The sequence below is a fragment of the Algoriphagus aquimarinus genome, assembly GCF_900112005.1.
Taxonomy (GTDB): Bacteria; Bacteroidota; Bacteroidia; order Cytophagales; family Cyclobacteriaceae; genus Algoriphagus; species Algoriphagus aquimarinus.
Map to the genome: position 1 here is coordinate 346029 of NZ_FOKK01000001.1, position 57671 is coordinate 403699.

Annotated in this window: 55 protein-coding genes (2 of these 55 cut by a window edge); 29 read left to right on the forward strand and 26 right to left on the reverse strand. The window is 40.9% G+C overall.

All coding sequences use genetic code 11. The features are described 5' to 3' along the window. Window positions 1-380: the 5' portion of a DUF1569 domain-containing protein gene (locus BM291_RS01585; RefSeq protein ID WP_092894419.1), read on the reverse strand. Its footprint begins 73 nt before the window's first position; 380 of the gene's 453 nt are visible here — the first part of the coding sequence; its start codon is at window positions 378-380; its stop codon lies beyond the left edge, outside the window. 270 nt (window positions 381-650) lie between these two features. After that, complete coding sequence (locus tag BM291_RS01590) at window positions 651-1253, reverse strand: TetR family transcriptional regulator (RefSeq protein WP_092894420.1); 603 nt, start codon at window positions 1251-1253, stop codon at window positions 651-653. Between the two features lie 206 nt (window positions 1254-1459). Between BM291_RS01590 and BM291_RS01595 the strand changes: the two genes are divergently transcribed. From BM291_RS01595 to BM291_RS01610, 4 genes are all read left to right on the forward strand, one after another. After that, the gene (locus BM291_RS01595) at window positions 1460-2356 is read left to right on the forward strand and encodes a metallophosphoesterase family protein (protein WP_092894421.1); all 897 of its coding nucleotides are present in this window, start codon (window positions 1460-1462) and stop codon (window positions 2354-2356) included. A 418-nt stretch (window positions 2357-2774) separates the two neighbouring features. Continuing rightward, complete coding sequence (locus BM291_RS01600) at window positions 2775-6008, forward strand: SusC/RagA family TonB-linked outer membrane protein (protein ID WP_092894422.1); 3234 nt, start codon at window positions 2775-2777, stop codon at window positions 6006-6008. A 19-nt stretch (window positions 6009-6027) separates the two neighbouring features. After that, complete coding sequence (locus tag BM291_RS01605; protein WP_092894423.1) at window positions 6028-7821, forward strand: RagB/SusD family nutrient uptake outer membrane protein; 1794 nt, start codon at window positions 6028-6030, stop codon at window positions 7819-7821. 90 nt (window positions 7822-7911) lie between these two features. After that, a complete protein-coding gene (locus BM291_RS01610; RefSeq protein ID WP_092894424.1) occupies window positions 7912-9135 on the forward strand; it encodes an alkaline phosphatase family protein in 1224 nt (407 codons plus the stop codon). Window positions 9136-9223: 88 nt separating this feature from the next. Here the strand turns inward: BM291_RS01610 and BM291_RS01615 are convergent, their stop codons facing one another. After that, a complete protein-coding gene (locus BM291_RS01615; protein WP_092894425.1) occupies window positions 9224-11107 on the reverse strand; it encodes a DUF4139 domain-containing protein in 1884 nt (627 codons plus the stop codon). 178 nt (window positions 11108-11285) lie between these two features. Here BM291_RS01615 and BM291_RS01620 point away from each other — a divergent pair, with 178 nt between their 5' ends. Next, window positions 11286-12068, forward strand: coding sequence for an undecaprenyl-diphosphate phosphatase (locus tag BM291_RS01620; protein ID WP_092894426.1), 783 nt, complete (start codon window positions 11286-11288; stop codon window positions 12066-12068). An 83-nt stretch (window positions 12069-12151) separates the two neighbouring features. Here the strand turns inward: BM291_RS01620 and BM291_RS01625 are convergent, their stop codons facing one another. The 4 genes from BM291_RS01625 to mfd all read right to left on the reverse strand — a co-directional run bounded on the left by BM291_RS01625 (window position 12152) and on the right by mfd (window position 19001). Next, window positions 12152-12712 (reverse strand): type 1 glutamine amidotransferase domain-containing protein, encoded by a 561-nt coding sequence (locus BM291_RS01625; protein WP_092894427.1) that lies wholly within the window; start codon window positions 12710-12712, stop codon window positions 12152-12154. Window positions 12713-12922: 210 nt separating this feature from the next. Then, complete coding sequence (locus tag BM291_RS01630; RefSeq protein ID WP_092894428.1) at window positions 12923-13912, reverse strand: N-acetylmuramoyl-L-alanine amidase; 990 nt, start codon at window positions 13910-13912, stop codon at window positions 12923-12925. 330 nt (window positions 13913-14242) lie between these two features. Continuing rightward, window positions 14243-15469: a gliding motility lipoprotein GldJ gene (gldJ, locus tag BM291_RS01635; protein ID WP_092894429.1), complete on the reverse strand. Its 1227-nt coding sequence runs from the start codon at window positions 15467-15469 to the stop codon at window positions 14243-14245. A gap of 178 nt (window positions 15470-15647) precedes the next feature. Continuing rightward, a complete protein-coding gene (gene mfd / locus BM291_RS01640; RefSeq protein ID WP_092894430.1) occupies window positions 15648-19001 on the reverse strand; it encodes a transcription-repair coupling factor in 3354 nt (1117 codons plus the stop codon). 135 nt (window positions 19002-19136) lie between these two features. Between mfd and BM291_RS01645 the strand changes: the two genes are divergently transcribed. Further along, entirely contained in the window at window positions 19137-19571 is a 435-nt protein-coding gene (locus BM291_RS01645; RefSeq protein ID WP_092894568.1) for an SRPBCC family protein, read from the forward strand. Here BM291_RS01645 and BM291_RS01650 read toward each other — a convergent pair. Beyond that, window positions 19568-20038, reverse strand: coding sequence for a Fur family transcriptional regulator (locus BM291_RS01650; RefSeq protein ID WP_092894431.1), 471 nt, complete (start codon window positions 20036-20038; stop codon window positions 19568-19570). The genes BM291_RS01645 and BM291_RS01650 overlap by 4 nt on opposite strands. Window positions 20039-20250: 212 nt before the next feature. Between BM291_RS01650 and BM291_RS01655 the strand changes: the two genes are divergently transcribed. From BM291_RS01655 to moaA, 13 genes are all read left to right on the forward strand, one after another. Then, the gene (locus BM291_RS01655) at window positions 20251-21504 is read left to right on the forward strand and encodes an aspartyl protease family protein (protein WP_092894432.1); all 1254 of its coding nucleotides are present in this window, start codon (window positions 20251-20253) and stop codon (window positions 21502-21504) included. A gap of 118 nt (window positions 21505-21622) precedes the next feature. Then, window positions 21623-22213 carry a LemA family protein gene (locus BM291_RS01660; protein WP_092894433.1) on the forward strand — a complete coding sequence of 197 codons (591 nt, stop codon included), beginning with the start codon at window positions 21623-21625 and terminating at the stop codon, window positions 22211-22213. Between the two features lie 12 nt (window positions 22214-22225). After that, complete coding sequence (locus tag BM291_RS01665) at window positions 22226-22663, forward strand: TPM domain-containing protein (RefSeq protein WP_092894434.1); 438 nt, start codon at window positions 22226-22228, stop codon at window positions 22661-22663. Then, window positions 22641-23453, forward strand: coding sequence for a TPM domain-containing protein (locus BM291_RS01670; protein WP_092894435.1), 813 nt, complete (start codon window positions 22641-22643; stop codon window positions 23451-23453). Before BM291_RS01665 ends, BM291_RS01670 begins: the two co-directional genes overlap by 23 nt. A gap of 428 nt (window positions 23454-23881) precedes the next feature. Beyond that, window positions 23882-25057 carry a molybdopterin molybdotransferase MoeA gene (locus BM291_RS01675; protein WP_092894436.1) on the forward strand — a complete coding sequence of 392 codons (1176 nt, stop codon included), beginning with the start codon at window positions 23882-23884 and terminating at the stop codon, window positions 25055-25057. Between the two features lies 1 nt (window position 25058). Continuing rightward, complete coding sequence (locus tag BM291_RS01680) at window positions 25059-25811, forward strand: sulfite exporter TauE/SafE family protein (protein ID WP_092894437.1); 753 nt, start codon at window positions 25059-25061, stop codon at window positions 25809-25811. A 3-nt stretch (window positions 25812-25814) separates the two neighbouring features. Then, window positions 25815-26399, forward strand: coding sequence for a molybdenum cofactor guanylyltransferase (mobA, locus tag BM291_RS01685; protein WP_092894438.1), 585 nt, complete (start codon window positions 25815-25817; stop codon window positions 26397-26399). After that, window positions 26396-27208: a uroporphyrinogen-III C-methyltransferase gene (gene cobA, locus BM291_RS01690; RefSeq protein ID WP_092894439.1), complete on the forward strand. Its 813-nt coding sequence runs from the start codon at window positions 26396-26398 to the stop codon at window positions 27206-27208. Before mobA ends, cobA begins: the two co-directional genes overlap by 4 nt. A gap of 28 nt (window positions 27209-27236) precedes the next feature. After that, window positions 27237-27473: a MoaD/ThiS family protein gene (locus BM291_RS01695; protein WP_092894440.1), complete on the forward strand. Its 237-nt coding sequence runs from the start codon at window positions 27237-27239 to the stop codon at window positions 27471-27473. Window positions 27474-27475: 2 nt separating this feature from the next. After that, window positions 27476-28522: a HesA/MoeB/ThiF family protein gene (locus BM291_RS01700; RefSeq protein WP_092894441.1), complete on the forward strand. Its 1047-nt coding sequence runs from the start codon at window positions 27476-27478 to the stop codon at window positions 28520-28522. Window positions 28523-28690: 168 nt separating this feature from the next. Continuing rightward, window positions 28691-29119 carry a molybdenum cofactor biosynthesis protein MoaE gene (locus BM291_RS01705; protein WP_092894442.1) on the forward strand — a complete coding sequence of 143 codons (429 nt, stop codon included), beginning with the start codon at window positions 28691-28693 and terminating at the stop codon, window positions 29117-29119. 152 nt (window positions 29120-29271) lie between these two features. Next, on the forward strand, window positions 29272-30189 hold the full coding sequence (moaCB, locus tag BM291_RS01710) for a bifunctional molybdenum cofactor biosynthesis protein MoaC/MoaB (protein ID WP_092894443.1): 918 nt from the start codon (window positions 29272-29274) through the stop codon (window positions 30187-30189). Continuing rightward, window positions 30173-31186 carry a GTP 3',8-cyclase MoaA gene (gene moaA / locus BM291_RS01715; RefSeq protein WP_092894444.1) on the forward strand — a complete coding sequence of 338 codons (1014 nt, stop codon included), beginning with the start codon at window positions 30173-30175 and terminating at the stop codon, window positions 31184-31186. The genes moaCB and moaA overlap by 17 nt, the downstream gene beginning before the upstream one ends. A 285-nt stretch (window positions 31187-31471) precedes the next feature. On the opposite strand, the gene BM291_RS01725 is transcribed toward moaA, so the two are convergent. From BM291_RS01725 to BM291_RS01755, 6 genes are all read right to left on the reverse strand, one after another. Next, window positions 31472-31807: a hypothetical protein gene (locus tag BM291_RS01725; RefSeq protein WP_092894446.1), complete on the reverse strand. Its 336-nt coding sequence runs from the start codon at window positions 31805-31807 to the stop codon at window positions 31472-31474. Between the two features lie 104 nt (window positions 31808-31911). Next, on the reverse strand, window positions 31912-32505 hold the full coding sequence (locus BM291_RS01730; protein WP_092894447.1) for a hypothetical protein: 594 nt from the start codon (window positions 32503-32505) through the stop codon (window positions 31912-31914). Window positions 32506-32845: 340 nt separating this feature from the next. Beyond that, complete coding sequence (locus BM291_RS01740) at window positions 32846-34369, reverse strand: P-loop NTPase family protein (protein WP_092894448.1); 1524 nt, start codon at window positions 34367-34369, stop codon at window positions 32846-32848. Window positions 34370-34374: 5 nt separating this feature from the next. Next, window positions 34375-35475 carry a vWA domain-containing protein gene (locus BM291_RS01745; protein WP_092894449.1) on the reverse strand — a complete coding sequence of 367 codons (1101 nt, stop codon included), beginning with the start codon at window positions 35473-35475 and terminating at the stop codon, window positions 34375-34377. A 296-nt stretch (window positions 35476-35771) separates the two neighbouring features. Continuing rightward, window positions 35772-36344, reverse strand: coding sequence for a hypothetical protein (locus BM291_RS01750; RefSeq protein WP_092894450.1), 573 nt, complete (start codon window positions 36342-36344; stop codon window positions 35772-35774). Further along, entirely contained in the window at window positions 36337-36594 is a 258-nt protein-coding gene (locus BM291_RS01755; RefSeq protein WP_092894451.1) for a DUF6364 family protein, read from the reverse strand. The genes BM291_RS01750 and BM291_RS01755 overlap by 8 nt, the downstream gene beginning before the upstream one ends. 204 nt (window positions 36595-36798) lie before the next feature. Between BM291_RS01755 and queG the strand changes: the two genes are divergently transcribed. After that, the gene (queG, locus tag BM291_RS01760) at window positions 36799-37734 is read left to right on the forward strand and encodes a tRNA epoxyqueuosine(34) reductase QueG (protein WP_092894452.1); all 936 of its coding nucleotides are present in this window, start codon (window positions 36799-36801) and stop codon (window positions 37732-37734) included. A gap of 17 nt (window positions 37735-37751) precedes the next feature. Continuing rightward, the gene (corA, locus tag BM291_RS01765; RefSeq protein ID WP_092894453.1) at window positions 37752-38864 is read left to right on the forward strand and encodes a magnesium/cobalt transporter CorA; all 1113 of its coding nucleotides are present in this window, start codon (window positions 37752-37754) and stop codon (window positions 38862-38864) included. Window positions 38865-38866: 2 nt separating this feature from the next. On the opposite strand, the gene BM291_RS01770 is transcribed toward corA, so the two are convergent. The 3 genes from BM291_RS01770 to BM291_RS01785 all read right to left on the reverse strand — a co-directional run bounded on the left by BM291_RS01770 (window position 38867) and on the right by BM291_RS01785 (window position 40883). After that, the gene (locus BM291_RS01770) at window positions 38867-39280 is read right to left on the reverse strand and encodes an META domain-containing protein (protein WP_092894454.1); all 414 of its coding nucleotides are present in this window, start codon (window positions 39278-39280) and stop codon (window positions 38867-38869) included. Between the two features lie 62 nt (window positions 39281-39342). Beyond that, window positions 39343-40200: a carboxylating nicotinate-nucleotide diphosphorylase gene (gene nadC / locus BM291_RS01775; protein ID WP_092894455.1), complete on the reverse strand. Its 858-nt coding sequence runs from the start codon at window positions 40198-40200 to the stop codon at window positions 39343-39345. 341 nt (window positions 40201-40541) lie between these two features. Beyond that, window positions 40542-40883, reverse strand: coding sequence for a DUF4783 domain-containing protein (locus BM291_RS01785; protein WP_092894569.1), 342 nt, complete (start codon window positions 40881-40883; stop codon window positions 40542-40544). Between the two features lie 194 nt (window positions 40884-41077). Here BM291_RS01785 and gpmI point away from each other — a divergent pair, with 194 nt between their 5' ends. Together gpmI and BM291_RS01795 are read left to right on the forward strand one after the other, a co-directional pair. Then, entirely contained in the window at window positions 41078-42601 is a 1524-nt protein-coding gene (gene gpmI, locus BM291_RS01790) for a 2,3-bisphosphoglycerate-independent phosphoglycerate mutase (protein WP_092894457.1), read from the forward strand. Further along, a complete protein-coding gene (locus BM291_RS01795) occupies window positions 42601-43170 on the forward strand; it encodes a hypothetical protein (protein ID WP_092894458.1) in 570 nt (189 codons plus the stop codon). The genes gpmI and BM291_RS01795 overlap by 1 nt, the downstream gene beginning before the upstream one ends. A gap of 106 nt (window positions 43171-43276) precedes the next feature. On the opposite strand, the gene BM291_RS01800 is transcribed toward BM291_RS01795, so the two are convergent. Beyond that, window positions 43277-44956 carry an amidase gene (locus BM291_RS01800; protein ID WP_092894459.1) on the reverse strand — a complete coding sequence of 560 codons (1680 nt, stop codon included), beginning with the start codon at window positions 44954-44956 and terminating at the stop codon, window positions 43277-43279. 69 nt (window positions 44957-45025) lie between these two features. Here BM291_RS01800 and BM291_RS01805 point away from each other — a divergent pair, with 69 nt between their 5' ends. Next, window positions 45026-45469: a hypothetical protein gene (locus BM291_RS01805; protein WP_092894460.1), complete on the forward strand. Its 444-nt coding sequence runs from the start codon at window positions 45026-45028 to the stop codon at window positions 45467-45469. Between the two features lie 94 nt (window positions 45470-45563). Here the strand turns inward: BM291_RS01805 and BM291_RS01810 are convergent, their stop codons facing one another. Continuing rightward, window positions 45564-45878 carry a hypothetical protein gene (locus tag BM291_RS01810; protein ID WP_092894570.1) on the reverse strand — a complete coding sequence of 105 codons (315 nt, stop codon included), beginning with the start codon at window positions 45876-45878 and terminating at the stop codon, window positions 45564-45566. Window positions 45879-46038: 160 nt separating this feature from the next. Between BM291_RS01810 and polA the strand changes: the two genes are divergently transcribed. From polA to BM291_RS01825, 3 genes are all read left to right on the forward strand, one after another. Next, window positions 46039-48867 (forward strand): DNA polymerase I, encoded by a 2829-nt coding sequence (gene polA / locus BM291_RS01815; protein ID WP_092894461.1) that lies wholly within the window; start codon window positions 46039-46041, stop codon window positions 48865-48867. A 210-nt stretch (window positions 48868-49077) separates the two neighbouring features. Continuing rightward, window positions 49078-50451: a DNA repair protein RadA gene (gene radA, locus BM291_RS01820; protein WP_092894462.1), complete on the forward strand. Its 1374-nt coding sequence runs from the start codon at window positions 49078-49080 to the stop codon at window positions 50449-50451. Between the two features lie 216 nt (window positions 50452-50667). Further along, entirely contained in the window at window positions 50668-50859 is a 192-nt protein-coding gene (locus BM291_RS01825) for a hypothetical protein (protein ID WP_092894463.1), read from the forward strand. 84 nt (window positions 50860-50943) lie between these two features. Here BM291_RS01825 and BM291_RS01830 read toward each other — a convergent pair whose 3' ends face one another. Genes BM291_RS01830 through BM291_RS01860 form a run of 7 tightly spaced genes read right to left on the reverse strand, consistent with a single transcriptional unit; the run spans window position 50944 to window position 56616 of the window. Continuing rightward, a complete protein-coding gene (locus BM291_RS01830; RefSeq protein ID WP_092894464.1) occupies window positions 50944-52326 on the reverse strand; it encodes a hypothetical protein in 1383 nt (460 codons plus the stop codon). 23 nt (window positions 52327-52349) lie between these two features. After that, window positions 52350-53282, reverse strand: a complete 933-nt coding sequence (locus BM291_RS01835; RefSeq protein WP_092894465.1) for a polysaccharide deacetylase family protein — start codon at window positions 53280-53282, stop codon at window positions 52350-52352. 42 nt (window positions 53283-53324) lie between these two features. Continuing rightward, window positions 53325-53591: a hypothetical protein gene (locus tag BM291_RS01840; RefSeq protein WP_092894466.1), complete on the reverse strand. Its 267-nt coding sequence runs from the start codon at window positions 53589-53591 to the stop codon at window positions 53325-53327. 32 nt (window positions 53592-53623) lie between these two features. Then, window positions 53624-53860 carry a hypothetical protein gene (locus BM291_RS01845; RefSeq protein WP_092894467.1) on the reverse strand — a complete coding sequence of 79 codons (237 nt, stop codon included), beginning with the start codon at window positions 53858-53860 and terminating at the stop codon, window positions 53624-53626. 33 nt (window positions 53861-53893) lie between these two features. After that, window positions 53894-55126: a serine hydrolase gene (locus BM291_RS01850; protein WP_092894468.1), complete on the reverse strand. Its 1233-nt coding sequence runs from the start codon at window positions 55124-55126 to the stop codon at window positions 53894-53896. Next, window positions 55123-56184, reverse strand: a complete 1062-nt coding sequence (locus BM291_RS01855; protein WP_092894469.1) for an aminotransferase class I/II-fold pyridoxal phosphate-dependent enzyme — start codon at window positions 56182-56184, stop codon at window positions 55123-55125. Before BM291_RS01855 ends, BM291_RS01850 begins: the two co-directional genes overlap by 4 nt. A 9-nt stretch (window positions 56185-56193) precedes the next feature. Beyond that, window positions 56194-56616, reverse strand: coding sequence for a VOC family protein (locus BM291_RS01860; protein WP_092894470.1), 423 nt, complete (start codon window positions 56614-56616; stop codon window positions 56194-56196). Between the two features lie 60 nt (window positions 56617-56676). On the opposite strand from BM291_RS01860, the gene BM291_RS01865 reads away from it, so the two are divergent. Further along, window positions 56677-57579, forward strand: a complete 903-nt coding sequence (locus BM291_RS01865; RefSeq protein ID WP_092894471.1) for a patatin-like phospholipase family protein — start codon at window positions 56677-56679, stop codon at window positions 57577-57579. Then, a protein-coding gene (locus BM291_RS01870) for a class I SAM-dependent methyltransferase (protein ID WP_092894472.1) crosses the window boundary here: on the forward strand, window positions 57566-57671 show its 5' portion. Its footprint extends 515 nt past the window's final position; 106 of the gene's 621 nt are visible here — the first part of the coding sequence; its start codon is at window positions 57566-57568; its stop codon lies beyond the right edge, outside the window. Before BM291_RS01865 ends, BM291_RS01870 begins: the two co-directional genes overlap by 14 nt.

Sequence of the window (57671 nt, forward strand, 5' to 3'; positions counted from 1 at the left end):
GTCCCGAAGGAAAGAGATTCTTTTCCATCGAAATAGGAAGCACCATATTCTTGGGTTTTCTTAAGATAGGCAATGAGTCGCTTTTGCTCTTGCTCAAAATCCCTATGATCTGTGATGATAAATGCTGGTGCAGTTCTTGAATTTTTAGGATAGGGCTTCTCGTTAACTACTCCATTTTTCACAAAAGTCTTAAGAAGAAACCGCATTACACCGTTAGGCTTTGCGTGTTTGTCTGTGTAGGCCATTTCGTAGGCAACAGCACAATGTGCAAGCATCTGATCTACTGACATTTTTCCCCAATTGGGAGTAGTTGCTGGTGTGAGTGAATTAACTCGATCGATCAATTCTTGGGTGACATTTGCGTCAAAAATATTTTTCATTGTTAGCAAGTTTTAAGGCAGACTAAAGTAAACAATCTCCTTTGAATCGCCTGAAAATTAAGAGGAAATTGATACACGGAGTATTCTGCAGAATTGAAAAATTATCTACGTTGGAAAGGCGGGATCAGAAAACCTAAATCAACCAATCAAGATATTGACTGAATTTATTCTACTCACAAGTATCCTTCACAGGCCTATAAGAATCCATATTCTGTAGTTATCAGAATTCTAATTAGTTATAGGCCAGTTTCTAACGCCTGTCTACCAGATTTACAAATGCTGTACTTCGTATTTTCTGAGCAAATCATAAACCTGATTTTTGAAAATTGTCACCTTCTGCTCATATACTTCAGGATCATCAAACATGGATAAGTAATAATACGCGCCTTCGACTACAACGAAAATCTGCTCTGATAAGAGTTCCGTATCCTTACCGGTCAGATTTTCGTCACGATCAAGAATGTCCTTTAGATATTCTCTTAATTTCTCATGAAGGACCCGATATTCGTCTTTGATTCGTTTATTTCTGAAGATCAAACTATAGCAGCTATAGAATACTCCATCATCCAAAAGTAAATTCCAATCTCTAGAAAAAAGTCTATCGACAAAAGTGTGTGGATCGGCATAATTTTGAGTTTCCAGTTCCTTAAGCATGGGCTGATAGATCAACAACATCTGTTGAAGTATGTAGGAAATCAGATTTGAGATTAGAATCTCACGAGTCGGGAAGTAATGCATCACTAGACTTGGAGGCATCCCAAGGTGCTTTCCAATTTTAGCTATAGAGGTGTTTTCCAGGCCATTCACTTTGGACAACTGATAAAATCCCAGTATAATTTCCTTCTTTCTGCCCTCTGAAATCTTGATACCCATATTAAAATAGTGTTAAAAGAAAGTTAAGTAGGTTGATATAGTTGTAAAATTCGTTGGAAAGCAGAAATGCAATATATAATATTGAATGGGTGTTCAATTTATGATTTTAAAATCAATTGCAAAAATAATTTTTGAAATGTGATTCGCCGAGCAAGAAACTCCTTAGAATCAAATTTCTTTTGGCTATTCCTAAACCAACCAATTATATGAAAAGAAGAAAATTTTTAGCCAGTGGAGCGACCTTAGCTGTGGGAGCTGCTGCGCCTATATTGACTGTGAAAGCTGCAGAAACGGGAAATTCCAATAAGGCAGTCCTTACTCTGGCTCATATTACCGACGTACATATTCGGCCTGAAGATAATATTCCGGAACGGGCTATTGAATGGCTCAAACTAGTGAAAAAGCACAAACCTGATTTTTACCTAAATGGTGGAGATAGTATCCATGATGCTTCATATGATAAAGTAACGCGAGAGCGGACCTTGGAACAGTGGGAGGCATGGGATCAATTCAGAGCTGAGATCCAGGAGGCGAAAGTCTATAGTTGCATCGGAAATCATGATCCTTGGTGGGATGTCCCATCTAAGGAAGATGAAATGTATGGTAAACCTTACGTGGTGAAGCGACTTGGAATGCCTTCACCTTATTATAGTTTTGATGAGAAGGGCTGGCACTTTATCATTCTTGATGGCAATCATGAAGGCATTAGTCTAGGAGAAGAACAGATGAAGTGGCTGGAAAATGACCTAGGCAGTTTACCTTCCAATACTCCAACACTCATTATGTCGCATTTTCCGATTACATCTATTACTGATGCACTCGTTGGTGGACAACACAGCGATCATAAGGAATTGAAAACTCTTTTCTACAAGCACAAAGACAAAGTGCGTGTGTGCCTTAGTGGACATCAACATCTATTGGACCGAACCTGGTACAATGACGTTCATTATTTCTGCAATGGTGCTTTGAGTGGTTTTTGGTGGGGAGATGGGGATGAGCAGTCTGCTGGCAAGCAATATTATTTGGAGACTCCTCCAGGCTTTGCAATCCTTAAACTCTACGCCGATGGAACTGTGGAGAACGAGTATTTTCCGATGGTTTAACTAAGACTTCAATACTATTCCTTTGAAAAGCTACCTGATCAGGTGGCTTTTTTGCTTAACACTGGCTATTCTTCTTTAAACGGAGGGTATGCTCCAAATATGCTCAAGAACTCTCTCGGTAGTCATGCCATTTACATGGTATCGATGGTAGATATTGTTTAATTATAAGAAGAAAATGTATGCACAGAAAGACGGTAAAAACACTAAATGGATATAGTGTTATTCAAGCTTTGTGTAAATGTGACTTTTTTAGTTTCAGTGTTAAACAATTATTATAATACCGTTATTAAAAATATAATTGCTTTGATTCATAGAAATCAATATTTAATATTGAATGAATGTTCAATAAAATTTTGTACTTTCAATTGATTTTGAGAGTAAATTATTTTAGAATAAACCTTATTCAATTCAATATTTTATGGAAGAAATTTTACTAAAGTCAACATTTTGGAACAGTCAAAGCAAAGGAGTCGGGCTTCTAATACTGATGGTCTTTGCTATCTGTTTTAAGTCATTTGCCCAAGGGGAAGTGACTGGAAAAGTGACCGATAGGTCTGGTCTAGGCATGCCTGGAGTTTCTGTTTTGATCAAGGGAACACAAAAAGGAACAATTACTGATCTCGATGGATCATATGCCATCGTTACTTCATCTCAGGATGCGGTGTTGGTTTTCTCATTTATAGGATATCTATCTGTAGAAAATCCTGTGGCAGGAATGTCTGTCATAGACGTGGAGATGAAAGAATCTGATACCCTCCTTGAGCAAGTCGTTGTTGTCGGATACGGTACACAGAGGAAGGTGAACGTAACAGGCGCGGTGGATCAATTGTCTGGTGAAGATATCGCCAAACGTCCTATTGCAAATGTGGTTCAAGGTCTTCAAGGAATGAGTCCAGGTCTGAACATCACCTATCAAGGTGGTAAACCAGGTACGGTGCCTACAATCAATATTCGAGGGTTTACTTCTATTAACGGTGGTGGCCCATTGATCGTGATCGATGGTATTCCGGGTAATGAAAGTGATCTATTGAGGTTGAGTCCATCGGACATTGAGTCTTACTCCGTATTAAGAGATGCAGCCTCAGCAGCCATCTATGGTGCTAGAGCTGCTTTTGGAGTAATCTTGATTACTACCAAGAATGGTACAGAAGGAAACCAAAAGATTTCTTACAACAGCTATTTTGCATGGGGTAAGCCTTCAGTACTTCCAACGCCTGTGACTGATCCATACATCTACTCTAGAGTGTTGGAGACGTCTACCAACAATACGCCTTGGGATTATGTGAATTATTCGGATGCGCATTACCAATGGGCTAAGGAGCGTTCTGAAGATCCATCAGTGGAAGACACTAGGTTGGATCCTACCAATCCTAATCTTTATGCATACATGGGTAACAATAACTGGAACGATTACTTTTTCAATGCTTCCAGTTTCTCTACCAACCAAAGTCTTTCCATAAGCGGAAAAAGCAGCGGCAAAATGCCGATAGGCTATTATGTCTCTGGTGATTACACCAAAGAAAATGGTCTGAACAAACTGGCGCCGGATTATTGGAACCGCTACTCCATGAGAGCAAAGGTAAATATGAAGCCTTTGCCATGGTTGACAGTGGATAACAACCTGAATATCTACCAGACACAAAGAGCAGATCCTTCTACTGATATTACTGATATCTACTACCTACAACCAACGGATGTCGCAACAAACCCTGATGGAACTTGGGCAAATACAGCGACAGGTAGATTGGCTGCTCAGTTAGTAGACGGCGGTAGAAATCAAGAAGACATGTTCGGTTTTCAGGATATCATCCAAGCTACAGCTGCATTTTTGGACGGTGACCTGACATTCACTGGCCGTGGTAGCTTCAAAAGAGAGCAGTGGAAGTATCATTGGGATCAAAGAAAATACAACATTGGATTTGGCCCTGAAGATATCAGGACTGAAGGTGGCGCAGGTTCTGTAACAGAAAGAAATGGCACGTTGACCAACACAATTTTCGACGTTTTCGGCAAGTATTCTAAAACATTGGGTGATCATAAATTTGATCTACTAGCTGGTTTCAACCAGGAGAATTACGAGTATTCTACTATTCAAGCTGAAAGAAGAGTGTTGATTTCTTCGTCATTACCCTATCTCGGGTTGACTACTGGAGATGCATTTGTCACTCCGACATACAGCACATATGCCTTGCGTAGTGGCTTCGGAAGAATCAATTACTCATTCAAGAATCGTTACATCCTAGAAGTTAATGGTCGTTATGACGGTTCTTCGAGGTTCCCGGGTGACAACCGTTGGGGATTTTTCCCATCTGTTTCTGGATCTTGGTTGGTTATGGATGAGGAATTCTTCTCAGGCTTGACCAGTGTAGTATCTACTTTTAAGATAAGAGCATCCTACGGTAGCCTTGGAAATCAAAACGTATCCAACTTTGGGTATATTCAGTCTTTACCTACAGGTCTTTCTAGCTATTTGATTAATGGAAGTAGACAGACAGTAATCACGTCTTCACCTTCATTGGCAGTAGATCCTACCAATTATACTTGGGAGAAAGTAATCACAAACAACGTAGGGTTGGATTTTGGGATGCTGGGAGATCGTGTGACTGGTACCTTTGATTATTTCATAAGAGACACTAAGGGGATGCTTACTGATCCTGTGGAGCTACCTGGTGTGCTTGGTACAAGCCCTCCTAAACAAAATGCAGCGGATCTTAGAACTAAAGGGTTTGAACTTTCTTTGGGATACAGAGACCAGTTTGGTAGTGCTTCCAATCCAGTGAAGTTTGGTATTAAGGCGATTCTTTCGGATTCAAGGTCTCATATCACAAGCTTCCAAAATGAAAACCAACTTTTCTCCAATTACCGTGTAGGTCAAGAGATCGGAGAAATCTGGGGATTGGTAAATGATGGGATCATGGAAAATGAAGATGATATAGCTGGTCTAGATCAATCGGCTATTGTTCCGTGGGGAGCCATTTCTGTAGTACCAGGCTGGCCAAAATATAAGGATCTGAATGGAGATGGCAAGATCGAAGAAGGTCAAACTGCTGATGATCCAAAAGACCTTTCTATCATAGGAAACACTAGTGCTAGGTATCGTTATGGTTTTAATATAGACATGAGTCACCGTGGTTTTGACCTTTCCGTATTCCTTCAAGGTGTGGGTAAGAGAGACTACTACCCAAGACATTATTTGTATTGGGGACCTTACCAGCAGCCATATGCAAACATCTATCCTTGGAACTTAGATTTCTACAGAGGACAAGCAGATAGTGACGCATTGATGGCACAGCATTCTCAGTCCTACATAGATGCAGGATTGGCAGAGCAAAATTTGGATGCAGAATACCCAACGCTTCAGGCTTGGCTAGCTGATAACAACTACGGTGCTGGTCTGGATATCTCGCAAACAAGATACCTTCAAAATGCAGCGTATCTAAGAGTAAAGAACATCACGTTGGGTTATACCTTCCCTGCGCCAGTCTTGGAAAAACTGAAAGTTACTAGAATCAGACTTTACGTCTCCGGTGAGAATATTTTCGAATTTTCTCCAATCAAGAACTTTGTAGATCCTGAAGCAATCAATGATGGCTACGGATGGGCTTACCCATTCCAGAGGAAATTCTCTTTCGGCGTTAATATCGATTTGTAATTAAGAAATGAATAAGATAATGAAAAAATATATCGTCTTACTAGGTGCAGTGTTGGCTTTATCCTCCTGCAACGATGATTTTCTAGATAGGTATCCGCAGACATCTGTGGCGCCTGAAGAGTTTTTCAAATCTGAAGAAGATCTTGAACTCTATGTAAATGGTCTGCTTACTATGGCTGGACCAGGTAGCTACCAAGCTGATCAAAGCAGTGATAATATGGCGACAACTGGAGCTATTGAAATCAAAAATGTAATGACTGGCTCTCCAAGTTCGCAGACACTTACTGGTGGTTGGGACTGGGGAACGTTGAGAAATATCAATTACTTCCTGGACAACTATGAGAAAGCTGTGGCTTCAGATGAAGCTATTGCCCATTATGTAGGCTTGGCGAGGTATTACAGAGCCATGTTCTATTTCGGGATGGTGAAGAGATATTCTGATGTGCCTTGGTATGAAAAAACCCTTGATCCAAGTGATCAAGAGCAATTGTACAAAGCTCGAGATTCCAGAGAAATGGTCATGACCAAGGTGATGGAAGACTTGGAATTTGCTGTAAGCAATGTAAGAGAATCCGTGCCTTCAGGAACGCCTAGTCTGTCGGCTGTCAAAGCCTTCTATTCTCGCTTGGCTCTATATGAAGGAACTTATAGAAAATACCATTCTGAATTAGGCCTTGAGGGCTCTGCAACTGAGTACTTGCAAAAGGCAAGAGACATGGCAGGAGATATTATGAGCTCTGGTATGTTTTCTATTTATTCTACAGGCAACCCAGCAAGAGATTATTCTAAGCTTTTCACAAGCCAGGATTTAATGGGGAACTCTGAAGTGATTTTGGTCAATCCATATGATGCTAATAAGGACAGAAGTGGTGATATCAATTACACTGTTTTTGGAGATTATGAACAGTCACCTTCTAGAGATTTGGTGATGACTTATTTGATGAAAGATGGATCAAGCTTTACTAGTATCGATGAGTACCAAAAGCTAGGTTTTGTTGAAGAGTTTCAGGATCGAGATCCGAGATTGATGCAGACCATAGCATATCCAGGATGGGTAAGACAACCCAATGCAACTGCTTATATTCAATCGTTGAATAAGAACTTTACTGGATATCACCAATTGAAAGGTTACCAAAATACGATTGATAATATTGAGAGTGCAAGTGCTGACTTTCCAGTTTATCGTTATGCGGAAGTTCTATTGAACTATGCCGAGGCAAAAGTTGAATTGAATGAGCTAACGCAGGGAGACCTTGACATGACTGTGAATGTGCTTAGAGGAAGAGCAGGGATGCCAGGATTGAGTATGGCAGATGCTAATATGTCTCCAGATCCATTTCTAGTAGCGAAATATCCTAACCTAAGCGGTTCAAATCTAGGCGTTCTTCTGGAAATTAGAAGAGAGAGAAGAGTTGAGCTTGCAGTAGAAGGCTACCGATACGATGATCTGATGAGATGGGAAGCTGGTAAATTGTTCGAAAGTATTCCTCAGGGAATGTACTTTGCAGGACTTGGCAAATATGACTTGACTGGTGATGGCATTGCGGACGTGATCCTGATCAGTAAAGATTCCAGTATACCTGTGGGAGATGGAAAGGAGAAAAACAGCCTTGGCGTATCTTTGGTGTACTACAAAGCAGGAACTATCGATGAGAATGTCGATGTATTCTTGGAGAATGGAGAAAACGGTGGAATGATGGTAACGGATACAAAAGCGAGAACTTTTGAATCTCCAAAATATTACTACCGCCCAATTCCAATTCAGCAGGTAACGTTGAATCCTAATTTGGAGCAGATTTTCGGCTGGAATTAATATAGAATTTTGAACTAGTAAAGTGGCTTGGCTCTAAAGGTCAGGCCACTTTCTTATACAATAAACTACAGATTACTAATTAGAATAAGTATGAAAAGAATACTAATGGCCGCTGCCATGGCCTTGCTTGTGTCTCATGGATACGCTCAGGAAAATGCGAAAAAGGTATTATTTGTAATACTGGATGGAATTCCAGCAGATGTCCTTGATTCAGTCGCCACTCCTAATATTGATAAGATCAGCGCTATTGGAGGATATACGGATGCAAGCATGGGTGGAGAAATCGGCGGATATTCTGAGACGCCGACTATCTCAGCAGTTGGCTATAATTCTCTATTGACGGGTGTATGGGCAAACAAGCATAACGTCTGGGGCAACAGCATTAAGAATCCGAATTACAACTACTGGACGGTTTTCAGAATGTTGAAAGAAGCTGATCCAACTAAGAAAACGGCGATTTTTTCTACCTGGTTAGACAACAGAACCAAGTTGGTAGGGGCAAATTTACCTGCCACAGGAGATTTTACTTTTGACTACTATTTCGATGGGATGGAATTGGACACATTAAATTTCCCTCACGAAAAGGATAGAAAGTATATCTATCAGATCGATGAAGCGGTATCAAAGGAAGCTGCTAGATACATTCAAAAGGATGGTCCAGATATGTCATGGATGTATTTGGAATTTTCTGATGACATGGGACATGGCTTCGGAAATAGCCCGCAAATGATCGACGGCGTAGAAAAAGCAGATGTACAAATCGGACGTGTTTGGGAGGCTATTCAATACAGAGAAAAAACCTTCGGAGAAGATTGGTTGATCGTGATCACTACAGATCACGGAAGAACTGACGATGGCTTTGGCCATGGAGGGCATAGCCCAAGAGAGCGCGCTACATGGATAGTTACGAATTCTAAGTATACCAATTCGCATTTTGAGGGAACACCGCAAATGGTGGATATTTTGCCTTCTATAGCCAATCATATGAATCTTTCTATTCCTAAGAAGATTGCTATGGAGCTAGACGGTACTCCTTTCATCGGTTCGGTGGAGGCTACTGCACTGAAAGCTGAACTGAAGAAGGGAGAAATCTCGATGAACTGGGAATCACTTTCCAAAGGTGAAAAAGGAAGAGTTTGGGTATCGACGACCAATGAGTTCAAAACTGGCGGTTTGGACAACTACTGGCTAGTAGGCGAAGTTAATTTAGATGATAAGCAGAAGAAATTCTCGCTCAATGGGACTCAATCAGAGATTTTCAAAGTAGTACTTGAAACTCCATCTGGCTATCTTAATTACTGGATAGTTAAGTAGTTTGTTTAGAAATTAGTGCCTACTGAAAAGGGGTTAAACGAGCGTTTTATGCTGGTTTAACCCCTTTTTCAGTTAGCTAGACTAAGTTCTAATCCAAAATCACTTTTTCTTTTTTAGGATATTTCACTTCATACTGCAGAGGAATCACTTGCTGCTGTCCTGCAGGAATGGTGAGTAGCCAGGTGATTTTTCCTGTTTGGGGATCAAGTTTTCCTCCGGATAATTGCACCGTTTCTACTGAGATATCAGAATTCACCGATACCGGAATTTGATCCTCTACACTGATCGTGATAGGCTGGGATTTATTGTTTCTCACGGTGATTTCATAGCCACGAGTCTCTGTGATATTATTACCGATACTTCGCTTCTTCGAATACTCCTCGTTTTTCTCACGCTGAATCACAATACTTCTGTCTCTTCCCATGGATATGTTCAGCGTGTCCTGAAGCGCAGCAGCGTCCAAGATGGATTTGCCCACAAAACCATCTTCGAAGTACAAATTGCTTTCTCCTTGCAATAAGCTGTACTGACTCCAATCCGTGACCTGAGCTATTAGGAATGCATCATTGTCGAGTTTAGGAACAGCTGAATACTGGTATAGCGCTGGGATGTCGTAGGCCTTCAGATCTACAAGTGTTTTTTCACCATTTGACTTAATGGAATACGGCTCTGCAACTTCGATTTCTACCGTGGTTTGGTTTTCTATCACTGAGGTGGCAATACCGCTAGCTACTTCTACGCTCATCTGTGGAGAATTCAATCTTCGCTCTTTGTTCGATATATCCATTCCTGCAACTTTTCCTTGTAAAGAATTTCCTACGGAAACCACTTCATTTAACTCCATTATATCCACATTCATTCGCACATTCAGCACTGGAGAGTTGATATAGACTTCCCTTGGGGTGTAGCCGATGAAGGAAACGAGGAGCGAAGAGGCATTTGCTGGGAGTGTCAAGGAATAATTGCCATCAAAATCTGATGCCGTTCCAATGGTGGTACCCTTAACCAAAATGCTAGCTCCAGGAATAGCTTCGCCCGTTTCAGCATCTATTATTTTTCCAGACACAGCAGTGAAGTTTTGAGCTTTAGGGGTGTATGATGTCAATCGCGCATAGTTCAGCTCCCACTTGTCTAATTCTGGGATTTGACCACTTTGATTTGGATCGCCGTTGGAGAATCGAAGCTTCACATTTTTCCAATCCACACCGGTATTTTGAAAGACTTCCGCTTTGTAATTCAAGGAAAGTGGGGAACTCACATTTTTCACTCGCACATCATATTTGGGGTACCAGCCGGCATTTGCCACCAAGTAATTCAGCTCGAAGCTGGCCGATCCAGCACTTGCTGTTTTCACTCGGATTCGGATTTCAGAAGTGGATTTATTTCCGGATTCTCGCATCGCATTGATCTGATTTCTAAGCTTAGCGATCTCCAGCATCTCTTTCTGCATATTTTCCGTAATCTCCAATTCCTCATTCTTGATCTTCATCAGTTCGGAATCGTAAAATTCTATCGCCTGTTTCAATTCTGCGACTGTAGGTCCAGCTTGAGCACCCCCCAGTTTTTTATTGGCATTGAGTAGTTCGTTTTTCTCCTTCAGCACTTCCATTCGCCGGTTCTCTCTATTCTGATTACTTTGAATAGTCTTGATTTGATCTTCCAGATTTTTTACTTTTTCGCTCACTTCCACTTCCGTGAGGTAATCCATCCGTCTGTTTACAGCCTGAATCGTAAAATTCCCCAAGCCTTTCACCTGGATGCTTTTCTCATCTAGGTAGGGAGAAAGGCCCTTGATCAACACGAGGGACTCTCCTGCTGCAAGTTGGCCTTTAGCCGTTTCGAATACTTGAGCCCCCGAGAGGAAAACAGTTACTTCTTTAATCTCGGATTTGAAGGGGGTTTCCTTTATCTCTTGGGAAAAAGCTGTAAAGGCGAACAGAGAAAGTATCAGACTAAAAGAGAATTTTTTCATAGTTGAGGAGTTAAACTATTAATGACGTGATATTTCTACGCTTTATGAAATCCTGTGTTCATAAATCATCTGTTAAGATTTCAAAAGAGCGTCGATTCATAAATTATTTTCCTCCTAGTATAACTGGGTTTATTAACTTTGCGCACTTAAAATATCTTTTGACTTTCCGCTTTTCTGCATGACGATTACTCAAACCATAATCATTGCCATCATCGAGGGCTTGACCGAATTTTTGCCTGTTTCATCTACAGGACACATGATTTTGGCCTCTGCCGCGATGAATATTCACGAAGAGGAATTCGTCAAAACCTTTGAAATTTTCATTCAATTGGGCGCAATTCTGGCTATTGCACTGATGTATATCAAGCGATTTTTTCAGGGAATAAATATTTATCTAAAATTGCTGGCGGCATTTATTCCTACAGCGATTATAGGTTTGCTGGCCTATGATTATATCAAAGCGTATTTATTCAACCCGATTGTGGTTTCAGTTTCGCTGATCATTGGAGGTATCATCTTGATATTTATTGACAAAAAAGTAGTGAATCAAGAGACGACTGTCGATGAAGTAGAGGACATGACTTACAAGAATGCTTTCTTCATCGGTTTGTTCCAATGCCTTTCTATGGTGCCAGGTACTTCTCGCGCAGCTGCCACTATTATTGGAGGCGTTTTTAATGGCTTGAATAAAAAGCAGGCAACAGAGTTTTCTTTCCTTTTGGCAGTTCCTACAATGATGGCTGCTTCTGGATATGATCTGCTGAAGACAGATTTGGTCTTTACAAACGATCAACTTTTAATGTTAGCCATAGGAACAGTTGTAGCATTTATCACAGCTTGGTTCGCAGTAAAAGTGTTCCTGAAGTTTGTTTCAAAAAATGGCTTTACCGCTTTTGGATACTATAGAATTGCTTTGGGAATTTTGTTCTTGATCTTTATGTGGGGAACCGATTTGGGGTAATTTATAGAAACCCTCAGATCAATATCATTCTTTAAAGAAGCGTAAAAAGCCCGATTAGAATAATCTAATCGGGCTTTTTGTGTTTATGTAGTTTGTTTGGCATGTTTGCCTTCCCTGAATTCTTCCACCATTTTCTTGTTAAACGCCGGAAGATCTTTTGGGCTTCTAGAGGTAACGAGTCCGTTATCTACAACGACTTCTTCGTCCACCCAGTGCGCGCCTGAATTTTCAAGATCTTTTCTTATTGATTCAAATGAAGTTAAGGTACGGCCATTAGTCACCCCTGCTTGAATCAACATCTGAGGACCATGGCATATAGCAGCTACTGGCTTATGATCATCGAAAAAGCTTTTTACAAAATCTACCGAAGTCATATCCCGTCTTAATAAATCGGGATTGATCACTCCGCCAGGGATCATAAGTGAATCAAAATCTTTGGAGCTTACCTGATCAACTCGTGCATCTACTTTGATCTCATCACTCCAGTTGCCATTCTTCCAGCCTTTGATATGATCATTCTCTGGTGAAATAATAAATACTTCTGCACCTTCATGTTCAAGGGCACGTTTTGGTTCTACTAGTTCCGATTCTTCAAATCCATTTGTAGCAAGAATTGCTACTCTTACATCTTTTAATAAACTCATGGTAATCGTGGTTAAGTTGGTAATTAACTTTCTCGTAGAGAAAGTAGCTTCGGTTTAGAAGCAGTAATAGAATCACCAACACTATTCCAAAAAGTGAATCCTGCCTTATTGGATGTTAGGCAGGATTCAACTTGTTCAGGCATAGTATTAATTCCACAATCTGAGAACTCTAGTCACATAAGTGGGAGCTTATTGAAGTTCACTTGTGCATTATTTAAAGTCTAAGAAGTTTTTGCTAAGCCATTTTTCCTCCAAACTTATTTTGCACCAATCTCCTTTTATTGTTGATATAAAAATCTCTTCCGATTTCATGAGGTTGTCTACTATCGCATACTCAGTACCTGGACCACTCCTCACCCGAAGTACATTTGCATTAATGGTGGCTCGCTGTACATCTGTTGTGTATTTTCCATATACCCAGTGAGATTGGCTATTTGATATTTTCAGCCATCCATTTGATTCCTCATATATTCTTAGAATTGCTCCCAATTGTGCGGCTTCCCTATCAGAGGCCTTGGATGCAGAGCCACGGGGCTGAGTTCGGATATTAAGAGAGTCAGCTGTGACGGCGACATATTTATCTATGCCAGGAGGCTGATGAGGAATTGGGGTGCTTTGAAGAGCTTGTTCCACCAGAGGTAGGAAATTGGTCATGCAATCTTCGACTTTATTTCCGCCAAAGAAATTAGTCCCTGGACAGGATTTATTTCCGCCAGTACCATTGTTACGTTTCCCAGTGCTCAGCTCAAACCAGTGATGATAAATAATGCTGAAGGTATTCACTGGAAGTCTAAATTTATCACAAAGGGCGGCTGTCATTTGGATAATAGCGAGTCGATGCTCATTCGACATGGTATCTCCATCTTTATCAAAATTGCCCATGTGTTCAATGCAAATAGAATCTCGATTAGCACCGAAAATGCATGCTGGAGTTGATTCCAATGATCTACCGGTCAGTATCGTTCCGTCTGGAAAACTGGTAAAATGCTGCCCAATATCACTCCAGCCGTTATTACGGACGTGATGATTTTTCATGGCTAATTGCCTTTGGAAGTGATTATTTCCATTGAAATGTGTGTAACTCGGGCTCCAGGTATGATGCTGTTGAACAGTGAGAATTGTACGTGCAATTCGCTGAGATTGAATCCAAGGAATGAATTCAGCTATGCTCATTTTCAAAAAACCATTTTTACTTTCCATGCTCATTTCATATTAAAAGTGAAAAATTCTGATTATCAATTTAATGAGATTTGATTAATCATTGAAAATGAACAGATTATAATTTGATCCCAAAGTAAATTTCTTACTTCGATAGTGTTGATAAACTGCTGTTACTTTTTGGTATTTTTCCAGAACTAATTAATCCTTGAACCATGACCATAGATTTGATCAAAAATTATTTCAGGCTAATCAAGACGTAGGACAAGATTGTGTTCTCTGCAAAATCATCTACGGCCTTTGCGGAAAAAGCTATCAAAAAAAAGCCCCATCAAAATCAATTGATGGGGCTTTAAATACATTAAGTATCTCTTAATTTCCTTTTTCTCCGATAGAGATCATTGCACATCTGAAACCAATGTGATTGGTAGCAGAATCCTGATGCATAAATCTTCTGGTACCTGGAGCTAACCAATACGTTACATCTCTCCAAGATCCGCCTTTATAAACTCTAAGTTCATCTGTAAGCATAGAGGTCTGATAAGTATCTTGCTCATCGTTGACACCAGTATTTCTCACAGGGTTAAGATCATCAAAGTCTTGGTAAGATAATGGACGGTAAATATCCTGAACCCATTCGTTCATGTTTCCAGCCATATGATACAATCCGAAATCATTTGGAGCCATATCATATACGTTAGTAGGGATGATATCTCCGTCATTTCTTTGTCCACCTGAAATTCCGCCGTAATCACCTCTACCTCTTTTGAAGTTGGCAAGGAAGTCACCTTGCTTACCTTTTCTCTTTACATTGTACGGGTTACGAACACCTCTTCCATCCCAAGGATAGATTCGGCCATATTCCTGATTTTCGTCTAGGTATTGAGTACCGATCATTGCCTTAGCAGCATATTCCCATTCTGCTTCTGTTGGTAGTCTATAGTCAGCTAGTGCAACTCCTCTTTCAATAAGTTGAGTTTTGGTAAATGTGGAGTCAATACCTCTTTCTTTACGGATAATTTCCTGAACGAATTCAGTTCTCCATTTAGAATAAGCATTTGCTTGAGTCCATGAAACACCAGCTACAGGGTAAAAGTTGAAACCTGGAAATCTGAAATAGTATGACTGATACATGTCATTGAAACTCATTTCACCACCTGCCCATACATTATCTTTAGGCTCAAGTTTAAGAAGTGAATCAGCACTTACTTTTTTGCCCATATTGAACAAGTACTCTCGGTAGTCATTATTAGTGACTTCAGTTTCATCCAGATAGAAATTTGAAAGTGTTACAGTTCTTTCCTGATTATCACGGAAAGCCATTACATCTTCCTCTTGCGAACCTAGAACGGCTCTACCGCCCTGGATAAATTTCAAGTTTGGTCCTGGAATTTGCTCGGCATTCTTGGCTACAAAAAATTGAGTAGAATCGTTTTCATCAAAACTGAATTCTGCTCCAGTGGTCGCACTTTTTTTGCCAGGCTTGTTAGCAGTTCTTCTGCCATAGCCAGGAGTTTTGTTACAAGAGGTCAAAATAGAGCTTCCGACTATCGCCAAAGCTGCTACCCACATTCCCCAAGATTTGTTACTCAGACGCATATATGTAATTGTTTAAGGTCTTTTTCAGTGTGCTAATATAATTGCAATGTAATGCACTTGCAATGATTTGGGATGAAGTCCTCGTATTCCATTTGCCAAAAAACAGCTAGAATCCCAGAATATCAACAAAATCGATAGGCAAATCTGCAATTTTTATGCCATTAAAATTATTTCAAAATCATGCATCATTCATCTCCTTAAGCTTAATCTGGGCCTTAGAAATGGTAGAAACATTTGATAATGTAAGAATTAAACGATTTTTGTACTCCTTTATTTTGCAAAGTTTACTATTCATCTGTGCAAATCGCATAACTTTTTGGAAAATATCTGAGGAATAGTAATCGTCTCGGGTAGATGGTAGTAGATGACACTTCATGAGATTGCCTTTCAATACAAGTTTCTCAACCCCAAGCTTTTCTGCCTTCCAACGCAAGCGTACAGTTTCCATCAGATCCACTACAGATTCAGGCAGTGGGCCGAATCTATCCAACAGCATGGTAGAAAATTTTGCCAATTCCTCTTCATTTTTAATCGCATCAAGCTTGGAATAAAGGCCTAGTCTCTCACTGATATTTCCCACATACTCTTCTGGAATCAATAGCTCCAAATCTGTTTCTATAGTACAATCCTGAACCAGCACTTTGACTTGCTCAGCCAATTCTGTTTCAAATAAAGCTGCAAACTCATTTTCCTTCAATTCCTGGACAGCCTCATCGAGGATTTTGTGATACATTTCAAAGCCTAGATCGGTAATGAATCCACTTTGCTCAGCTCCCAGTAAATTTCCAGCGCCTCGAATGTCCAGATCTTTCATCGCTACCTTGAATCCATCTCCTAAGTCTGAGAACTCTTCGAGTGTTTGCATGCGCTTTCTAGCTTCTGCCGTCAAACCTGACATCGGTTGAGTAAGCAGATAGCAGAACGCCTTCTTGTTACTCCGACCCACTCTTCCACGCATCTGGTGCAAATCACTCATACCAAACATATGAGCGCGGTTGATGATTATTGTATTGGCATTTGGGATGTCTAGCCCAGATTCAATTATGTTGGTAGAAACGAGTACATCGTATTCGTGATGGATAAAATCTACCATGACCTTTTCCAGCTTTTTCCCATCCATCTGACCATGAGCACCTGCTACACGCGCATCAGGCACGAGTTTCATGATCAAGTTGGCAATAGAGTCAATCTCTCCTACACGGTTGTGCACGAAGAAAACCTGACCTCCTCGTCTCAATTCGTAAGAAATAGCATCCCGGAGTACTTCTTCTTGGAATGTCTGAACCTCGGTTGTAACCGGCTGGCGGTTTGGCGGAGGAGTAGCAATTACTGATAAATCTCTTGCTCCCATTAGGGAAAAGTGTAAGGTCCTTGGAATAGGCGTAGCGGTTAAAGTCAACACATCTACGTTTAAACGCAGATTTTTCAATTGATCTTTGACTTTCACACCAAATTTCTGTTCCTCATCAATTACCAAAAGCCCCAAATCTCTGAAGACAATATCTTTATTGACAATCCTATGCGTACCTATTAGGATATCGATCTCTCCGGTTTTCACCTGAGCGATGATTTCTTTGATCTCTTTAGCAGTTCGAAAGCGATTGATGTATTCGATTTTTACAGGAAAATTTTCCAATCGCTCACTGAAAGTCTGGTAATGCTGCATAGCCAGAATTGTCGTAGGCACCAAAATGGCAACTTGCTTACGATCATTTACTGCTTTGAACGCTGCACGGATCGCAACTTCAGTTTTCCCAAATCCCACATCACCACAAACCAGTCTATCCATTGGATAGGACTTTTCCATATCAGTTTTGACGTCCTGAGTAGCGATAGCTTGATCTGGCGTGTCTTCATAGATGAAAGAAGATTCCAGCTCGATCTGAAGTACAGAATCTGGATGGAAAGCAAAACCTGCAGCAGATCTTCGCTTCGCATAAAGCGCAATCAAGTCCTTGGCTATGTCCTTAACTTGTTTTTTAGCTCTGGATTTTTTGTTTTCCCAGTCTGGTGAGCCAAGCTTGGACATGGATGGTGCAGTGCCTTCCTGTCCAGAGAATTTCGAGATTTTATGTAAAGAGTGAATATTTACATAGAGCAAATCATCATCTCGAAAGACTAATCGTACAGCTTCCTGCATTTTGCCTGCTACGTCCACTTTCTCCAAACCCGCAAAACGCCCAACTCCATAATCCACATGGACGATGTAATCGCCTGGATGAAGAGCTTTCAGTTCCTTAATAGTAAGGGCTTTTGATTTACTGGCTTTGTCGCGGGTTTTATAGCGATGGAATCGCTCAAAAAGCTGGTGGTCTGTAAAGCAGGCGATTTTGGACTGTCTATCTTCAAAACCTTCGCGCAAGCCGAGAAGCATACTTTGTACTTGCAACGTAGGATCTAATTCCTTGAAAATCCCTAGCAGTCTATCGATTTGCTTAGCATTTTCGGCAGTTAGTATATTGACAAATCCTTTCTTTTCATTCTCAGAAAGTTGCGCAACCAATAAGTCAAAGTTCTTATTGAATGATGCCTGGGGCTGCGATTCCCATGTGAACGGCTTGGCATTTTTCAAATAAAACTGCTTGCCAAATTCCACCCTTGAAAAGTTAGCAGATGTCGCCGCAAAGTCAGATCCTTTATCAAATAAGTCCCCAGGTCCGAGGACAACTTTTGTATTGTTTGTTTTGTGGACGATTTGATCAAAAGCCAAGGAAGCTTTGTGAAAGCACTCGTCCATTACATCCAAGGTCAGCTGATAATCTTTGATCCACACGATCGTCTGCTCAGGCAAAAAGCCCAGAAATGACTGCCTGACCTCTTGAAGAAGTTTGGTTTGAACATTCGGGATCAGCGCTATTTGCTCTACACTTGCAATGGAAAGCTGCGTCTCAGGATCAAAAGTCCTGATGCTTTCTATCTCTTTCCCAAAAAGCTCTAGTCTATAAGGGCTCTCGTTTGAAAATGAAAACACATCCAAAATCCCTCCACGAATCGCGAATTGCCCTGGTTCATAGACAAATTCAGTTCGTTCAAAATCGTAGCTAGCTAGGATTTCAGTGACGAACTCCATGTCTACTTGCTCTCCAACTTTGGCCGAAAAGGTATTTTCCTGAAGCGAACGCTTGTTGATTACCCGCTCATAGATAGCTTCTGGATAGGTGATGATAATTCGTGATTTGCCTTTCTCTTCAAGTACGAGATTGAGAATCTCCGAACGCATCAGCACATTTGCATTGTCGATCTCCTCATATTGATACGCCCTCTTGAAACTCGAAGGGAAGATCATGTGTTCTTCACTATCCAGCAAATTCTGAAGATCAGAATTGAGGTAAGCAGCCTCCTCTTTGTCCTGTGCAACGATAAGGTGGATTCCACCTTTGCTCGCATAAAGAGCCGCAAATAGCACCATATCCAAACTGCCTGATAATCCCCTTATCTGGTACGTAAGCTTATCGCCACTTGAAATCTCATGCGCGATAGTTTGAAAAATGGGGTCTGATTGATAGATTGAAAGAAAGTCCTGACGATCCAATAGTTTGTGATTTTAATGCTAGGTTGGTGGGTCAAAGTTACTGCTTTATGAATTCTTACGATTGATTCCCAGCTCCTTTTCCCAGCTAATAAACATTTGAAGTAGATAAGAGTTCACAATAAATAAATGACTCCTATGCGATTAGAACTCTCTTGTCAGGTAAATCAAGACTTTTTGAAAGTCAAAGCAGGCTTCAATGAATCTCTTTTTGCTAAACTAAGCCCTCCATTTCCTCCCGTCAACCTAGTAAGGTATGATGGATCAGAAACGGGAGATATGGTGTCGATGGAGCTGAATTTCTTTTTTTTCAAGCAGAAATGGACGAGTACAATCACTGATAATCACACCAATTCTAAAGAATACTATTTCGTAGATGAAGGGGTAGAATTGCCTTTTTTCCTAAAAAGCTGGAAACATAAGCACAGGATCATCAAAGAGGGATCTAGCACAATTATTAGAGATGAAATAGAATTTAAAGCACCTTTTGGGCTTTTGTCTTTGCTGCTTTATCCTGCTCTTTACATTCAGTTTGCCTATAGAAAACCTATTTACAAAAAGGTGTTTGCTTAAATTTCTACTAAGTTTTCACAGTTTGGGATCTCGCAATCCCCGTACAGCACCAGTGAATGGCTTTTGATAGTTGATCTGAAAGATTTACCAATTTCGTCCTTGATTTCGTTGATTTTTGGATCAGAAAATTCCCTGATTTTACGACATTGATTACACACATGATGATCATGATGCTTGTAGGTCAGCGCTTGTTCATAGAGCGCTACTTTGTCTTTGAATTGGTGTTTGACGGCTAATCCACTTTCTACGAGAAGGTCAAGTGTGTTGTAAATGGTCGCTCGGCTAATGGTATAACCCTTATTTCTCATACTTAGAAATAGACCTTCTACGTCCATATGCTCATCTTCTGGAAGCGAGTAAAGTTCGTCGATTACTGAAAATCTTTCAGGAGTTTTCCTGCTTCCTTGTTTGGTAAGAAAGTTTTCAAAGATTTTTTTAGCCTTTTCTATTAGGGCCTTGTCTGCCATAGGGTCAAAATAATTTGAAATAAAGATGAGTCATTATCCATTTTTTGGCAAACCTGAGGCCATAATCGCAGTAATTTGGTTTCAATCTAATTAAAACTAACTCGCTTGATTCTGCTAATGCTCGGAGTGAAATCATTAGATTTTAAAGGTCATTTCATCTAAAACCCAAAAAACCGAGTAACTTATTTGTGACATCAGGGTTTCATTATTATATGAATAAACGCTTACCACTTTTCCTCTTCCTTCTACTGGCTACGCAGATTCTCTGTATAGGTCAAGTGCCTGGGTTTTTTATGAAAGAGGATAAGCGTAAGGTTGTTATTCCATTTTATGCTTCAAATAGTCTGATCATTATTCCCGTTTCAATCAACGGAAATACGCCTCTAAATTTCTTAGTTGATACTGGGGTTCGTTCTAATATTTTATTCAGTAAAATACTTGGTGACGCTCTGGAACTAGAGTACACTAGGCGATTGAAACTTGTGGGAGCAGATGGGAATGATGACCTGATGGCATCGGTTTCTCCCATTAATCACTTTGATGTTGGTCCAGTAGAGGGGATATTCCAAAGTATACTTGTCCTAGAGGATGAGTTTATAGAGTTGGAGTCTGTTATTGGGATTCCTATTTATGGGATTTTAGGTTCTGAGTTTTTCAAATTCAATCCTGTCAAAATCAACTATGACAAAGGGGAAATATCCTTTTTCAGAACTAGTGCAATGAAATGGAGGCCTCTTTTTTATAGAAAACTAGCTATGAGTATTGATGATAACAAACCTTATATCAATGCTGAAGTGAGGCAAAAGGACGGTTCATTTATTTACCCTAAGTTACTAATCGACACTGGCGCAAATCATGGTTTATTGCTTAATCGAGAAACTACAGATGAAATTACCATGCCTCCACTATTTATAGCATCAGCTTTGGGCCAGAGTTTAGGAGGCGTTTTATATGGATTTATTGGTCGAGTGGATTATATGAAATTGGCCAATTTCAAATTGGATGAAGTGCTCACTTCTTATCCTGATGAAACGCCTTTTAGCTATGTGATTCAAAACTCGGGGCGTTATGGGAGCTTGGGCGCAGAGGTATTGGGCAGGACAAGACTTATTTTTGATTACCCTAGAAATCGCCTTTTGGTGCGAAAAGCTGAGAATTTTTATACGCCTTTCGAATACGATATGAGCGGAATGTCATTGAAAAAGATCCCAAATGATGATAATCGGATATACGTTTCAGAAATTAGACCAGGATCTCCTGCCCAGCGTGTAGGAATTATGACTTTCGATGAAATATTAACCATAAACAAAGTACCAACCTTCATTTGGGAGCTAGGAGAAATCAATAAGTTGTTAAGATCGGAACCAGGAAAGGAGATTACTTTAGAGGTTCGTCGGTATGAAGGAGATGATCTTACCAAATGGGAAGATCACAAATTCACCTTTACCCTGAGGAAGCAGATTTAGCCGGCTTTTAGATTGAATTAAGATAAAAACGGTAATTTTGAGTGAAGGAAGGGGGAATAATCCAACCTCTTTTTCTTAAATACGTGAGTAATCAAGTTGTAAAAATCAATTATAAAACATGAAAAAATTCCTTATTCCTATTCTGATTTTGTTGGTCGTGGGCATTTTTGTCTATACTAAAGCCGTAGGGACGTATAATACTTTTGTCCAAACAGAAGAAGTGATCAATGGCCAGTGGGCTGAAGTGGAGACACAGTATCAAAGAAGATCTGATCTTATTCCTAATTTGGTAAGTACAGTGAAAGGTTATGCAGAGTTTGAGCAAGAGACTTTGACTGGTGTGATCGAAGCAAGAGCAAAAGCTACTTCAGTAAATGTAGATGCATCGAATCTTACTCCTGAAAAATTGGCTGAATTCCAAGGTGCACAAGATCAGCTTGGCGGTGCTTTAAGTAGGTTGTTGGTAAGCGTAGAGCGTTATCCTGAGCTTAAAGCGAATCAAAATTTCCTAGAGTTACAAGCTCAACTTGAAGGCACAGAAAATAGAATCGCTGTAGCTAGACGTAACTTCAATCAGTCTGTTCAGGATTACAATTCAAATCTTAGAACATTCCCGAACAACATCTTTGCGGGCTGGTACGGATTTGAGCAGAAAGGCTATTTTGAGGCCACTGCAGGATCCGAAAATGCACCTACAGTTCAGTTTTAATACCAATTAATCATGTCTGAGAAATTATTCTCAACGGCAGACCGGGAAGCTATCGTTAATGCGATCCGGTCTGCTGAAGTTTCCACCTCTGGAGAAATCCAAGTTCATATAGAAAGTCGTTGCAAAGTCGAGGTACTTGATCGTGCTGTGAAGGTATTTGACACCCTTAAAATGCATCAGACAAAAGATCGCAATGGGGTTTTATTCTACCTTGCCGTAGTTGATAAGCGCTTTGCAATTTTAGGCGATAAAGGCATCAACGAAGTAGTTCCAGAAGATTTCTGGGAAAAAATAAAAGAACACATGGCTGGCTTATTTAAGCAGGGTCAATTTACACAAGGTCTGATCGACGGTATTCACATGGCCGGCGAGCAACTTGGAACGCATTTCCCTTATCAGGGTGATTCAGACATAAACGAGCTTCCTGATGAGATTTCTTTTGGGTCCTAAGACCCACCCTCTTTTATTACTATTATTTCTTTTCTCTCTTGGCCTTCAGGCCCAGGACTTTCCTCCTGCGCCCAATCCACCAAGATTAGTGAATGATTTCACCAACACCCTTTCAGCGGCTGAAGCGGGACAATTGGAAAGTAAATTGGTTGCTTACAATGACAGTACATCCACGCAGATTGCGATTGTGATGATGCGCTCTGTAGGTCAATATGACATTTCTGATTATGCTTTTCGCCTTGGCCAAGCATGGGGGATCGGTGGTGGAGAAAATGACAATGGAATCTTGATTCTTGCCGCAATGGACGATCGTAAGGTTTTCATTGCAACTGGTTATGGAATGGAGGGAGCTGTTCCTGATGCATTGGCAAAACGTATCGTGGAAGGTTTGATTCTGCCCAATTTCCGTAAAGAAGCATATTATGAAGGTCTTAATGAGGCTACTGATATGATTTTCAAGTTAGCATCTGGCGAATACACAGCTGAGGATATAGAGTCGCAAGGCAATAGTGGCGGAGCCATTTTCATGATCCTTTTCTTCATTTTCATCTTTGTGATTCTACCTCTATTGAGAAATAGAAATGATAATAATAACCACATGGGTGGCAGAGGTGGAGGAGTAGGCATCTGGAGTACTATCCTGCTGGCAAATATGCTAGGCGGCGGTCGTGGATATTCTGGCGGCGGCGGCTTCGGTGGCGGCGGAGGATTTGGCGGCGGCGGCGGCGGCGGCTTCGGAGGTTTCGGAGGCGGTGGCTTCGGCGGTGGTGGAGCTGGCGGCGGCTGGTAAATGGGTTGGAATTAAGACAGTAGACAGGTGTCCGAAGAACGAAGTAGCCTAAATTCTAGCTTTAGACAAATTCTATTTTAGTTTGTCGTTTTTAATATAATGAAGCATTTATTGTATATAAGTATAGAGCACCTTCTTTTTGAAGGTGCTTTTTTTGTGTCAAAGTGGATAGCGTTTAATTATCCTGCTACTCCAGAAGCAGGATCTTTCCAAAAGCATTTTTGCACGTCAGTCTAAAAGAATTACACAATCAAAATAGAATTTTGGCCTTCCTTTCTAAGCCTTATTCACAAATCTTTTTTTTGCAGTAAAATAATCGGAGCTTATCCTTCAATTGGGTAATAATAGTTTATATCCTAAATAAATACGTAGAAAAATACGTATTTATACGTAATTTTCTTTAAGTTTAGCCAAGATTTTAAGCCAAAATGATTTCAGTTTCCGAAGCCTTAGATTTAATTAAAACTCACACAGGACAGCTGCCTACTGTAAAGATGCAGTTAAGGGACTCCTTTGGTTGTTTTGTGGCAGAAGAGATAGTGGCGCCCATCAGCCTACCGTTTTTTCGACAATCAGCCATGGATGGTTATGCTTTTCGATTTGGAGAAATCAGTGAACTAGAAATCATAGGAGAATGCAAGGCCGGAGATGCACTGGATTTTGAGCTTCAAGCAAATCAGGCAGTGAGAATCTTTACAGGTGCTCGTGTGCCCGATCTAGCAGACACAGTCGTCATGCAGGAACATGTAGAGGCGAATGGTAAGAATATATCCATACTTCAACTACCCGATAAATCTGCCAATGTGCGGGAAGTCGGCGAACAAATAAAGGCTGGTGATCAAGTGTTGCCAGCTGGGACAAAAATAAATGAATCAATAATTGGTTTTTTGGCCAGTTTTGGGATCACGGAGGTTTTAGTCTTTAACAAACCCAAAATTACGTTGATCGTAACCGGAAATGAACTTCAGGAGGCTGGAAGTCCCCTGCAGCCCGGATGCATATATGAAAGTAATGCGATCATGCTGGAATCTGCCCTGAAGTCACGAGGCTTTGCTTCAGTGCGGATTTTAAAGGTTGAAGATGATCTGGAAGCAACAAAAAAAATCATTGCTGAAGGACTTGAGGATGATATGCTGCTGATCTCTGGTGGTATTTCTGTTGGCGATTATGACTTCGTCAATGCCGCTTTGCAAGCAAATGGAGTTCAAGAGATTTTCTACAAAGTGAATCAAAAACCGGGGAAGCCACTTTGGTTTGGCAAAAAGGAGAAGACACTTGTCTTTGCCTTGCCTGGAAATCCAGCTTCTTCATTGACCTGTTTTCTGATCTATGCCTTCTCAGCATTGAAAATTATGTCAGGCAATCCTGATATAGACTTAAATTTCCAGACTGGAGTTCTGAAACATCGCACATATAATAAGTTTGGGAAGACTCTTTTCATACTTGGAACTGAGAAAAATGGGGAGCTGGAAATCTATCCTAAGCAAGCTTCTAGTATGTTGATTTCTTATGCTTTGGGAAATGCCTTGGTGATGATTCCTGAGCAAAAGGAAGAACTTGAAGCAGGTGAATCAGTGCAGTTCTTGCCCATAAATAGAAATTAGGATGATCGATTTTCACGACCCTGTTTTCATACTTATTTTCTCTGCTATTCTTGCAGTGGTTGCATTTATGTATGCAAGTGTGGGCCATGGAGGTGCAAGTGGCTATCTCGCGATGATGGCTTTGGCCGGAGTTCCTCTGATGGTGATGAAGCCAACAGCTCTATTACTAAATATTTTCGTGGCGGGAATCTCCTTTGTGTTTTTTCGTCAAGCCAAGCATTTTCGCTGGAAACTTTTTTATCCATTTGCCATCACGTCGATTCCGGCGGCTTTTGCCGGCGGCATGATCACCATCAACGCCACATTGTATAAGCAGATTCTAGGAGTATTTCTGCTGATTGCGATTTTAAGAATTTTGGGTGTTTTTGGGAAAACTAACTCAGATCAAAATGAACCTGTCAAAACTTATCTCGCATTACTGATTGGTTTGGCAATAGGTTTCTTCTCAGGAATGATCGGCATAGGTGGAGGCATTATCTTGAGTCCAGTGATCCTTTTGCTGCGCTGGGGAAATATGAAAGAGGCTGCTGCGGTTTCGGCCTTATTCATCTGGGTCAATTCTGTTTCCGGAGCTTTGGGATTTGTACTCGGTGGGGGAGAAATTCCCATGGAAGCCAGTTTCCTCATTCCTGCGGCTGTACTTGGTGGAACTTTTGGGGCGATTTACGGAGCTAAAAAGTTCTCTAATGTGACCTTGAAATACATTCTTTCCATTGTGCTTTTTATAGCTTTTATAAAATTAATGACTGTTTAGACTATGGAGAAATCTCAGGAAATAACGGCTTATGTGCTCTGTGGAGGGAAAAGCGTTCGCATGCAAGCGGAAAAAGGCTTGGTTCTCTACAGAGGCAAACCCTTTATCCGTTGGATTATTGAGGCGATTATGCCGATTACTTCCAATATTATTTTGGTGACCAGCAATGGAGATTATAGTTTGGTTGGCCTGCCGATGATCGAGGACTCTTATGAAGACAAAGGGCCTGTGGGCGGAATTTATACCGCATTGAAGCATAGCAAAACAGTGAGAAACCTGATTCTCAGCTGTGATATTCCGAAGATCACCACTGAGCTACTTAGAAATCTGTGCGATGAAAGCGAGGAAATTGAAGCTTCGGTGACCTTTCTCTGCGATGCAAAAAATGATTATCCGCTGATCGGTGTTTATAATAAATCAGCCTTACAAACCTTTGCTGATGCGATATCAAGTAATAAATTAAAGCTTTGCCCGCTGGTGAATATGATTTCACATCAGAAAATCTGCATCAATTCTGATCAGAAATCTCTGGTTCAGAATATCAATAGCAAAGCAGAATTACAGTCTCTCAACCTACTTGACCTATGACTACTATTACAGGAAAATACCCTAAAGTCACCCTCCTCGGTGCCGGCCCAGGCGATCCGGAGCTACTTACGCTCAAAGCCGTCAAAGCGCTGAACGATGCCGATGTGGTGCTTTATGATTCCTTGGTAAATGAGGAAGTACTTAAGCATGCAAATCGTGCTTTGCTGGTTTTTGTAGGAAAAAGAAAGGGAAATCACAGTCACACTCAGGATGAAATCAATGAGATGATCGTGAATTATGCAAAAGAATTTGGGCATGTGGTGCGAGTGAAAGGCGGAGATCCTTTTGTATTTGGAAGAGGAAAGGAGGAAGAAATCTATGCACAGGAATGCGGGATAGAAACGGAGATTATTCCGGGTATTTCATCTAGTGTAGCGGTGCCAGCTTCGGTAGGAATTCCTGTAACGGCAAGAGGCGTTGCCGAAAGTTTCTGGGTAATCACTGGGACGACCAGCGATAGAGAGCTTTCTAAAGATCTATCCTTGGCTGCGCAATCATCTGCTACGGTGATCATTTTGATGGGAATGAGTAAGCTTGCTGAGATCGCTGAGATATATAAATCGGTAGGGAAAGCGGATTTGCCTGTTGCGATCATTCAAGATGGTACCAAATCAGAGCAAAAAGAGGTGGTGGGAACTATCGAGAATATTCTTGAAATATCCCAAAAACAAGGAATTGGTGCTCCGGCTGTCATTGTAATTGGTGAAGTCGTTCACTTGGCCAAAGGCAGAACTGCGGTGAAGGAAGACTGGGTGCTGGAGGATGAGTTTATCTTTCAAAACTTGAATACCTTGCCATTTATTAATTAATCCGAGCGATCTGTATTAAATTGAAGCTATGATTACCATAAACTACTTTGGAAATATTGCAGAAGCTGCGCAGAGTGACTCCGAAACGCTGGACTTGAAGTCTGTGAGTTTGGAGGATCTGCTGAGCTTGCTGGATACCAAATATGGCATCAGCAAATTCCAATTTCAGGTGGCCGTTAATCGCAAAATCATCTCGACTAAGCAAGGCTTGAGCCTGTCGGATCGAGACGAGATCGCATTGCTTCCCCCATTTTCAGGAGGGTAATAATGGAAAGATTCCAACGACAGACGATTCTTCCCGGCATAGGGATATCCGGTCAGCAAAAGTTGCAGAATAGCAAGGTGCTGGTAGTCGGAGCAGGAGGTTTGGGTTGCGCCGTTTTACCTTATCTGGCTTCAGCTGGAGTTGGTAACTTGGGCATAGTAGATGGGGATAAAATCGAGTTAAGCAATTTGCATCGGCAGGTTCTATATTCAGAGAAATCTATTGGTGAGTTCAAAGTGGTAGAAGCCGAAAAGGTCTTAACTTCCATGAATTCAGAACTTACTATTACTATATATCCGGTTTTTCTCACCCTTGAAAATGTGGATAACTTATTGCAAGAATACGATTTTGTAATTGATGCTACAGACAATACTGAAGTAAGATACATTCTAGATGAAGCGTGTAGAGTAGCTGGTAAGGCGATGATCTACGGTTCGATTTTCCGTTTTCAGGGACAGGTTTCGGTTTTCAATTATCAGGGAGGGCCTTCTTATCGTAGCCTTTTTCCGGAGGAAGAACAAAGCTCATTGAATTGTGCGGAAGCCGGAGTATTGGGTACTACAGTGGGAATGATCGGGATGCTTCAGGCTAATGAAGCGTTAAAGATTATCCTGGGAATCGGAGAAATCCTTTCAGGGAAAATCTTGATTTATAACATGCTGAAGAATGATCAGCAGATCTTTGAATTGGCAGTTCAAATGGAACCAGTTTCCGAAAAGGTAACTTCGCCAACGATAGATTTGATCTCAGCGGGAAAAGCCTTGGGAGAAGGAGGTCTTCTGCTAGATGTTCGTGAGCTTGGGGAAAAGCCAGTTGTTGCCTTAGCTAATTGTATTCAGATTCCGCTTTCAGTTTTAGAGAGTAGATTGGATGAAATCTCGAAGGAAGCAAAGATTACTGTTTTCTGCCAATCCGGAACACGTGCGATTTCGGTAGCTAAAATTCTAAAGAAGGCAAATTTTCAGCAAGTGAAAGCCATTCGTGGTGGAGCTTCAGATGTAGTGAAATTGATAGAAAATGAAGTTAAGAGTGTTGAAAAACAAGATTAGAAAGGCGGGTTTTTTAGAACAAATCCCCCTTGCCCCCTTTGAAAAGGGGGAGTCGGCATACCATATAATTGACTATTATTCCGAGATTCTAGTTTAAGTTATCCACATTCACATATAGAATATAACCTGTTAATTCTTGGTTGTTTTTTAGAAATAAATAGAGGCCAGATGAAAAAAGTATTTCTTGAAGGAGCGATTTCTTCAGCATTCATAGCAGATTCGATTGCGAAGCATCAAAGCAAGCATAGCATCGGTGCGCATAATATTTTCCTAGGACAGGTTCGTGCGGATGAAGTGGGCGATCAGAAAGTCGTTGCAATAGAATACACCACCTACGAGGAAATGGCCAATGAAAAGTTACACGAGATTCGTGAGGCTGCGTTTGAGAAATTTGATCTGACTTGTCTGCACATTTACCACAGTTTGGGAACGGTGAAAGTCGGGGAGATTTGCATTTTCGTCTTCGTTTCCTCACCAAGAAGAAAGCAGGTTTATGAAGCCACCGAATGGCTAGTGAATAAGGTGAAAGAGGAAGTTCCGATCTTCGGCAAGGAGATTTTGGATAACGAAGAGCATCAATGGAAAGTAAATAGTTGAAAAATGCACATTCGCTTTTCTACATATAAAGTGTTTCAAGAATTGGTAAACTTATCCATTGAGGCCACTTCGGTCTTCGGTCACCCGTCTTTCAGCCTGTTGATCAAAGAAACTGCGTATAATGGCATTCTCTCTTTTAAGAATATAAACAAATGGTAGACATCACACATAAAGTCACGACACTTCGCACGGCAAAAGCTCAAGCGATTGTACATGTCAGTTCTGCTGAGACCATCGCGGCTGTGGTGGAAAACCGAGTGCCAAAGGGAAATGTCTTCGAAATGGCGAAGGTTGCCGGGCTTTTCGCAGTGAAAAATACGCATATCACCATTCCAGATTGTCATCCCCTTCCGGTGGAATACACTGCTGTGGAATATGAGATCGATGGGCTAGAAATTCGGATTTATATCACGGTAAAGACCGTGTACAAAACTGGAGTCGAAGTAGAAGCCATGCATGGAGCATCGGTGATTGCCTTGACTATGTACGATATGCTGAAGCCGATCGATAAGGGGATTGTTATCCGTGAAATTGGGTTGGTAGAGAAGACAGGCGGAAAATCCAGTTTCAAAGACAAAAACCCAAAGCTGATTCAAGCGGCGGTGATCGTCTGTTCGGACTCTATTTCCAAGGGAATAAAGGAAGACCGGGCAGGTAAAGTGATAGTGGATAAGTTGAAATCACATGGAGTGGAAGTGACTTCCTATGAAGTGATTCCTGATGAGATAGAACAAATCAGAAGCAAGGCTTTTGAGCATTCAGAAAAGAATCAATTGGTGATTTTCACAGGTGGAACTGGACTCTCCAAAAGAGATGTAACGCCAGAGGCTTTGGAACCGATTTTGGAGCGAAGAATTCCAGGTATCGAGGAAGCGATCAGAAGTTACGGACAGAAGATTATGCCTTTTGCGATGCTCTCTAGATCTGTGGCAGGGACGATTGGTGACAGCATTGTCTTGGCTTTGCCAGGATCGACCAATGGAGCGAAAGAATCAATGGATGCGGTTTTCCCACATGTGTTGCATGTATTTAAAATATTAAAAGGAGCGAATCATGACCCAATTGGGTAATATTCAGGAGCTGAGAGATAAGTTTGGGAGAGTCCACAATTACTTGCGGATTTCCCTGATCGAGAAGTGTAATCTGCGCTGCAGCTACTGCATGCCCGCCGAAGGAATTCCGCTTAGCCCCAAAGCACACTTGATGAGTGCGGAGGAAGTGCTGGAGTTTGCTCGGATTTTTGTGGGCTTGGGCGTGAATAAAATCCGTCTTACAGGTGGCGAACCTCTTCTTCGCAAAGACATCGGCACGATACTCGAAGGGCTTTCGGAAATGCCCGTGGATCTTTCGATTACAACCAATGGTTTGCTGATGGATAGGCATGTGGATAACTTCCAAAAATTAGGAATCAAAAAGATTAATTTTAGTCTGGATACCCTGAAAGAGGAGCGCTTTCAAGAACTTACCAGAAGGACAGGTTTCCAAAAAACGCTGGATAATTTCGAACTCCTTCATGACAAGGATTTCGATCTAAAAATCAACACGGTACTGATCAAAGGAATCAACGACGATGAACTGGTCGATTTGGTAAATATGACCAAGGACTACAAGGTTTCGGTTCGCTTTATAGAATTTATGCCTTTCGACGGAAATAGCTGGGACAGATCCAAGATGGTTTCGGAGAAAGAAGTTTTGGATCAATTGGGGGCTCACTTCGGAGCGGAGCGAATAGCATCACTTCCAAATGAAGATAATTTCACTGCTCGCAAATTCAAGATTGCTGGATACAAAGGAGATTTCGGAATCATCTCTTCGGTGACCAATCCCTTCTGCGGTAGCTGCAACCGGATTCGCCTGACGGCAAACGGACGCATTAAAAATTGTCTTTTTTCCAACAAGGAAACCGATTTGCTAGCCGCGATGCGCGCTGGGGAGAATGTGGAAAACCTGATTTTGGAATCCATTCTCAATAAAAAAGCTGTTCGAGCTGGCATGGATAGCATGGAAAAATTATCTGATCCCGCGCTGCATTCTGATAATAGAAGTATGATTGCGATTGGGGGGTGATGGTTTTGTTAATGCAGGTTCTGTCCGGGCCTGTTGCCTGTTCGCGGCGGAGGATCCTCACAGGACATTATGGAGACATATTCCGGTCTGTGAAGACACAAACCGAGGCGGTCTTTTGGAATCCATCCTCAACAAAAAAGCCGTCCGAGCTGGCATGGATAGCATGGAGAAATTATCCGACCCAGCACTGCATTCTGATAATAGAAGTATGATTGCGATTGGGGGGTGATGGTTCTTGATGCCGGAAGAAAAAAGTTTTTGAAATAGCCTTCTTGTCAGCAGTTTTTATTCTTTAATTTCTGCGAAATTTAATTCATTACTTTCTCTCGAACTCAATTTTATAGTTCTTTCGAACGAGTCAATTTTAACTATAATTTCGTGTGTCGGAATATTTTCAAGTTCATAGCATAGGCTCCTGACTTCATTATTCTTTATACACACTTTATCCTGTATAATTTTTCCGTTAAACAGTTCTGCTTGAATTATAGCACAGATTTCATTTCCACTAGTATTATTTAGGTAGAGTTCTGTCGGAGTTGAGGCGCCAAAACATCTGAAGTTCGGATGCGAATTGCATCCAGACAAAAGGAGTATTATTGAAACTGCAATTAGTCTTTTCATTTGAAATTTTTATTATTTCCGTGGCCTGTGTCCTCACAGGACACTAGTATGCCCTACTCTGGTATGATAAGACACTGACCGGGGCGAAACGAAATAGCAAACTATTATTTGATCTCTTTGATCAAGTTTTTATAATATTCCTGATTTGTGCTGTCAGTTAGCAATTGGCTATTCCAAAGGGTTATTAAAGTGTCTTTATTTAACATCTCATTATCAATCAGGTATCTGATTTCTCTGATTCTGAAAACATTGACGATGAAATCTGCTTTTAAAGAATCGAAAACTGGATCATCATAGTCATATTTGAAAAATCCATTTCTAATCAAATCATCAATTGTGTATTGGTTGTCGGGAATTTTTGTAAGAATCAGTTTAGTGTTTAGATTTTCAAGAACAAGTTTATTCGAGTCAGGGAAACTAATCTTGTATTTTATCGCTACAGAATTCTCTACTGTGCTTTTTAAAGTGACACTATCCTTTTCGACTTCATAAATTGCTCGAGGAAGAAATTCCCAATCAAGATTAAATGTCTCAAGTGTATCTTCACTAAAAAAATATTCAGTGTATAAAGAATCAGACAATGTCAGTGTAGACCAATTCCCTTCAATATTATAATTTTTCTCGATCTTCTTAGGAGCACAACTGTAATAGCAAATCGAAAAAATGATTACCGAAATTATAGCTTGAAAATTCTTCATTGTGTTATATGCCTTTATAGAACTGTTGTGCTCGAAGTGGAACTTCACAGACCGGGGTGAATAGGCTGTATCTATTTCACAGTAAAGCTTATTTTTTTGCCAAGTCCATATTCCAATAGTTGGTATAGAGTAGAAAGCTGAATGTCACTTTTGCCGTTTTCAATTCTTGAGATAAAACTTTTCTCAGTTAATTATTCGCACAATCATTTAAACATACTCTATTCAAATCATTAAATTTTTGTGGTTGACTACTGAGGAGCCGACTCTAACTATTGCGTAAGCCATTATGAACTTTCTCTAAATTTAGTCCTTAACAAAAAAGAGCCTTTCGGCTCTCTTTTTATAAATCATCTTCTTCAAAATCATCTGGATCACCTGGCCCCATATCAAACATGGAGCTGAACAAGTCTTTGAACTGTAAGCCAGTATCTAGCACTTTTTTGCTGAGCTGAGAGAATTCAGCCAAACCATGAAGCGCAAATTCCATAAAGAATTCCTTCTCATTTTCCGGCATATCTTTAACCAATTGAGTCACTACTTCTTCCAAACCAGGTACGGAATGAAGGGCAGACTTATAGTCCTTGTCTCCTTGAGAAGCTAGGATGTCCAATTCATTTCCTTCACCAAACCAAGCCAATGGCAACACATAAGGATTTCCCTGCTTTTCTTTCTTCTTCTGCTCAGGAGATGGGAAATAGTTTACGAATTGTGAGCGAATGGCTTTTCCGATCAAATTATAAGCAACCAAACCGGCACCTTCTTGCTCGCCTTCATAGACCAGTTCCACTTTTCCAGTGATTGCTGGGATCACTCCGATCAGGTCAGCAATCCGAATAATTGTATTGCTTTCTCCATTCATGTACATCCTACGCTCCGCTGCGGAGATCAGGTTTTCATAAGCCGAAATCGTCAGTCTCGCCGAAACACCGCTTTTCTCATCCACAAACTCAGAACTTCTTGCCTCGATAGCAATCTGCTCTATCAAGTCCTTCATCAATTCAGGCACATAGATGTTATCTACAGGCTTACCTTTAAGGTTAGCTTCTTGTGCAGTAATTCTTCTCCCTATCTCAATAGATTTTGGATAATGCGTGATAATCTGACTTTCAATTCTATCCTTCAGCGGCGTAACTATACTTCCTCTGTTGGTGTAATCCTCAGGATTTGCAGTAAAGACGAACTGAATATCCAGCGGGAGTCTCAATTTGAAACCACGGATCTGGATATCACCCTCCTGAAGAATATTGAAAAGTGCAACCTGAATTCTAGCCTGCAAATCCGGCAATTCATTGATCACAAAAATGGAACGATGCGATCTTGGCACTAAGCCGTAATGAATCACGCGCTCATCGTTATAGCTCAATTTCATCGTGGCGGCCTTAATAGGATCCACATCTCCGATCAAATCGGCTACAGATACATCTGGCGTGGCCAATTTTTCCGTGTAGCGATCATCACGATGCCACCATCCGATTGGAGTATTGTCACCCTTTTCCTCGATCAAATCTCTCGCAAAGGAAGTTAAAGGCTGTAAGGGATCATCATTCAGCTCCGCACCAAAAACAACAGGAACGTACTCGTCCAGAAGTTGAGTCATCATCCTGGCAATTCTGGTTTTTGCTTGCCCTCTCAGACCAAGCAAATTGATGTTGTGTCTAGAAAGTATCGCCCGCTCAATGTCAGGAATCACCGTATCCTCGTATCCCCAGATTCCTTCAAAGACGTTTTCCTTTCGCTTGATCTTTAGAATCAAGTTCTCACGAAGTTCTTCTTTGATGGATTTGGATTCGTAGCCGGCAGCTTTGAGTTGGCCGAGAGTTTTTATCTGAGTGAGTTCTTTTGGTGTCAGTTTTTGGTAGTCCATATTCCTTACAAGCGTTTCGTTCTATTGCGTTTATAATCTTCAAAAATCAGGTCGCCAAGTCCTTTCAGACTGCTGTAATAGGCATTCCCGTTATTCACTTTGGTAAATTCCTTCACGAATTCCTTCAGATAAGGATCCGAAGCAATCATGAAAGTAGTCACTGGTATTTTCAGTTTTCGGCATTGGGCAGCGAGTTTCAGAGTTTCGCTGAGAATCTTGCTGTCTATCCCAAAAGCATTTTTGTAATACTTGATTCCCACTTTCAGGCAAGTTGGCTTGCCATCGGTGATCATGAAAATCTGCTTATTCGGATTCTTTCTCCTTCTCAGTAAATCCATCGCCAATTCCAATCCAGCAACTGTATTCGTGTGATAAGGCCCAACTTGCAAATAAGGCAAATCTTTGATTTCTATTTGCCATGCATCATTTCCGAAAACGATGATATCCAGGGTGTCTTTTGGATAGCGGGTTTTAATCAATTCTGCCAAAGCCATGGCAACTTTCTTGGCAGGCGTGATTCTATCTTCTCCATACAAAATCATGGAGTGGGAAATATCGATCATCAGCACTGTGGAAGTCTGAGATCGAAATTCATTTTCTGCTACTTCCAAATCACCTTCTGTCAGCAGATATTCTCCTGAAAAACCATGATTAGCTTGGGCGTTTCTAAGCGAATCAGTCAAGGCAATTTGATCCAGATTGTCTCCAAATTCATATGCTCGGCGATCTGTTCCCCGCTCTTCGCCTTGTCCGGAATGCGTGGTTTTATGTTGACCTGATTTTCCCCGCTTGAGTTTGCCGAAAATCTCCTCCAAAGCTGACTTTCGGATCGTCTGCTCGGCTTTGCCAGTGATCTTAAACTCCCCTTTTTGGTTTTCCTCAGTGAGGTAGCCCTTGCTTTTCAGATCGTCTATAAAGTCGCCAATTCCATAATTGGGATTGGTCATGTTGTAGCGATTGTCCAAGTTGGTAAGCCAGCTCAGCGCTTCCGCCACATCTCCGCCAGTCATGGTGATGAGTTGCAAAAATATATTCAGCAGATTCTCGAACGTATTCTTCTCAGGATCCTGAGTGGGTACGAACTGAGTAAATCGAAATCCTTTCATTTATTAAGATTTTAGATGCTAGAAGCAAGGTACAAGACTTTTGAATTATGCCTTTGAGTAATAAAATAGATGGCCAAATGCTTCTATCCCATAATTAAACCCTCTTTTCATTCTAATCAGGGACATAACAAGAAGATGGGTATGGTAGTTTAATAAACGGAGCAAAAAGGCAAAAAAGATGATCAGTGTGAGGATTATTAAGCTTTGAAAAATTCATTAGGAGTGAGAATGGGCATTTTGCCCTCGGCATACTAGAAGTCTTTTTTACCTAGGGTGGTTAAGAGAAACGTTTATACTTATTTTTTTATAAAAGTCTTGACAATTTTTCCGTGCTCTATTTTCCAGCCTTTTTGAAATTCTTCTTCCCAGTTATGCATCCAGATTTCACCGGTAAATTTATTACTTAACGAAAAGTAGTTATTTACATCAAGCCTTTTTTGGTTATCATTTTCCTCATCAGGAAAATATTTTAATAAGAATGTTTCGTAATCCCCATCTACTTTCTTATCAAGCATTAAACGATAAAAAGCAAAACTTTTCTTGTCTTTGATTTCCGATTGAGTGGTTTCTCCTCTTATCACCGGAACCCAATGATTATTGTATTTTACTTCCACTTCAACTGTTTTTTCGTCGTTATAAATTACTGCGTTTTCCCAATTAATCGTTTTTGTTATTGATTTCCCCCTTGAAAGAATGTAATCAGTTTCAACAATAAATTCCTCTTGATCGCCAAACCAGTTTTTGGCCTCTTGAACAGCCATTGGCAATTTAATCACGCTGGTGCTTATCGTTTCTTCATGGCTTACACATGAGGAGAAACAAAAAATCATACTAAATAACACAACAGACACAACTAAAGATCTATACATATTTTTTATCGCGGTGTTCGCGTAAAAGTTCTTTGTCTGACTTTTCTAAGGCTTTGATAGGAGTCTCCTCTTTTAATCTTTCTAAAAATCGAGCTGCTGCTACCTGCTCCGAAGTTTTTTCTACACCCGGACTTTCCTTTTCAAAAATCTCTTCAAACATCTTGGAAAGAGAAATACCTCTGCTGGCAGCTTGCATCTTGGCTTTCTCTACAATTTCTTTCCTTACAGTAAGGGTGAGTTTCGTTTCCATGAGCTACACGTGTTTGACTTAAATATACGTGCATTTTCTGTAAAAGATTTCTATTCTACTAACCCTAATAGGAAGGGTTTCAGGCTTTAAATTTTTACTTGGCACTTTTTACCACTTACCTCTCACCACTTACAAATCTTACAGCCTTCTCATATCTCTCAATATCATATCCTAAGGAAAACATATCTCCCCTATCTTTACCCCATGACTCCCGCCGAGAAAAATGCCTCCATCATCAAAACCACCGCCAAGCGGCTGGGATTTGACTTTTGTGGGATAGCGAAAGCGGGATTTCTCGAAGAGGAAGCGCCGAAATTGGAAGAATGGCTCAATCGGAATTACAATGGTGAAATGGGCTATTTAGCCAATCACTTTGACAAGCGGCTCGACCCTACCAAACTCGTGGAAGGAGCCAAAACGGTGGTTTCTCTGGTTTACAATTATTATCCTGAAGAAAAACTACCCTCCGGAAATTCAGATATCAAACTTGCCAAATACGCATATGGCGAGGATTATCACTTTGTGATCCGGGATAAGCTCAATGAATTTCTGGAAATCCTGAGAGCGGAAATCGGAGAAATTGATGGTCGTGGCTTTGTGGATTCTGCACCAGTCATGGAGCGTCAATGGGCTCAGAAAGCAGGATTAGGTTGGCTGGGGAAAAACAGCCTTTTATTGAATAAACAACAAGGAAGTTTCTTCTTTCTATCCGAATTGATCATCGATCTTGAAGTTGCTCCTGATACACCTTTGACGAAAGATTACTGCGGTACTTGCACTGCCTGTATCGACGCATGCCCTACGGATGCTATCGTCGATAATGGTGTAATTGATGGTTCACGCTGCATCTCTTACCTGACAATTGAGCTGAAAGATGCCATTCCGACGGAGTTCAAAGGACAGATGGAAAACTGGGCTTTTGGCTGTGATATCTGTCAAGATGTGTGCCCTTGGAATAGATTTTCAAAACCACATCAAGAGCCTAGATTTTCTCCAAACGAGGAGTTGAAGGAATTGTCAAAAACTGACTGGAGGGAAATCACTGAAGAAACTTTCCGCAAGGTTTTTAAAAAATCAGCGGTAAAGCGCACTAAACTTGCTGGACTGAAAAGAAATGTCGACTTTCTTACCTCTAATTAACCTCACCCGAGATTCTTATGAGCCCTCAAACTCCTAATTTTAAATCTGTACAGAAGCTTTTTAAGCCAAAGAAAAAGAAGAGGAAAAAGACTCATAAAATTGGTCTGCCTCCTGGTGCATTAGTTTTTACGGGAGACAAAAAGTTGGAGAAAGTATTAATCAACATCATCACCTACGATGAGGTTGATTTCTATGAGGAATCTGTCCTGTTAGATCAGCTCGGAGAGCATTTGAAGCTCAAGAAAAATGTGCTTTGGATAGACATCATAGGCTTGCATGATGTAGAAATACTTGAAAAAATAGGCCTGCTTTTCGGCATCCATAAACTTACCCTCGAAGATATTCTGAATGTAGATCAGCGCCCTAAAATGGAAGCTTTTGACGACTATCTTTTTGCCGCTATGAAGATGATCCAGTGCCCTACGCCTGAATCACCTATAGATGATGAGCAAATCAGCTTTATCCTAAAAGATGGAATTCTGCTGACTTTTCAAGAGAAGAAAGGCGACGTATTTGAGTTTGTTCGAAGTCGTCTAATAGACCCGAAACGTACCATACGCCAGCGTAAGGCAGATTATTTGCTTTATGCACTACTCGATGCAGTAATTGACAATTATTTTATCGTCATGGAAAATGTGGGGGAAAGAATAGAGAATCTGGAATCACAGGCCATGACCTCTCCAGGCACTGAAACTCTTAATGCCCTTTATATTCAAAGGCGTGAAATGATGGATCTGCGTAGAACGGTCTATCCGCTTCGTGAAGTAATTGGGTCATTCGACAAATACGCAGACGATAAGATCAGTTCAGAGACTAGGCCATTTATTCGGGATCTTTACGAAAACACTATTCAGGTCATTGAAACCATGGAGGTTTTCAGAGATATGTCTTCAGGAGTATTAGACCTCTATATGAATAGTCTCTCTAACCGCATGAATAACATCATGAAGGTGCTGACGATCATCTCCACCATCTTTATTCCATTGAGTTTTGTGGCAGGAGTTTATGGGATGAACTTTGACAATATGCCAGAACTTCACTGGAAGAACGGATATTTCTTCGTGATGGGAGGAATGGCAACTGCAGTGATTGGTATGCTGTTTTTCTTCAGAAGGAGGAATTGGATATAATTCTATTGAAACCTTAGAATTACATCTTTCGCTCCATTTTTAAGGAGTAACTCCCCAGCACTTAATTGATAGTAGCGTACTGACTTAAGAGTTTCCAGAAATTTGTTTTCGAAAGGTAAATCCTGGCAAGCCATGCGTGTTGCCCCTACTTCTCCAAATTTAAAAGTCTGCTTGTCGCCTATTTCATAGGGACCAAAAATCCGATTACAGCCGCCTGATCCACTGAAAGTTTTTCCTCTAGAATCAAAAACCAAGTGTGCATCATCCTCGGAACCTGAAGTCTGAACTGGTATTTTCATGATTTCCACCAGCGTCCATTGACGATTGGTCCAGTCTGCATCTGGATAATTCTTTGAGCTACATGATGCGAATGCAAAAGCTAAAACGGCGATTAATACTAAAGTTAGGTTTCTCATAGTTGGTCGATAATTAGTTTGAAGAAGTCAGAAATCGAGCCAACTAGTTCCTAGTTGGAAATTTAGAATGCTTTCAGGCTAATATCCAGACTTTTCACAGAGTGAGTCAAAGCGCCCATAGAAATATAATCGACCCCACATTCTGCCACATCGACTAATGTGTCTTCGGTGATTCCTCCTGAAGCTTCGGTTTTATATTGTTCTCCGATCATCGCTACAGCTTCACGCATGGTTGCATAATCCATGTTGTCGAGCATAATCTGGTCCACTCCTCCTACTTCTAGTACTTGCTTGACTTCATCTAGATTGCGAGTTTCTATTTCAATTTTCAGATCCAATTTATTCGCTTTTAGATAAGTTCTAGAGCCTTCTATAGCTTGACGAATTCCTCCAGCAAAATCCACGTGATTGTCTTTCAGCATCACCATATCATATAGAGCAAATCGGTGATTTACCCCTCCTCCGATCCATACAGCCCATTTTTCCATCAATCGAAAATTTGGAGTCGTTTTTCTCGTATCCATTAAGCGGGCTTTAGTGTGGAGGATTTTCTCTGTTAATCTGTGAGTTAGCGTCGCGATTCCGCTCATACGCTGCATGCAATTAAGAACTAGTCGCTCAGAGGAAAGTATAGAAGCTGATGCTCCTTTTACTATCAGACCTATATCTCCGTATTTCACTTCATCACCATCTTTCACCAGTAATTCTACCTGAAGTCTCGGGTCAAAAGTTTTAAAGATCCGCTCAGCCAATTCTATTCCGGCAATTATTCCATCGTCTTTGATTAATAATCTAGCTTGACCAGTTTTTTCTTCAGGAATGGAGGATAGAGAAGAATAATCGCCCGGACCAATGTCCTCGGCAAAAGCAGCCGAAATAAAAGTAGAAAGAGCTTCTTCGGTGAGATAGGATGGTTTCATGCCCAAAAATAGGGATTTGAAGCGCCCGGCGAGGTGAAAACCTGTAAATTTCTTTTAGCAGCTGTAAGACTTCGTTCCTTAGGAACGATTCGATGATCAAGTAGAAAGAACTTACATACTTTGCGCTTTGTGTTGAAAAATGTGTTTACCACAAAAGGCATAAAGGCAACAAAGTGGACCTGACGGGTAATGGAATGACTAGGTGCCATTTTCAAAGTACGTGAGCTATGATGCTATGTGGTTTAACTATTGCCGCATAGAAAAAGATAGAGTGGGGGTTTCAAGCCATTAACCCTGTAGCTTTTTTTTAGAACGTCATGTTCTAAAAGGCTAAAAAATCTTTAGCCTTTAACAAATTCAAGGCTATAGATTTTAAAGTCTGAAGCTTGCTGGGATACTTTAATAAATACTTTGAATGGGCCTTGATTTGTTTGATAATCACCAATATAGGAACTCAAGCTCGGGTTGTTTTCACTTCGAAAAACAAGGCTGAATCCCATGGATGGGTTTTTCTTAAAAAAATCTTTTATCACAAGTTCTGCCTGGTTTTTAGAATAATCTCCCTGCAATCCGTTAACATTTAAGGAAATGCTGGAATCGAAATATTTGGCTAAGTCACTACTAGAACCGTGATCAATGGCAGTGATAATCGTATCGATAGAATTTACAGTATCAATTTCCATTACTGGAGATTGTACAAGCAAGAAAATTGAAACGATAAAACTTAATACTGAGGTCATTGCCCATGCTAGGCAAATACTAAGCCAAAAAAGGAATCATGTTCTGCATTTTTAAGTTTACCAATTGCACGCCTTTGAAGTTTTGTCTAATCAGGATTTCGGGGCTACTTTGCTCCGAATTATAATATATTTGCGGTATGGATAAGAAAGTACTTTTAATGATTTTGGATGGCTGGGGAATAGCCACCAACCCTTCTGTTTCTGCGATAGACAAAGCTAAAACTCCCTTTGTAGATAGCCTTTACACTAAATATCCACATGCTAAACTGGAGGCTTCCGGTCTTGCAGTTGGTTTGCCAGAAGGTCAAATGGGTAACTCCGAGGTAGGTCACATGAATATAGGTGCCGGTCGAGTAGTCTATCAGGATTTGGTAAAAATCAATCTTGCAGTCGCAAATGGAGAGCTTAACACTCATCCTGTCTTGGCTGCTGCTTTTGCGAAATCCAAGGCGTCCAAAAAGAAAATTCACTTCATGGGCTTACTTTCAGATGGTGGCGTGCATGCACATATCACTCATCTTAAAGGTCTTTGTGACGCAGCAAAATTCCATGGTATGGAAGATGTATTTATTCATGCTTTCACGGATGGAAGAGATACAGATCCAAAAGGAGGAATAGGCTATTTAGAAGATCTTCAAGCACATTTGGTTCATTCTACTGGGAAAGTAGCTTCAGTGGTAGGTCGTTACTATGCAATGGATCGTGATAATCGATGGGAGCGAGTAAAATTGGCTTACGACGCTATGGTAAAAGGTGAGGGTGAGAAGTCCAAAGACATCATCGCAGCCATGCGAAAATCATATGAAAATAACGTTACAGACGAATTTATACGCCCAATCATCCATGTTGGTGCAGATAATAAGCCGTTGGCAACGATAGGAGAAGGTGATTTGGTTATCTGCTTCAACTTCCGAACTGACCGTGGCAGAGAAATCTCTCAGGCGCTTACACAGCGTGATTATGAGGATTTCAATATGAAAAAGCTGAATGTAGAGTACGTTACGTTCACTAATTACGATGCGACATTTAAAGGAGTAGAAGTTCTTTTCGAAAAAGATAATCTGAATAATACGCTCGGAGAAGTATTGGAAAGAGCGAACAAAAAGCAGATCAGAATAGCTGAAACTGAAAAATATCCACACGTTACTTTCTTCTTTTCAGGAGGAAGAGAAAAGGAATTTATCGGGGAAAGCAGATTGTTATGTCCTTCACCAAAAGTGGCTACATACGATCTTAAGCCGGAGATGAGTGCTTTTGAAATCGCGTCTAAAATCAATGCAGAATTGAAAAAGAAGAGTGCAGATTTCATTTGCCTAAACTTTGCGAATGCGGACATGGTCGGTCACACAGGTGATTTCGACGCTGCCGTGAAAGCTTGTGAGGCAGTTGATGCATGCGCAGATAGCGTGATCACTACAGCTTTGGCAAACGACTATACAATCATCGTCATCGCCGATCATGGCAATAGTGACATGATGATCAATGCAGACGGATCTCCTAATACTGCTCATACTACGAACTTGGTACCGTGCATAATGGTAGACAAAAATGACGTCCTTACGATTAATGATGGAAAATTAGGTGATTTGGCTCCGACCATCCTCAAATTGATGGGAGTTGATAAGCCAGATGATATGACTGGAAATATTCTATTGGCTTAATGAAGCAGATCAAAGGTCTTTCCTTCGGAATTCTATTTCTTTCTCTTTTCGGACTGTTTTCCTGTGTAAATGAATCAGCAAATTCACTTGAAACACTACCGTACTTTGATCTTAAAGGGTTTATTGAAAGTAAAACTCAGGAAGTAAATGGAGTGGAAGTAGTAAAGGACTCTCAGATTAAAGGTGAGAAAAACCAAACTACTGTCGTCTATACTACTGAGGATTGGAAAGAAGAACTTAAAATATTCACAGATGCTGATATTAACAGAACTTCCTTACTTCAATCCTATGAGACTACGACTTCTGATGATATGCTGTCTCATGAGCTTCTACCTAATTCTAAGGGGAATGTGAAATATATTAAAGTCACCTATTTTGAGGATGAAGTTAGTAGTGTTTCTATCAAGATAGCTGAGGAAAATATGTTCTACACTTCTACTACCGTAGCGGAGATTTATATGAACAAATTGACGAAATTAGTTGATCATTATACTATTGGGACTACTCAGAAGATTTGGTTTGTGGATGCAAATGACATGAAAATCCAAGGAAAGATAGTTTCAAATTAATTTAATTTGTCAAGAAAAGTTCAAGGCAAGAATTGAAGGAAAACTTCAGTTCTTGCCTTTTTTTACCTTCTAGAAATATTGAGAATATTAGGAAGGATCCTAGGATCTATCGATCAAAGAGTGGAGGTCTCTTACGCTGCCAATCTGTATTTTTCTGGATAAGATTTCCTAGCATTACCAGTTTTTCTTCTTCGAAAAGGTTGGCCAATAAAGTAATAGAAGTCGGTGCACCTTGCTCGTTAAATCCGTTAGGTAGACAAAGTGCAGGATGGCCTGTTAGATTGGTGATTTGTAGCTGGGCACCACCAAAACTAGGAGTAACTATTACATCGTAATCCTTCATAATTTCGTGCATTTCCTGGATCAGGATAGTTCTTTGTCGAGCTGCTTGCACATATTCCACGGCTGGGATAAACCTCGCCGCTCGAAAAGTATTTGGCCAAGCATTCTTATGCTGAGCAACTAGCTGATCATCCCACCCTAATCTAGTCAATTCATCAAATGCCGCTGCACCTTCCACGGATAGCATGATCTGTATTGCTCTAGGGTTTACCGAAGTTTTCAACTCTACGGGATGAAGCTCATAACCTTGCTCTTTAAGCAAATCCAATACATCAGTATTGTTTTTCATGCTTGAGTTATCCCCTTCAAAATATGATTTGAAATACCCTATTTTCAGTTTCTTGAGATCATTTTTCGCAGAGTAATTAAATGCTGCCTGAATCGAACTGGCATCCATTTCGTCCTCCCCATTGATCACAGATAAAATAATACCATTATCCAGCGCAGACCTGGAGATAGGACCAATTTTATCCATTGACCAACTTAAAGCCATTGCGCCATTCTTGCTTACTCGTCCGTAAGTTGGCCTGAGACCCGTCACCCCATTTCTTGTTGAAGGTGATACAATTGATCCCAAAGTTTCGGTGCCCAATGCAAAAGGAACCAAACCTGCACTTACAGCTGAGGCTGATCCAGCAGAAGATCCGCTAGAACCCTGAGCTAGATTCCACGGGTTTTTGGTTACTCCACCATACCATACATCACCCATCGCCAACGCGCCAAGGGTAAATTTGCCTACCAAAACACCTCCAGCCTCATTCAATTTATTGACCACTGTCGCAGTCATATCAATATGCTGATCCTTGTAAGGCATAGCGCCCCAGGTGGTTTTTGTGCCTTTTACAGCCAAAAGATCTTTGATGCCATAGGGAATGCCATGAAGTGGGCCACGGTATTTTCCTGCAGCCAATTCAGCATCCATCTCTTTCGCTTTTTCCAAAGCCGAATCCTCCAGCAGCGTAATCAGACATTGCAGTGTGTCAGAGTAAGTTTTGATACGATTCAGATAGATTGAAGTCAATCGCTCACTGGATATTTTCTTTGATTTGATCAAAACTGCAAGCTCGTGAACGGGCATGAAGGCAATATCAGATTCCTTCTCTGGGAGTGAGATTTCTGTTGCCAAACCCCAATCCAGCGGTTTTTGTTGTAGATCAGGCTTGAATCCTGTTGGCAGTGGATTGAAAACTAAAGCTGGGGCGACAGAATTGTCCAGCGTTATTTCTCGAAGGGATTCATATCTATCCCGCTGGTTCTTTAATGAGCCTAGCATACTGTCTTTCTCTGCTGGAGTAAAAGACAAGCCAAAAATCTCAGATGCCCCTTCTATAGAGTTTGGAGTGATTTCGCCTGTATTTCGTCCTAGTGTAAAACCGAGTAACAAACAGGATACGGCACCGAGAAGTATAAAAGCGGAAGAAGAAACTGTGTTTTTTGATTCCATTGAATAGTTTTGTAATAATGTAATCCCAGAGTGATTAGGGAGTGTTCAATTACCCAAGATAAATAACCCATGGATCAAAATCCTTCCTTTCCTGTATTCCCGATGCATTTCCGTGGAATTCTCCTGCTGTCAGGGATGTACACGATAGCATGGTCGGCTATTTTCAGACTGATGGGAGGATCTATTCTAGAATGGCTTGCTATCGGAAATATCACGGATGCCAGCCTACCAGTTTCTTATTATGGAGGTTTTGGTATAGTAGTAGGCTTATTGATTTTTTTTAGTGCTTTCTATCCAGTGAGCTGGGTTTACCTGATCATTGCAGGCATTACCGGAAAAATAATCCTCGCCATCTGGTTTTCTCTAGGCTTTCTGCCTGACTTAGGATGGAATAAGCGAACTGCTTTTCAATTAATTTTTAATGAGATTTTATGGCTAGTTCCATTGATTGTAATCTTCCTTCGTGCGCTACAGGTGAAAACGTACTTGATGAAAGAAGCAGAAACTGAATGAATTAAAGCTATTTACTAGGTATTGAAAAAAGACACAAAAAAAAGGCTGACAAGTAGTTGTCAGCCTTTTTAGGTTGATTGATGGTTAATTTTGATTAGGTCACCAAAATCAGAATCAACAAAATAATGATAATTGCACCTACGGAAATATAAACTCCGCCACCGGCACGCTTAGCTTCTTCCTTCATGTCTTTTAGCTCCATTCGAACGTCCTTCTTTTCGTCCTTACTCATGGCGCTAAAGTCCATTGCTTTAATCTCATCTACCCTAGCCTCGATTTCCGCGAGTCGCTCTTTCTGAGCTTCAGTTAATTCAGTTTTTTCTTTTTTGGAGTTTTCGTCAATTGCAGGTGCAGCGACCAGCATGTTTGCGGAGAAAACCAATGCGAGAATTGCGAATAATTTTTTCATAGGTTGTTTTTTTATGGTCAGATTATCCAAGTCTCCAAATTTACCGCCAAACTCTGTCGCAGCGCAGGGGATATAGCCAAATTTTGGGCGGCTCCTAGCCGAAAATTTGTAACTTACGCGGCTATTATACCATTGGTCTTTTACCAAAAATCATCCTAAAATGTCCCAAAAACAGCCTTGTAAGCTTTTTTTACTTGATGCCATGGCGCTTATTTATAGAGCGCATTTTGCCTTCAGCAAAAACCCTAGAATAAACTCCAAAGGATTGAATACTGGGGTAATGTTGGGCTTTACCAATACCCTACTTGAAATTGTTGATAAGGAAAAACCTACCCACATTGGGGTGGCGTTTGATACTCATGCCCCAACTTTCCGACATATTCGGTACGAACCATATAAAGCTAATAGACAAGAACAACCGGAAGATATTGGGATTGCAATTCCTTGGGTGAAGGAAATTGTGAAGGCCTTTAATATTCCAATTTTAGAGCTTGATGGGTATGAAGCTGATGATGTCATAGGGACTTTGGCGAAACAGGCTGAAAAGGAAAATTTTACTGTCTATATGATGACCCCCGACAAGGATTATGGTCAGTTGGTGGACGATCATATTTTTCTCTACAAACCAGCCTTCATGGGCAATGGTGTTGATATCATGGGGCCAAAGGAGATTTGTGCCAAATGGGATATAGAAAATGTGGACCAAGTCCGTGACATTTTGGGTTTGATGGGTGATGCTGTGGATAATATCCCTGGAATTCCTGGAATAGGTCAAAAAACAGCGGTGAAGTTGCTGAAGACATATGGAACGGTTGAAGAACTGGTGAAAAACACTGCAGATCTGAAGGGTAAGCAGAAAGAGAATGTGGAAAATTTTGCAGCGCAGGGGATTCTTTCCAAAGAATTGGCAACAATCAAGTGTGATGTGCCTATTACTTATGTGAAAGAAGACTTGAAATATGAAGGCATCGATGAGGAAAAGGTACGTGCCATTTTTGCTGAACTTGAATTTCGAACACTAGCATCACGTGTATTTAAAGGCACTGATAAAAAAGCAGCAATTCAGAAAAATGATCAGTTGGGTCTTTTCGGAGAAGCACCTGCACCTACAGCTACCATTTCTCAGGAATTAGAATTCGATGAGGAAACAGTGAACGTCGCAGAGCAGAAAGCTCCTGATACCATACACAGCAATATTCAGAATTACCATAAAGTAAAGGGAAAGGCTGAGATCCTTGAATTAGTAGAATACCTTGAGATCCAGAAAGAGCTCTGTTTTGATACTGAGACCACTTCCTTAAATCCTATGGAAGCTGAACTCGTTGGGATATCATTCGCCTATGTTACTGGAGAAGCCTACTACATTCCATGTCCAGAAAGTACAGAAGAAACATTGGAGATACTGGCGCTTTTGAAACCAGTTTTTGAAAATGAATCCATCCTGAAAATTGGACAAAACATCAAATACGATATATTAATCCTGAAGAATTACGACATACAAGTCAAAGGAATTCTTTACGATACCATGCTTGCGCATTACCTAATCGATGCAGACGGCAAGCATTCCATGGATTGGTTAGCCAAGCAATACCTGAATTATGAGCCTGTTTCTATTACAGATCTGATAGGGAAAAAAGGCAAGAATCAAGGGACTATGCGAGATGTAGATGAGGACGAAGTGACAGCCTACGCCTCTGAGGATGCAGATATCACCTTGAGACTGAAAGCTGAATTTGATCCTTTGCTGAAGGAAAATAACTTGGAGAAATTATTCGATGAGGTAGAGAATCCGCTGATCAATGTGCTCGCAGATATGGAATTTGAAGGCATCCGTATCAATACCGATAGCTTGGCTGAGATGTCCATTTTGCTGGAAAAAGAGAGTAAGGAAATAGAGAATAAGGTCTATGAATTAGCTGGTGTTCGCTTTAACCTGGCTTCGCCAAAGCAGCTTGGAGAAGTACTTTTTGATAAATTACAACTCGATCCAAAAGCTAAAAAGACTAAAACAGGGCAATATGCTACGGGTGAAGAAGTCCTTAGCAAATTGGCTCATGAGCATGAAATCATCCAGAACATTCTGGACTTCCGCCAGATGGTGAAGTTGAAGTCCACCTATGTGGATGCTTTGCCACTCTTGATCAATTCCAAAACAGGGAGGATTCATACGACCTACAATCAGTTTGTGGCAGCTACTGGGCGTCTATCTTCTATCAATCCAAATCTTCAAAATATTCCTATTCGAACCAATCGTGGTCGAGAGATTCGTAAGGCTTTTGTTCCAAGAGATGAAAACCATGTTTTACTGGCAGCGGATTACTCTCAAATAGAACTTAGGATAATGGCAGCTTTTTCGGGTGATGAGTCCATGATTGAGGCTTTCAAAAATGGTAGAGACATTCACGCTACTACAGCAGCAAAGATCTTCCAAGTACCGCTGGAAGAAGTGACTTCTGATATGCGTAGAAAAGCCAAAACAGCCAATTTTGGGATTATTTACGGCATTTCTCCTTTTGGACTTTCTCAGCGATTATCCATTCCTAGAAGTGAAGCCAAGGAGATTATTGATTCTTATTTCAAGGAATTTCCTGCTGTGAAAGAGTACATGGATGGAGCTATCGAAAAAGCGAAGACTCACGAATACGTGGAAACTATCCTTGGACGTCGCAGATATTTACGAGATATCAATAGCCGAAATGCCACCATGCGTGGCTTTGCAGAACGAAATGCTATTAACGCACCGATTCAAGGTTCGGCTGCAGATCTGATCAAAGTGGCTATGATCGATGTGCATAAGTGGATGAAAAAGGAAAACCTCAAGTCCAAAATGATCCTTCAGGTTCATGATGAATTGGTCTTCGACGCACATATAGACGAGGTCGAAATCCTAAAAGCCAATATTCCCGGCCTGATGTCTAACGCCATCAAAATGGCTGTTCCAGTAGAAGTGGAAGTGGGGATTGGAACGGACTGGCTTCAGGCGCATTGATAGTAGTATTAAGATCTTAGAGATAAATATTAAGTACTTCGATATTCAGCATTTATCATTCGATATTTAAAATTGAAAACTACATGGGGTAAAATCCCCCTTACCCCCTTTGTAAAGGGGGAATTGCAAAACTTGAAGTTCACCATATAATTCAGACTTTGAAGTTCCAATAAACCTCGTAAATCGTAAATCGTATTTCATACCTCCAAAATGGCTAAAACAAAAACCACTTTCTTCTGTCAAAACTGCGGAGCGCAGAGCCCTAAATGGCTAGGAAAATGTCCTGCCTGTGGGGAGTGGAATACCTATGTGGAAGAAATCGTGCAGAAGGAGGAATCTGGAAAAGGATCTTGGAAGACTCCGTCTGCTGGAATGAAAAAAGCCAGCGTACCAAAAAAAATTCATGAGGTAAATTACGAGGAACAGGCAAGATGGATTACGGAAGATCCTGAGTTGGATCGGGTGCTCGGTGGAGGAATTGTACCAGGTTCGTTGGTACTGATCGGTGGAGAACCTGGAATAGGTAAATCTACTTTGATGCTTCAGATAGCCTTGATGCTGACTGGCAAAACGGTACTCTATGTCTCTGGTGAGGAAAGTGAGTCCCAAATCAAGATGCGAGCAGACCGTATGGAAGCTAACAATCCGCTTTGCTATGTGCTCTCAGAGACGAATACCCAACAAATCTTCCAGCAAATCGAAGCGCTGAAACCAGACTTTTTGATCATAGATTCAATTCAGACGCTTACCTCCCAATTTGTAGAATCAGCCGCAGGCTCAGTTTCGCAAGTGCGGGAATGCACCGCTGAGTTGATGAAGTTTGCCAAGGAAACGGGAACGCCAACATTCCTGATCGGCCATATCACTAAAGATGGATCCATAGCTGGGCCAAAAGTCTTGGAACATATGGTGGATACCGTATTGCAGTTTGAAGGAGATAGACATCTGACGTACAGGATTTTGAGGACTTCCAAAAACCGTTTTGGCTCGACTCATGAATTGGGCATATACGAGATGCGAGCGGAGGGTCTGCGAACGGTATCTAATCCTTCGGAAATCCTTCTTACTCAACGCGAAGAGGTACTCAATGGAGTAGCTATCGGAGCGATGATGGAGGGTAACCGACCATTACTGATAGAGATCCAGTCACTCGTGAGTCCAGCGACTTACGGTACTCCGCAGCGTAGTAGCACGGGGCATGATGCTAAGAGATTGAATATGCTTTTGGCTGTATTGGAGAAAAGAGGTGGTATGCGCCTAGGCCAGCAGGATGTATTCTTGAATGTAGCCGGCGGACTTCGTGTCGATGATCCAGGTTTGGATCTGGCAGTTTGTGCGTCGCTGATTTCCAGCTATGAGGACACGCCGGTTTCGGAAGAGATTTGCTTTGCTGGTGAAGTTGGACTTGGAGGAGAAATCCGCGCGGTAAACCGCATCGAAAGCCGAATCTCTGAAGCTGAAAAGTTGGGCTTCAAAAAAATACTAGTCTCTAAATACGCTGTGAAAGGACTTGATCTCAGCAAATACAAAATCGAAGTAATGGCTGTGAGTAAGTTGGATGAAGTATATCAGCGGATTTTTTAAGAGACTGTTTATAAAGTGGCTTCGCTAGGGTATCTTTTTACCCGCTTTAGGGAATTATTGACTATGCAAATAGACCAAAATAAGCAGATTTGGCCGCTGAGGAGTGCTAAAGTCACTTATCGATAGTCAAAAATACTAGGTCTGATTATTGAAATATGCTTCAAAATAATACGGTAGATGACTACTGTGTTTGCAACAACCCACAACTCAATAATCATGAATTTAAAACGCATTTTTGGAGCGATTTTGACAATACTTGGAATCGTTGGACTGATTTACGCCGCAATTCTATTTGCAAATTCTCCAAACGATAATATGAATATAAAATCACTGGTAACTTATGGTATCCTTGGTTTGGTTTTTTTCATGTCCGGTGTTGGTCTGGTAAGAACCACAAAAGACGAGTAAAATTTGACTTGCCTGCTGTTTGGATAGCTAAGCTTATCCAAACAGCAGGCAAGGTGGTACTAGTCCATTTCTTGAAAAGTAATCCTATTTTTTAGCCTCGATCTTCACATGATCGCCAGTCATCAAAATCCTGCGATAGCCATCTTTGGTGTCGTTGCTTACTTCCTTTCCTAACACTTTTACTTTGGAGTATTCTGCAGGAAGCTCAATGGATAAACCCGCTTTCTTTTGGGTTTGGGTGATTTCTAGAGAGATTAGATCGGTGTTAGAACTGATGCTTATGTTTATTTTATTGTCATCAATCCACAGGTTCTCTATGGAAGCTTCTTTCCATTCTTTAGGCAAATTGGGGCGAATGTAGGTGACACGACTTTCGATATCAGCGTCAATGCCGAGTAAGTCCAGAAGTAGCGGTTGTACACTCTGATAATCTACTTGTATAAGGTCGTTTTGGCTATAGAATACTTCCTTATCGATTTTCTCAACATACTGCTTACTGAAATCTTTCAGCATTTGATATTTCCAGCCTTCCTCACTTTCCAAGCCATTGACTATGTCTTTTCCCACCTGAAATAAACCATATTCATATTTGCTCCATTCGTATGCTTCTTGGATTTCTTCTTCAGGAATAATGATTTTGGAAGTGTTTTGAAGGGAATCTATCAAAGCGAAATTCTCATCCCAATCCGAAAATAGCCCATCTCGGAGATCGGCGAAAGTCTCAATCGCAGTGAATTCACCCTGATCAGAACCTGCGATGAAAACAGGGATTACACGCTCTTCATTTGCAGCTAGCTCCACAGTAATTTCAAATCCTGCACTAGTACCTAATTCGGATGTGTCGCGAGAACAATCAGAATCACGTGGGCTCATACTGAAATCGGTAGAGGTTCCCCAAACCGCAAACCAATCATTTTTTTCGTCTTTAGCGGTGAAGATTCCCGTCACCTCATCAAAAATAACCTGATCTGCAGCATTGCTTCCAAAACTGCTGTCCATCAAAATGCTAGGTTTGAGATCTGTGTTGGCTTGAAACAGGAACTGGGTGATTTTTGGTGACTTATCCACATTCTTGATGGAATAAAGCAGCGTAATTCCAAGTTTGTCTTTACTGATAAATTGTAGCTGATTTATTTCTAGACCATCATTTTCTAGTTGAAAATGCTGCTTGCTAGCGAAAGGATATTTAGTAATGTCGACTGGATTATCTAGACAGATCGATTCAGTCTCGGTCTTGACAGCGGCGGAAAACGCACTGAATAACTGGATGGTTTCCAATGTAAGTTCCTGTTGCTTTCCGCTGAGTAAAATGTTTTCATTTCCCAAGGAAAAGCTGGCGGCATCTTTCACTGATACCGAAGGCAATTTCTCCAAACTATCAAAAAGGATTGCTTCCTCGGATCGAGGTCCTTTGCAGGAAATAGAGATCAAAAGTACTACTGGAATTGCGAGAAAGGAATATTTCATGAAGACTGAATTTGCCTGCAAAACTACATCGTTTTGCCTACTTCTCTCCAAGTCACCAATTGTACCTTATTCTTTTTCAATAGTTCTCTAGCTTTTTCACTGGTGAAGAAATCATAATCCGCTTGTCTCCAAGGGGCATGGTAGGTTTCGTGTCCTTTGGTCACGGCATTCATTTCGGCATCGTCAAAAGCCAAGTGGATCAAGATCACATTGAGTCCTGAAGTCAGATTATTGAGCGATTTTGTATAATAAGCTTCCATTCCTGCCTCGTAATCTTTTGGCTCTGCCATAAATAGCTGATCCACCACAGGGAATTTTTCCACATTTATTCCTTCGAATAAGGCGGAATTTGGTTTTACAATACCATCAACCATTTGCTGATTGATCATAGCCGGAATATTTAGCTCCTGTGCAATCTTCAGATAGGATTTGAGATATTCTGGTCGACCGTAGAAAACGCAGCCCATGTGAGAATCAAGATGAGTAGGGATGATCCCCATCTGATTGGCAGCTTTAATCTGCGCGCGAATCTCTATTTCTACTTCCTCAGGACTTGCGTTGGCAGTCACTTGAGCGCAATCTGGATACATATGACCCTTTTCGTTTGCCAATCCAGGGACAGCTGTTCTGCCAGCTTCTGGGCCCCAGTTGAAATTCAGCCATTCATTCGTCAATGTTATGTGAATCCCAATATCAGCAGTGGGCATTTCTTTTGCCATCTCGCCCACCTCCGCTGACCATCCCGTAGGCACCATCATGCTAGTGGAATTCACAATGCCATATTTCATCGCATCAAAAGTTGCTTTAGTCTGCGAATGCGACACACCCACATCGTCACCGTGAATGATTAGGAGTTTAGTGTCGCTGGGATATCCAAGTTTTTCGGCAAGGTTTTGTGAAAAAGTAAGGCTTGGCAAAAAGGCCAAAAGGAATAAGAAATAGCGTAGGTTAAGCATCTTGGTTGTTGTTTAGCCTAAGATAAATAATCCAGTCTATACTTAACTCTTATACTCTTTCGATTTGATTCTGAAAACCCAGAGGTAAGTAAAAAAGCCCAGGAACACTTGCAGGATGGCAAAATACAACCATGTGGAGGGTTCTTTCAGAGGTTCAAAGTTGATGGTATTGTTGTAATACAACTTGGACACAACCAACGCAGTCAATGTAGCAGGGAGCACTATAGCCAACCAAAAGTTGAAAAATGATCGATAAATAAATGGAGCTGGCTTTTTTGGAGCCGGACGTTTTGATTGGTTTTTTTTCATATTAAGATAAGAATTGGCCTTTACGATCTGGTTCAGACGCCTTCTTTATATTTCTGTGCTTTGGGCTTGAAATCTCTAAAGTACATCCAAAGCCCAAAAATGACTTGAAAAATCAACATTTTGACATAGGTGGATGGAAGCTTGAAGAATTCCCCGCTAATTGAACCTTTGAAAAGTTCAGTGATGATAATTGTGGCGATACTTGCCGGCAGGATATAGACTAACCAGAAATTGAAAAATGAACGGTATAAGAATGGTGCTTTCTTCATTAAAGGGGTATGGATATCTAATTCTCGTTGTTATTAATACTCAAATTTAAACTTTTTCAAATCGGCTGGAATCATTTTTTTACGCTCCGATTCGAGTTGGTAAAGGTAATTTCCTAATTCCTCGAAGAATGGGAAGCCAATTTCACCGTATTCATACTGGTCATCATTGAGTGTTTCGTCGGCATTGACATAGATCACCGCTGAGACAAAAAACTCAATTCCCTTTTCGAAATCCACGTAATAGCTCGCGTCGATCAAGTGCCCATAAGCTTGTCCTGTTTTATTGAAAATTCGAATATTTGCAGGGAAATCACTTTTGTCATTTCCATTGAGATAGAATTTAGAATACTTGTCCCAATATTCTGACTTTGGATACTTTGGAAAATCACTCTCTGCAGGAAGCATGCTCATGTATTTCAAAACAAAATTCCTATGATCCTCATTGATGGTAAATCGATCAAATTCCACAAATGACATAGGGAAAATGATTCTTTCCACTACGCCATGGAGATCAGAAAGCGCCAATTTATTCTTGAAAGTAAAGTCCATTCCATCAGATACTAGAGAATCTCCTACATAAAAAGACTTCCCAATTACGGGGTTATTCACATTTGAATAGATCGTTTCAGTGCTACGTTCAGGTATCTCCAAAAGCACTGTTCCTGTGGAGTCCATAAACCGTATCGGATTAAAAATTCGGTTTTCCTCTGGGCTTGTTGAATAGCTAAGTCTGTGAGTTATAATCGTATGCTCTAGACCTTTTTCTTTGAGTTTTTGATTGATGTAATCTTGCCCAAGCAACTCATATAATCGGTTGTAGGCATCATTATCCGAGACTAGGAGGATCTTTTTGATGTACTGTGCAATACTAGGAAGCGAGTCTCTAGCAGATAAGTCTGACAAAGATGGGATCTGAGAAGGTCGAACAGAGTCGGTTAGCATAGTCGTCTCCGCTGTCAATCCTTCAATTTTCTGCTCTTCCAGCCATTCCAAGGCGAGCAATGCAACTGGAAGTTTCACTGTAGATGCCGGATAGAAATAGTGGGTATCATCCAAATTCACAGTGAAATCTGTCATCAACGCATTGCCATGTTCATTGCGCTCGATAAGAGTATAAATAATCTGAACTTGGTACTTATCCACATTTTCAAGAACGTTCTTGAGCGTTGGATAATCTTCTAAGCCATCTTCAAAGGGCACTTTATCCTTGGGAGAGCAAGATGAAAGTAGAAGTGCTAAAAGCGCCAGTTGTGCAAGATATTTCATCGTCGAGCTAGCCTGTGGATGATTTGATTGAGATACATTAAATCTCCTAGTTCGTGAACAGCTGAAATCACGATTCTGTTTACACTTGGACTTTCAGAAGTAGGGTAAGGAAATGAAGAAGTGATGATTCCTGCCTTTTCAAATTCATTTACCCAAGAGGGATCCGTATAGGCAAAAACAGGGAAATACCTGCTACCTTTTAATTGAGTGACATTGGCCATTTCCTGAGCAAAAATCCCAGTGGCATCTTCTAACCAGCTTTTTTTCTTTAGGTATAGCTTCTCCATGTCCAGGAAAGTTTTCAGATGTGCAGGAGATCCAGGAGATGCACCTCCGAAAAGTGGAGTTGCCTTGATCTTATAAATTTGCGATTCCTCACCCAAGATTAATCCTGCTGGCAATCCCAACCCTTTTCCCAGCGATCCAGAAACGAGTAAGTTGATATTCGGATCAATCCATTTCTGGTAAGTACCATAAATGCTATTTCCAAAAGCTCCGAAAGCATGAGAATCATCTATTAAAAGGCTTACTTCATGCTTTTGTGCTATAGATTTCACCCAATCGTATTCATGAATTTCGCAGGAAAAAGGATCTACCGCGTTTGCTATTAGTAAAATTTTGCGTGGCGATAAGCTTTTAGACTGTTCTAAGCAATGATTTTTCCATTGTGTAAAATTTAATTGAATAGAAGGATAAAGGTGGTCAGGAACTATAGCCGAATGTGCATCTGGAGCGATCCAAGTCTGCTCAGCATCTTTGTGAAGTGATCTCCATGCTGCGATTCCCGCGAGATATCCAGAACTGAGAACAGCAGCAGATTCAGATCCAGCTTTCTGTGCAAAGTGATTTTCAAAATCATCAAACACATTAAGTCGGATGCTATTGATTCTGCTTTGCCCGTGGTTTGCTCCGAATAGAAATAGGTTGTCAGATAAGGCATTCAGAAAAGTTTTGTCCTGCGCCATGCCCAGATACGAAGTCCCGCTAAAATAAAGGTATTCTTTTCCTTCTACTTTGATCGTCCGACCTATCCCAGAATCTAAGTAATGATTTTTCAATGCGTTGATTTATTTGGCGAAAATCTGAGTTTCGTCTTGAAAGGATTTGAACTCCAATGCATTTCCGCAAGGGTCTAAAAAGAACATCGTGGCCTGCTCTCCCACTTCGCCTTGGAATCTGATGTAAGGCTCTATTACAAACTCAATTCCGTTAGCTTTTAATTTATCAGCAAGCTCATGCCATTCGCCCCAAGGCAAGATTGCCCCAAAATGTCGCACGGGCACATATTTTCCATCCACTGTATTGGTATGCGCCAAAGCTAATTCCTCAGGCTTAATGTGAGCGGAAAGCTGATGACCAAAGAAGTTGAAATCTATCCATTTGTCCGTGCTTCTACCGATCTCACAGCCAAGAAGATCTCCATAAAATGCGCGGGTTTCTGCAATATCCCTGATCGGGAAAGCCAGGTGAAAGGGTTTAAATTGGCTCATAATGTGTACTTTCGTTGAGGGTTTTTCGGCTTCAATTTAGTTGTTTATTCCCTAACTATTATGGAGAAAAGAAAATCGGTATCATTGGTTTTGAGCAGCGGTGGAGCGCGGGGATTAGCGCATGTGGGAGTGATCGAAGAGTTAGAAAAACGTGGCTATCAAATTGCTGAAATTGCAGGCTGCTCAGCTGGAGCACTAGTTGGGGGAATGTACGCAGCAGGCAAAATGGATGAATTCAAGGATTGGATTTGCCATTTGGACAGGTTGGATGTATTTTCTTTGATGGACTTCACATTTTCTACCCGCGGATTTATCAAGGGCGAAAAGGTGTACAATGCCCTTAAAAAGGTGATCAATGACTGTCAGATAGAAGACCTGAACGTTCCTTTTTATTGCAATGCCGTGGATTATATCAGCGGAAATGAGGTGATTTTTAGAGAAGGTAGTCTGTATTCCGCCATTCGGGCATCAGGAAGTATTCCTACCGTTTTTCAACCCGCCCGTTTTCAACGTCATGAGTTGATAGATGGTGGGGTATTGAATCCAGTTCCGCTTTCTCTTTTGCAGCATGCGGACGAAAATATGATCGTAGTGGTGGGGCTGAATGCGAATGATTCAGAATTAGTAATTCCTCCTAAAAAAGATGCGACTGGAAAGAGCTTCATTTCCTTGCCGGCTTGGGTAACTGACTATCGTACTAAAATGCGTCAGTATTTCCCTGAACAAGTAAAAGAGGAGAAACCTGCGTCTCTTAGTTCGATTGGCCTAATGACTCGTTCGTTCGATTTATTGCAAGATCGATTTTCTGCCTTACTAATTGAGAAATATGAGGTAGATGTGTCTGTTCAGGTTGCCAGAAATCAGGCTGGTACCTTGGAGTTTCACCGAGCAGAAGAATTGATAGAAATAGGTAGAGCAAAAGCGATTCAAGCCTTAGATAGATGGGAAAATGAAAATAGCTGAACTGAATAGACTTCTTGGAAATATCGACATCTACCTACTAGATCAGATTCTAAAAGGCAGATTTTCGACAGGTATGAAGATCCTGGATGCAG

Coding starts and splice junctions, on each gene's coding strand:
- BM291_RS01590 (WP_092894420.1), bottom strand. CDS start 1,253: ATGGGTATCAAGATTTCAGAGGGCAGAAAGAAGGAAATTATACTGGGA.
- BM291_RS01595 (WP_092894421.1), top strand. CDS start 1,460: ATGAAAAGAAGAAAATTTTTAGCCAGTGGAGCGACCTTAGCTGTGGGA.
- BM291_RS01600 (WP_092894422.1), top strand. CDS start 2,775: ATGGAAGAAATTTTACTAAAGTCAACATTTTGGAACAGTCAAAGCAAA.
- BM291_RS01605 (WP_092894423.1), top strand. CDS start 6,028: ATGAAAAAATATATCGTCTTACTAGGTGCAGTGTTGGCTTTATCCTCC.
- BM291_RS01610 (WP_092894424.1), top strand. CDS start 7,912: ATGAAAAGAATACTAATGGCCGCTGCCATGGCCTTGCTTGTGTCTCAT.
- BM291_RS01615 (WP_092894425.1), bottom strand. CDS start 11,107: ATGAAAAAATTCTCTTTTAGTCTGATACTTTCTCTGTTCGCCTTTACA.
- BM291_RS01620 (WP_092894426.1), top strand. CDS start 11,286: ATGACGATTACTCAAACCATAATCATTGCCATCATCGAGGGCTTGACC.
- BM291_RS01625 (WP_092894427.1), bottom strand. CDS start 12,712: ATGAGTTTATTAAAAGATGTAAGAGTAGCAATTCTTGCTACAAATGGA.
- BM291_RS01630 (WP_092894428.1), bottom strand. CDS start 13,912: ATGGAAAGTAAAAATGGTTTTTTGAAAATGAGCATAGCTGAATTCATT.
- gldJ (WP_092894429.1), bottom strand. CDS start 15,469: ATGCGTCTGAGTAACAAATCTTGGGGAATGTGGGTAGCAGCTTTGGCG.
- BM291_RS01645 (WP_092894568.1), top strand. CDS start 19,137: ATGCGATTAGAACTCTCTTGTCAGGTAAATCAAGACTTTTTGAAAGTC.
- BM291_RS01650 (WP_092894431.1), bottom strand. CDS start 20,038: ATGGCAGACAAGGCCCTAATAGAAAAGGCTAAAAAAATCTTTGAAAAC.
- BM291_RS01655 (WP_092894432.1), top strand. CDS start 20,251: ATGAATAAACGCTTACCACTTTTCCTCTTCCTTCTACTGGCTACGCAG.
- BM291_RS01660 (WP_092894433.1), top strand. CDS start 21,623: ATGAAAAAATTCCTTATTCCTATTCTGATTTTGTTGGTCGTGGGCATT.
- BM291_RS01665 (WP_092894434.1), top strand. CDS start 22,226: ATGTCTGAGAAATTATTCTCAACGGCAGACCGGGAAGCTATCGTTAAT.
- BM291_RS01670 (WP_092894435.1), top strand. CDS start 22,641: ATGAGATTTCTTTTGGGTCCTAAGACCCACCCTCTTTTATTACTATTA.
- BM291_RS01675 (WP_092894436.1), top strand. CDS start 23,882: ATGATTTCAGTTTCCGAAGCCTTAGATTTAATTAAAACTCACACAGGA.
- BM291_RS01680 (WP_092894437.1), top strand. CDS start 25,059: ATGATCGATTTTCACGACCCTGTTTTCATACTTATTTTCTCTGCTATT.
- mobA (WP_092894438.1), top strand. CDS start 25,815: ATGGAGAAATCTCAGGAAATAACGGCTTATGTGCTCTGTGGAGGGAAA.
- cobA (WP_092894439.1), top strand. CDS start 26,396: ATGACTACTATTACAGGAAAATACCCTAAAGTCACCCTCCTCGGTGCC.
- BM291_RS01695 (WP_092894440.1), top strand. CDS start 27,237: ATGATTACCATAAACTACTTTGGAAATATTGCAGAAGCTGCGCAGAGT.
- BM291_RS01700 (WP_092894441.1), top strand. CDS start 27,476: ATGGAAAGATTCCAACGACAGACGATTCTTCCCGGCATAGGGATATCC.
- BM291_RS01705 (WP_092894442.1), top strand. CDS start 28,691: ATGAAAAAAGTATTTCTTGAAGGAGCGATTTCTTCAGCATTCATAGCA.
- moaCB (WP_092894443.1), top strand. CDS start 29,272: ATGGTAGACATCACACATAAAGTCACGACACTTCGCACGGCAAAAGCT.
- moaA (WP_092894444.1), top strand. CDS start 30,173: ATGACCCAATTGGGTAATATTCAGGAGCTGAGAGATAAGTTTGGGAGA.
- BM291_RS01725 (WP_092894446.1), bottom strand. CDS start 31,807: ATGAAAAGACTAATTGCAGTTTCAATAATACTCCTTTTGTCTGGATGC.
- BM291_RS01730 (WP_092894447.1), bottom strand. CDS start 32,505: ATGAAGAATTTTCAAGCTATAATTTCGGTAATCATTTTTTCGATTTGC.
- BM291_RS01740 (WP_092894448.1), bottom strand. CDS start 34,369: ATGGACTACCAAAAACTGACACCAAAAGAACTCACTCAGATAAAAACT.
- BM291_RS01745 (WP_092894449.1), bottom strand. CDS start 35,475: ATGAAAGGATTTCGATTTACTCAGTTCGTACCCACTCAGGATCCTGAG.
- BM291_RS01750 (WP_092894450.1), bottom strand. CDS start 36,344: ATGTATAGATCTTTAGTTGTGTCTGTTGTGTTATTTAGTATGATTTTT.
- BM291_RS01755 (WP_092894451.1), bottom strand. CDS start 36,594: ATGGAAACGAAACTCACCCTTACTGTAAGGAAAGAAATTGTAGAGAAA.
- queG (WP_092894452.1), top strand. CDS start 36,799: ATGACTCCCGCCGAGAAAAATGCCTCCATCATCAAAACCACCGCCAAG.
- corA (WP_092894453.1), top strand. CDS start 37,752: ATGAGCCCTCAAACTCCTAATTTTAAATCTGTACAGAAGCTTTTTAAG.
- BM291_RS01770 (WP_092894454.1), bottom strand. CDS start 39,280: ATGAGAAACCTAACTTTAGTATTAATCGCCGTTTTAGCTTTTGCATTC.
- nadC (WP_092894455.1), bottom strand. CDS start 40,200: ATGAAACCATCCTATCTCACCGAAGAAGCTCTTTCTACTTTTATTTCG.
- BM291_RS01785 (WP_092894569.1), bottom strand. CDS start 40,883: ATGGAAATTGATACTGTAAATTCTATCGATACGATTATCACTGCCATT.
- gpmI (WP_092894457.1), top strand. CDS start 41,078: ATGGATAAGAAAGTACTTTTAATGATTTTGGATGGCTGGGGAATAGCC.
- BM291_RS01795 (WP_092894458.1), top strand. CDS start 42,601: ATGAAGCAGATCAAAGGTCTTTCCTTCGGAATTCTATTTCTTTCTCTT.
- BM291_RS01800 (WP_092894459.1), bottom strand. CDS start 44,956: ATGGAATCAAAAAACACAGTTTCTTCTTCCGCTTTTATACTTCTCGGT.
- BM291_RS01805 (WP_092894460.1), top strand. CDS start 45,026: ATGGATCAAAATCCTTCCTTTCCTGTATTCCCGATGCATTTCCGTGGA.
- BM291_RS01810 (WP_092894570.1), bottom strand. CDS start 45,878: ATGAAAAAATTATTCGCAATTCTCGCATTGGTTTTCTCCGCAAACATG.
- polA (WP_092894461.1), top strand. CDS start 46,039: ATGTCCCAAAAACAGCCTTGTAAGCTTTTTTTACTTGATGCCATGGCG.
- radA (WP_092894462.1), top strand. CDS start 49,078: ATGGCTAAAACAAAAACCACTTTCTTCTGTCAAAACTGCGGAGCGCAG.
- BM291_RS01825 (WP_092894463.1), top strand. CDS start 50,668: ATGAATTTAAAACGCATTTTTGGAGCGATTTTGACAATACTTGGAATC.
- BM291_RS01830 (WP_092894464.1), bottom strand. CDS start 52,326: ATGAAATATTCCTTTCTCGCAATTCCAGTAGTACTTTTGATCTCTATT.
- BM291_RS01835 (WP_092894465.1), bottom strand. CDS start 53,282: ATGCTTAACCTACGCTATTTCTTATTCCTTTTGGCCTTTTTGCCAAGC.
- BM291_RS01840 (WP_092894466.1), bottom strand. CDS start 53,591: ATGAAAAAAAACCAATCAAAACGTCCGGCTCCAAAAAAGCCAGCTCCA.
- BM291_RS01845 (WP_092894467.1), bottom strand. CDS start 53,860: ATGAAGAAAGCACCATTCTTATACCGTTCATTTTTCAATTTCTGGTTA.
- BM291_RS01850 (WP_092894468.1), bottom strand. CDS start 55,126: ATGAAATATCTTGCACAACTGGCGCTTTTAGCACTTCTACTTTCATCT.
- BM291_RS01860 (WP_092894470.1), bottom strand. CDS start 56,616: ATGAGCCAATTTAAACCCTTTCACCTGGCTTTCCCGATCAGGGATATT.
- BM291_RS01865 (WP_092894471.1), top strand. CDS start 56,677: ATGGAGAAAAGAAAATCGGTATCATTGGTTTTGAGCAGCGGTGGAGCG.